Consider the following 55,876-nt stretch of genomic DNA (forward strand, 5'->3'; position numbering starts at 1 on the left):
GGCGCGGCGCGCATCAGGACGAAGGAGAAAACGATCAGGATCAGGATGACTGGTACGGCCATCGCGACGCGACGAATAACAAAACCCAGCATGTGAAAGCCCCGCTTTTGGGTGGGCGGCCCGGTTGCCCGGGCCAGCCCCGATTAGATTTGAACAGGTCAGGCTTATTCAGCCACCTTGTACATCCGGCGGGAATAGATGTTGTTCATCAGATCTTCAAACGGATATCCCTTCAGATCCGGTTTGACCATGACCACGTTGGTGTATTGATACACCGGAACGATCGGCATTTCGTCGGCCAGGATCTGCTCCATCTGCTTGTATTCCTCGGCGGGGTTGTCCGATGTCTTGGCTGCTTTTGCCAGTTCATCATACTTCTCGTTCGAGAATTTGCCGTTGTTGTGCCCCGAGGTCGTGGTGAACAGATCGGTATAGGTCGACGGTTCGTTATAGTCACCGCACCATGCATAGCGGGCCATGCCGAAATCGCCGTTGCGCAGCTTGTCCAGGTGAACCTTCCATTCGAAGTTCGCCAGGGTCACGTTTGCACCCAGCGTCTGCTTCCACATCTGCGAAGCCGCGATGGCGATCTTCTTGTGGGCTTCCGAGGTGTTGTAGTTCAGCGTCAGCTCAAGCGGCTTGCCGCCTTCGCCGTACCCGGCTTCTGCCAGCAGTTCCTTGGCCTTGGCTTCACGCTCTTCCTGGGTCCAGGTCGCATACTCGATGTCCGGCATTTCGAACCCGGCAGTTTTCTGGTGCGTCCAGTTATAGGACGGATACTGGCCGCCTTTCAGGATGTTGTTCACGATCACATCGCGGTTCAGCGCATAGGACATTGCCTTGCGAACGCGCACGTCCTTCAGGGCTTCGGGGCCGTTTTCACCCAGGTTGAACATGTAGATATAGGAGCACGACCGCGGCGTCGAATATGTCTCGTCCGGCAGTTTTTCCTTCAGCGCCGGATACTGGCCTGCGGGAACTTCGGTCTTGTCCACCTCGCCTGCGTCGTAACGGGTCAGGGCGATATTCTCGTCGTTGATGACAAGCGCGGTCACGGTTTCGAGGATCGTGTTGTCATTGTCCCAGTACATCGGGTTCCGCTCGCGCACGACTTTCACGCCGGGCACATAGTCGGTCAGGACATAGGCACCATTACCCACCAGATTGCCGGGCTTGGTCCAGTCGTTGCCGTGCGCTTCAAGGACTTTCTGGTTCACCGGAAAGGTCGACGCGTGGGTCAGCATGCCGGGGAAATAGGGGCGCGGCGCGTCGATCTTGACCTCAAGGGTCTTGTCGTCAACGGCGGTCACGCCCAGCGTGTCAACCTCGGCTTCGCCTGCGACGATCTTGGTCGCGTTTTCAACGCCCATCAGTTCCATGTACCAGGCGTATTCCGATGCTGTGGCCGGATCGGCCAGACGGCGCCAGGCATAGACGAAGTCACCTGCGGTCACCGGGTCGCCGTTCGACCACTTGGCATCGCGCAGCTTGAAGGTATAGGTCAAGCCGTCTTCCGAAACTTCCCAGCTTTCGGCCGCACCGGGAACCGAATTGCCCTGCGGGTCCGAGTTCACCAGACCTTCGAACAGGTCACGCAGGATATGCGACCCTTCCACGTCGGTGTTGATTTGCGGATCGAACGACTTCACGTCATCCAGCATACGATAGGTATAGGTCTGGCTGTCTGCCAGCGCCTCGCCCGTCACCGGGTGGGTGCCCGCAGCCATAGCCGGGCCTGCGACCGCAAACGCCGAACACAGAAGGGCTGCTTTGATTGTAAATTTCATGAAGGTTCTCCCTAGTCAGATATCAGGGGTGATGCCCTGAACGGTATTCTATCGTCCCGCGAAAGACTCAGCTCTCGGGCAATCACCGATGCAGCATCCTAAGCGCATCCGACACGGGGTGACAACTCCTTGCGAGGCGACCGGTTTTTTCAACAATCCGAGAGCGCGGATCGTCGCATCCATCCGGCAACATCCGTGAAAACGACGTGATGTTTCGTCAATATGTCGGCGGGATTGACGTGAAGGCCGCTTGCCACCCTGAATATTGCCAATTCCCAAGCCACATGCGAACGTGACGTAACTAAGGCCACTGGACCAATCCGAGGGAAATCCGTGCAAAGCGAACAGACATCAACCCGCACCTCGAAACGGGATCGGGACACGGCGCAATTGCCGCAAGTGACCCCTGCCCGCAATCCGGGCATGGCGCTGGACATGAACTGGGTGCGTGCTGTCCAAGCCAACACGTCCGCCATCGAACGCCGCTGTGCGACCCTACCGGGGCGGCGCAGCGTCAAAAAGGAACATCAGGCCGCGTGGCTTCTGAAAGCCATCACCATGATCGACCTGACCACGCTTGCGGGTGACGATACGCCCGGGCGCGTGCGCCGCCTGTGTGCAAAGGCCGCGCACCCCGTACGCCCGGAAATCATGCAGGCGCTAGGCGTCGACGCCATCACCACCGGTGCCGTCTGTGTTTACCACGACATGATCCCCACCGCGGTCGAGACCCTGAAACACATGGGAGTCAGCTTGCCGGTCGCCGCCGTATCGACGGGATTTCCGGCGGGCCTGAGCCCCTATCACCTGCGGGTCGAGGAAATCCGTGAAAGCGTGCGCGCTGGCGCGTCCGAGATTGACATCGTGATCTCGCGCCAGCACGTGCTGACCGGCAACTGGCAGGCGCTTTATGACGAGATGCGCGATTTCCGCGAAGCCTGCGGTGACGCGCATGTGAAAGCCATTCTGGCGACTGGTGAACTGGGCAGCCTGCGCAACGTCGCGCGCGCCTCGCTGGTCTGCATGATGGCGGGGGCTGATTTCATCAAGACCTCAACCGGCAAGGAAAGCGTGAACGCGACCCTGCCCGTCAGCCTGGTGATGATCCGCGCGATCCGCGACTATTACGAAGCCACCGGGTATCAGGTGGGCTATAAGCCCGCTGGCGGCATTTCCAAGGCCAAGGACGCCCTGACCTATCTGGCGCTGATCAAGGAAGAGCTGGGCGATGACTGGCTGACACCCGAGCTGTTTCGCTTCGGCGCCAGCTCGCTTCTGGGCGATATCGAGCGCCAGTTGGAACACCACGTGACAGGCCATTACTCGGCCACCTACCGCCACCCGATGGGCTAAGGACACTGACATGACCGTGAAAGAGATCTTCGAGACCATGGATTACGGCCCCGCGCCGGAAAGCGCGAAAGAGGCGCTTTCGTGGATTGCCGACCGTGACGGCAAGTTTGGCCTTTACATCGGCGGCAAGATGACCGCGCCGGGCGATCTGTTCGACAGCAAGAACCCCGCCACCGGCGAGGTGCTGGCGCAGCTCACGCAAGCCACCCCTGACGATGTGGATGCCGCCGTGTCCGCGGCGCGCAAGGCGCAGCGTAAATGGGCCGCGTTGTCCGGGCATGAGCGGGCGAAATACCTCTATGCTCTGGCGCGTCTGGTGCAGAAACATTCGCGCCTGTTTGCGGTGCTGGAAACACTCGACAACGGCAAGCCGATCCGCGAATCCCGCGACATCGACATCCCGTTGGTTGCGCGCCATTTCTACTACCACGCCGGCATGGCGCAGTTGCAGGATGCCGAACTTCCCGACCGCGAGGCTTTGGGCGTCTGCGGCCAGATCATCCCGTGGAACTTCCCGCTTCTGATGCTGTCGTGGAAAATCGCGCCCGCGATTGCGATGGGCAATGCGGTGGTTCTGAAGCCCGCCGAATACACGTCTCTGACCGCGCTTCTGTTCGCGCAGATATGCGAGGAAGCAGGCTTGCCAAAAGGCGTCGTCAACATCGTCACCGGCGACGGCCGGGTGGGTGAAGCCATCGTGACCCATGAAGAGGTCGACAAGATCGCCTTCACCGGCTCGACCGAGGTGGGCCGCGTGATCCGGCGTGAAACGGCGGGGTCTGGCAAGTCGTTGACGCTGGAGCTTGGGGGCAAATCGCCTTACATCGTCTTTGACGACGCCGATCTGGATTCTGCCGTCGAGGGTCTGGTCGACGCGATCTGGTTCAATCAGGGACAGGTCTGCTGCGCCGGTTCACGCCTGATCGTGCAGGAAGGCATCGCGGATCGGTTCTATGCCAAGCTGCGCGCCCGGATGGACAAACTGCGCATGGGCGACCCGCTGGACAAATCCATCGACGTTGGTGCCGTGGTTGACCCGGTGCAACACAAGCGGATCACTGAACTGGTCGACGCAGGCGCAGGTGACGGAGAGCTGTACCAAGCCCCCTGCCCGATCCCTACAGCGGGGTGTTTCTATCCGCCCACGCTGATCACAGGGCTGTCGCCCGCATCCTCGCTGATGCAGGAAGAGATCTTCGGTCCGGTTCTGGCCGCCACCACCTTCCGCACCCCCGCCGAAGCAGTCGAGATCGCAAACAACACGCGCTACGGTCTGGCCGCCACGGTGTGGAGCGAGAATGTGAACCTGACGCTGGACATCGCGCCGAAACTGGCGTCGGGCGTGGTCTGGGTGAACGGCACCAACATGTTCGACGCCGCCGCCGGGTTTGGCGGTGTGCGCGAAAGCGGGTTTGGTCGCGAAGGCGGCTGGGAAGGCTTGCAAGCCTATACCAAGCCGCGCGGAGCGGTGAAGGCACTGAAACCCATCGCCGCCTTCCCCGCGCCGAAAGAAGCCAAGGTCGACGCGCTGGACCGCACCGCAAAATTCTATATCGGCGGCAAACAGGCGCGCCCCGATGGCGGCTATAGCCAAGCGGTCTGGTCGAAACAGGGCGACCTTCTGGGCCATGTGGGCGTTGCCAACCGCAAGGATATCCGCAACGCCGTCGAAGCAGCCCATACAGCGGCGGGCTGGTCCAAGACCACCGGCCACCTGCGCGCGCAGATCCTGTATTACATCGGCGAGAACCTCTCGGCCCGATCTGGCGAATTTGCCGCGCGCATTGACGCCATGATAGGCGGACGCAATGGGGCGAAAGAGGTCGACGCCGCCATCAGCCGCCTCTTCACCTATGCGGCCTGGGCCGACAAGTATGACGGTGCGGCCAAGCCCGTGCCAATGCGAGGCGTGGCGCTGGCGATGCACGAACCGGTCGGCGTGATCGGCGGCTTCTGCCCTGATGAAGCGCCGCTTCTGGGTCTTGTCTCAATGATGGCACCGTCGATCGCAATGGGCAACCGTGTGGTGCTGGCGGCAAGCGAGCCGTTCCCGCTGGCCGCGACCGACTTCTATCAGGTGCTCGACACATCCGATGTACCTGCAGGTGTGGTGAACATCGTCACCGGCAACCACGCGGAACTGGCGGCGCCCTTAGCGGGCCATTTGGGCGTGGATGCGGTCTGGACGCAGTCCGGTGCGGACATTTCAGCCATTGTGGAAGGCGAAAGCGCGGGTAACCTGAAACGCACATGGGTGAACAACGCGAAAGCGCGGGATTGGTTTGGGCCAGCAGGCGAAGGCCGTGAATTTCTGGCCCATGCGACCGAGGTCAAGACGATCTGGGTGCCTTACGGCGAATGAACGCCAACTGAGAAGAAACGCCGCGCAGCACCCTTGCGCGGCGTTTTCCATTGCATCACTTCTTGCGCCAGGACCCGAGCCAGCGCGAGAACCGGCCCCGCGCCGCGTCCGCACGTTCGTCCACGGCGTCCCATGCCTCGCCCGCATCTTCCAGTGCCGGATCAATCGAGCGTTCGCGGAACTGCCGCCACAGGGCGCGCACGAAGCCGACGATGGCGGCAAGCACGATGAAGAACAGGATGTTGAACCACGGGATGATGGTCACGTCCGGGCTTGCGACGGGCCGGATCGCCACTGCGTTGGGGAAGGCCGAAATCAGCTCGTTGCGCCACCCGTAATGCGTCATCACCGCCCATTTCGGGTTCTCGGCGGTGGATTGCAGGTCGTCCGCCTCGGTCTGCAGATTGGCGGTGTCGAACTTGAAATAGAAAGGCCAGCCCCAGCCGGTGTCTTCGTTGCGATACACCATGACCTCTTCCGCGTCGGTGCGAATGAACCCCAGAAGATAGGTTTTCTTCTTTCTGGTCTGAATGAACTGCACATCGCGGTTGACCAGGGTCGCGGATTGGTCATCCGGTTTTGCCCAGAAAATCCGGGTCCAGTCCCCGAGATCCTGCCGTTCCTGATAAGTGTTGACCACCCGCACCACGTCATGCTGCGGCAGAACATAGTGGAACACGCCGAACAGGATCAGGAAAATCAGGCTGCGGATGATGGTACGAAAACGGCGCATGGGGAACCTCAGTTGATTAGGATAAGAGACATCAGCACGAACAGCGCCGGGATGACGTAAACCAGCAGGATCAGCTTGGGCCGGAAGCTTTTCTTGTAATCTTCCATCCCCTGTTGCAACCACGCCTCGCGATCGGTTTCATCGCCATCTGGGTGCTCCTCGGCCCACTGGTTTTCCAGTTTTTCCAGCCGCACGGACCGCGAGTACAGACTGACCAGCACATAGACGACGCTGAGCCCGATAAACCCAAACATGACAAGTCGCACCAATCCCATCGTTACCTCCTGTTCACAGCGCCCCATGGGCCGACAATCTCGATAATGTCGTCGCGGGTCTTTTTGCGGGCGTGACGTGGCACTTTCAACGGGTCTTTGCGCCCGCCAAACAGCGCCTCGCGCGCACCGGCCTTGTTTGCCATATAATCACGATGCAGGAATTCTGCCACAAAAGCGCGCTTTTCATCGGGCCATGTGGCGTAGGAAGCATAGAAAAGCTCTTTGTGGCAGATGAAAAGCTGGCGGAAATCCATCGGGGCCAGTTCGGACAGCAGCCGGTTGATCAGGTCGCGGTCGGGATGATCAGGACGCGCGCGCAAGGTATAGAAATAGGCCGAGTGGCGGCTGTCGATCCGCGGCCATTGCCCGCCGGCTTCGGCCCAGCGCACCATGGCGGCCAGTCCGCGAAACGCGTCAGGCAGATGTGCCCCCATGCGTTGCGCCACATGGCGCAAGGTGCGCGAGGACATATCGCCCAGATCAAGCCCCGCATTGGTGGCGGCATCGACCAGAATGAACTCCATCTTCTGGCGCAGAATTGCCGCGCCGCTGTCGCCGCGTTCCTTTACGACGGGTTCGACAAGGTCATTGCGGATAAGGAACCCCGCCAGCCGGTTCGTCTCGGTCGTGTCCAGCACCTTGATGGATGGCGGCAGGGTCACACGCGTCTTGTCGCCCGACACGATCACCGCCGGGTTTTCCACGTCGCGGAAGATGTAAAGCCCGCCGAAATGAGCGGTCCAGAAATTGCCCTGCTCGTATTCCTGCACGCCCAGATCGACGGGCACCTTGGTCACGTCCCCGGTTTCACGCGCCAGTTCGATCATCTCGGCGATCAGGTCGTCATCGAACCACGCATTTTCTTCGGTCTGGAACCGGTCGATCTTGTCGGCCAGAAGGCGGGCGTTCTTGACATGGCTTTGCGTCGTATCCGCCTCGATCGTTATCTTGCGGATGTCGAAAAGCCGTTCGGGATCCGAGATGTCATAGACCGAGTTCATCAACTCGCCCGCCACGGCGTCATGGGCGGTCAGCGCAAAAAGCTTCGCCTCGTTATCCGCGATGTACCGCCGCAAAATCCCGCGCGAGGTCGAGAACATGGCATTGAGCAATGGCGCGGTCTTCTGGTCCACCGTCAGTATGATGAACTGCCGGTTGCAGCCATTGGGGTTGAGGTAGAGCGGGTCTTTGAACTCCTCGCCGATCTCAGGCGAGAAACCGGAAATGTCGATGTGGAATTCGGTCAGCTTCGTGCGCTTACCCGCGAGCGAGTGCAGCGCCCGGTTATACCGCTCGATCAGCGCCGGGCTGTCGACCCGGATCAGGTTGCCAAACATGAGACCGCGTTGGATGAGGCGTTTCATTTATTCTCTTTCGCTAACTCATGCCTGATAAGCAACAATTGGCCTTCGAGTTCTTTGGCACCATTGTTCACCAACCAAATTTGCTTCGCTCCACTGAGCTTGTCTTCAACTGGAAATATTTGAGTATAGTAACCCGCCGCTTGCCCCACTATTTCGTTGATTGCGGAGCGGCTGTTTTCCGGTGGGTTGCAGAAAAACGAAAGATCTGAATCTAGCCTTTTGACAAGTTCGGGTATCACAGTTTCTAATTCGCCATTCTTCACACGTTTCTTTTCTTCTTCAGGATCAAAGTCCTCAAGTATGCGAACAATAGGGGAAGCGTATTCATACATTTCCAAAACGAGCAGCGATATGGTGCGCAGGACTTGATCCATTGTATAGTCAGCGGCCTGCGCTTCCCGAAACTTTTGTTCCTTCTCCAATATCATTGCCTGCTTGTTCTGAGCGTCCGCCATTTTTTCGAACTCTTGGCGCTGCTCTCTTAACTCCTGTCCTTGCAAAACAACCGTTGCAATCAACCAGACAAACGCAAGCGCACCAGCAAAGCCTGCGAGTGTATCGCCAACTTCATTGGGAGTTGCTTGAACAAATGCTTCCCATTTAGTGGAACTGCAAGACTTGTTGCCCCAAAAATCAACAACACAAACCTCTTGGTTTGCTGCCCAAAGACCAAATGCCACCATCGCTAAAGTAGCAAGGATTGCCCACAATAACGGACTGGCAAACATCGAGTTACGTTTTGTTTTCTCGTCGCTCACAACACAACCCTCCCGGCGATTGTCGCCGGGTCACGCCCGACCCGCCCCACAGGGCGGGCGTGAACGCCCACCCTCGGGTCGGACGCGCCCCTTATGTCTCGGCGGATACTCACTTCCCCTCCAAATACCGCTTCTTCGCCTCTTCCTGACGGGTGAAGTCCCGCACCATCGCCTCAATCGCGGCCTCGTCGGATTTGTCGGCATAGCGGAATTCTGAATCGGCGTAGCGGTTGATTTCCTGGATCACCATGTCGGTGGTGATGGGCACGCGCAGCTCGGCAATCATCGCTTTCTTGGTGTCATAGTCTTTCATCAGAAACAGCTCGGGGTTTTCCATCCATTCATCGGGCAGTTCGAAATCCATCGCGCGGACTTTCACCGCGTCGGTGATGTTCTTGATCGAGCGACCCGTGAAGCGTTCATCCGCCTCCTGAATGGCTTTCAGATAGGTGCCCATCTTGGCGATGCTGTCCAACTCACCGATCTTGTCGTGCACCCGGTCAAAGACCTCCAGCAGCCCGTCTTCCTGCGGTCGCGCGTGGGCGGCGAAGCTGCGGGCAACGGCGGATTTGATCTCCTGCGCCGCGTAAAGATCGTGGTCGCCCATCGGGATGTCGTGGTTCTTGCCCATGAGAAGATGCAGGATGTCGATATAATCCTCGCGCGTCTGCGGCCCGTCCACCAGAAACCGTGCGCCCGCACGTTGGCGAAGGGCGTCGTCCACGTTCTCGGGATAGTTCGAGAACATGCCGAAGGTGCAATTTCCGCGCACCACCGTATTGGCGCCCGAGAAGCTTTCCATCAGCACTGCCGTGACCTCTTGCTGACCCGCTGATGACTGCCGGTCCCCGCGTTTGCCCGCGATCTGGTCGATGTCATCCACGGTGCCAAAGCCAATCACATTGGGGTCAAGCACATTGTTGATAAACGCCTTGGCGTTCTGGCCCGACTTGCCCTGATAGCTGTCGATATTGTCGATGCCGAAGTTCTGATACCGGAACGGATAGCCTGCCACCGCGCAGTAATCGTTGATCAACCCAGCCATCATCTGGATCAGCGTGGTTTTACCCGTGCCCGGCTTGCCGTCGCCCATGAAGGTGAAGATGAAGCCGCCCAGTTCGGCAAACGGGTTCAGCTTGCGGTCGAAATCATAGGCCATCAGCATTTTGCTGAGCTTCATCGCCTGATATTTCGCGATGTGGTTGCCGACGACCTCGTTCGGTTTCTTGAACGTCATCGTGATTTTCGACCCGCGATGGGCGCGCGAGGGCGTGAAGCCGGAAATGGTCAGGTCATCAGCTTCCACCCGGTAATTGGCCGAGGTGAACGGGCCAAGATGGCTGGCGGTTTGGGCCCGCAGGGCGACCTTTTCCATCAGTTGTTCGACATAGGCGAGCACTGTGGGAACCAGCTTGTCTTCGGACGTCACGAAAGTGGCCAGCTCCTGATCCAACTCCCACAACGCACCTTTCAGGGCGAGCGGCGCGTTGTCTGTCAGGATTTCTTCGACCGCGCCGACCTCGATCGCCGCTTCGCTGGCATGATCGGCCAGCAGGAACGAGGTCGCGTTGGCGAACACATGCAGGACGATCAGCGCCTCGGCAGTCAGAAGTTCGGAGAATGCGGTGGATTTGTCAGCGCCCAGCCGCCCCTCCAGATTGGCGCGACGCAGCGCGGCAAGTTCGGTTTGCTCGGCAAAGCCTTCCCCTACGGCCAGCGCAACGGCAATCGCTCGGCGCAGCCCGTGCAAGACAGTCGCCTGAAGCGGAGAGACCAGCGGGTCATCGCCGTCAGAACGCTCGACCCGCTCGGTCAGATGGACGCCTTCCGGCCGGGCCGTCGACCGCGTCACAAGTCCAGGCGTGGTGGTACGAAAGCGGCGCGTGCGGGCAATGCCGGGGCTGCGTTCAGCGGCGGGGGCAGCTTCCTTCGGTTTGGCAATGCGCGGCGTGTGGTCGAACCCGTCCAGAAGCCCGGCCGCAGCACCATAATGCGCGCGGATTTCATCTTCGCGAAGCTCCATCAAATCTGCGGGAAGGGACATTGAACACTCCTAAATCAACGGTATGACAGCACCCGGCCACCGGGGCTGACCACAAATTTGCGCACATCGTGAAAGCCAGCCGGGTTTTTCTCGGCCAGCACCTGAAAGGGGCGTGCGGGCATGATGATGGCGCGCTCCATGCTGGTCGCGCCGATGTTCGACCCCGATCCGGCAAATGGGTCCAGCGCGAAGATCTCTCGTTCGACCGTGCCGAACCAACCGGATTTCTCTTCCTTGACGCTTTGGCTTTTCAGTTCTTCGACGGTCCAAGCCAGCGCCCAGTCCTCGCCCGGCGGGCTTTTCGCCTCGGCCAGCACTTCGCGCAGAGGGCCGGTCTGCTGGGTGAAGGTGTGGCTGTACATCGGGCCGACATGGAACCGGCGCAGGCGTTTGGGGTGCAGATCGTCGAAATCCTTGTCGAACCCGGTGGCGATGGTGACCAGCTGCAAGCCGGCCATCGACTGCGCCATCAGATGCGACTGCACTTGCGGCCAGCGACGTTCGTCTTTCGGCAGCGCGGTGCGGCCAGTGTCCTCAAGCTCCATCAGATAGATGGTGGGTAGGTTGACTTCGCTGTCATAGACGGCCCAATGGGCCAGATAGACACGGCGGGTGTCGCGACCTTCACCCTTGTTGTGCCGCCAGACCACATCCGGATGCATCTGCGGCCAGAACAGGTCGCCGCGCTGCAGTTCCTCGTAATAGAGCCGTTGAGACAGCGCGTATTGCAGTTGTTTCGGAACAGTCAGGTCGCCGACAATCTGGCTGACCATCTGGCTTTTCAACTCCTCAACCGAGGCCATGCCTTTCAGATGCGTGCCCGCCTGTGCAGCATCCGATGCCATTTGCAGAAGCTCCGCATGAATCGGAAACCCACTGTCGCGCCGATCAAACGTCAGCGTTGCAGCACCCAGCCCATAGGCCGTTTCGGACATGTGATACTTGTTCGCCAGCGCCTTGAAGCTGAGACCCAATTTGATGACATAGCGGGCCAACACTTCCACCTCGTCGCGGGTCAGCTTGCCCTCCACCTCCATCTGCCCGGCCACACGGGCCAGATGCGCGGTGATCCTCTCGAATTTCGAGAAATAGCGCCGCGTGATCTGCGCGTCCGTCAGTTCGGCGTGGTCGCGGGGGGCGAAACCGGCGGATGTGCGTTCGGAGGTTTTGATGTTATTGGGCATCTAGATCCCTGTCATTTCCCTGTTCATCAACATGCAAAAACCACCGATTGTGCCGCGCATACCATGAGTCGCGAAAGGCATTGGGGAGTGCCCCAACATACCGTTTCATCCAAGGTGCATCACGATAGGCAAACCAGATTGTACGAACAATCCAACGATTAACTACGACGAGTAGTCCTATAAGACCCACCTCAAACAGATACAGGCGCTCTACTGATCTGCTCGTATTCCATTCAACCAGCGGGCCGGAGACGAAAACCAGATCGGCCCAGATCACCGTGATCGAGACAAGAACTAGCACGGTCTGCTGCGAGGAGAACCGCACTTAAGCCCCATACAAGTTCTTATCGTGCTTCTCGACGATCTCGGCAAATCGGCGGGCGAAGCGCTCATCCGCCTTGGCTTTCTGCTCCAGCACGTCGCGGGCAAAGACCATCTGATCTTCGTGGGCTTCCATCATGTCGGCCATGCGCTGGTTCGTTGCCGTGCCAATCGCGGCCATCGCGGCTTGCGCTTCCTTATCGGTCTCGACGCCAATCTCGTTGATGCGGTGGGCCACATCCTGCTGCTGTGCGGTCTTAAGCGACTTGGTCAGCGCATCATACAGCACCACACGCTGCTTTGTGTCTGTCTGCAGCTTGTTGATCAGCACCATCTGCGTCGCCGCCTGGTTCTGCAAGCTGTCGACCCAGGTCTTGCCCTTCTCGATATAGCGCTCCAGCGTCTGCGACTTGGCAAGCTTCACTTGCTCTTCCTGCACCATCTCGTTGTATTGGCTGTTCAGGTCGGCCAGTTCAGTTTCCAACTGCGTGCGTTTGGCGGCGTCTTGCTCGTTGGCGATCTTGCCCTCAAGCTCGATGATCTTGGGGTCCATCGCCAGAATGTCGGCGCGCAGGGTTTCCAGTTCTCCCACCGTCATTTCACGCTCGTCCAGCGTGGCGGTCAGGTTCTCGCCGACCTTTTCCTTCTGCTCGTTCAGCATCGCCAGCTGACCTTCCAGCAGGTTCACGATACTATCCGATTGCGCGATCAACTCCTGCAGCTTGTCGTCAATCGACGCGGTTCGCATCCGTTCCTGCCTCAGACTCTCGGATTTGGCTTTCGAGAACATACCGACAAAAGTCTCCCACCCGGTCTTCGACCGCATCTGATCGAAATCCTTGGAAAACCCGGCCGTCACATCATCCAGCCCCATGATCAACTCGGCAATGTTGGCGTTCATTGCCTCGGTGTGAGCATGGACATCTTCCAGCGTCGCGTTCTCGATATCGATCGAGATATCCTCACCCGCCGCAGCTTTGGCGCGCGCGGTTTCGATCCGCGTCGTCAGCTCTGAAATCTTGGACTGCGCTTCCTGAACCTGCGCCTGGCTTTCGCGAATTTGCTTGTCAAAACTGGACATTTGCCCTCCTCGGCTCCACCAAATCCCGGCAACCCTGTCGAATTTTCGGAATAAAGTTAATCACTGTAACATTACAATTAGTCCGAGCTTAGCGCGATTTAAAGACCCGCAACAGAGATTTCGCTCACGCCTCGGGCGAAATGATCTTTCGCCATCGGTCAGCCATTGCCTGACCCGATCTTGCCGCCTAGGTTTTGAATATGGCCCGTTCTACAGACCCCCTTCTTGCCGAAATCGCCCGCCGTCAGGATGATCTGATCACCCTGACGCAAGATTTGATCCGCATCCCGACCCTGAACCCGCCTGGCCAGAACTATCGTGCAATCTGCTCGTTCATCGCGGAACGGATGGGGAAACAGGGCTGGACGGTCGAAATGATACGCGCCGAGGGCACGCCGGGCGATTGTACCGACTACCCCCGCTGGAACGTCATCGCCCGGCATCAGGGTGACACGCCCGGCGACTGTGTCCATTTCAACAGCCACCATGACGTGGTCGAGGTGGGCCATGGCTGGACCAAAGACCCGTTCGGAGGTGAGCTGGACAACGGGCGCATTTACGGGCGTGGTGCGTGTGACATGAAAGGTGGCCTTGCCGCGTCAATCATCGCCGCCGAAGCCTTCGTTGCGCGGTACCCGGATCACAGGGGCGCGGTGGAAATCAGCGCTACAGCCGACGAGGAATCGGGTGGCTATGGCGGCGTGGCCTATCTGGCCGAAAAAGGGTATTTCGATCCCGATCGCGTGCAGCACGTGATCATTCCGGAACCGCTGAACAAAGATCGTATCTGCCTGGGCCACCGCGGCGTCTGGTGGGCCGAGATCGAAACCAAAGGACGCATCGCCCATGGCTCGATGCCCTTCCTCGGAGATTCCGCGATCCGCCACATGGGTGCGGTGCTGGAAGAGATGGAGCGCCACCTGTTCCCGCTTCTGGCGTCGAAACAGACCGACATGCCGGTGGTGCCGGAAGGCGCAAAGCAATCGACGCTGAACATCAACTCGATCCACGGCGGCGAAGGCGAACAGGCAACCGACTATACAGGCCTGCCTGCCCCCTGCGTCGCAGACCGCTGCCGCATTGTCATCGATCGTCGTTTCCTGATGGAAGAAGACATCGACGAGGTGAAAGCCGAAGTGACACGAATGCTGGAAAAGATCCGCACCGAGCGTCCCAGCTTCGACTACGATATACGCGACATGCACGAGGTCATTCCGACCTTGACCGAAAAAGACGCTCCGGTGGTGACAACGACTGCCGCAGCGATCGAAAAGGTGCTGGGTCAGCAGCCCTCCTACGTGGTTTCACCTGGCACCTATGATCAGAAACACATCGACCGCATCGGCAAGTTGAGAAATTGCATTGCCTACGGGCCTGGCATCCTCGATCTCGCGCACCAACCGGATGAATGGGTGGGTGTCGACGACATGACTGACAGCGCAGGCGTGATGGCATTGGTCCTGAGCGAACTGCTCAGCTAACGGAAGCCGCGCGATGCGCGGCCGATTTCAGGCCTCCGGCGGGGATATTTTCAGCCAGAAGAAACAGCACGTCGGGATCAGGCTTCTTCTGGCCTAAAATATCCTGGGGTGAGCGGTGCAGCCGCGAGGGGCAACGCCCCTTTTATGGTCGACTATACCGGGATGTTGTCGATCAGGCGAACACCCCCCAGCGTCGCCGCAACCAGAAGCCGTGCCGGTCGGTCCAATGCCGTGACTGGCGACAGGTCGGCGGCGTCCCGCAGTTCCAGGTACTCGACCGTATCAAACCCTGCCCGTTCGATCTGCGCCTTGGCACTGTTCAACACAACTCGTTTATCTGCTCCACGGCGGATGGCTGTGGCGGCGCGGTCCAGTTCGGCTTTCAGGGCCGGGGCAATCGCGCGGTCCTGCGCTGACAGGCGTACATTGCGCGAGGACATTGCCAGGCCGTCTTCTTCCCGGATGGTCGGGCAGCCCAGGACCTCGGTTTCAATGTCGAGATCTTCTGACAAGCGGCGCACCAGAAGCATCTGCTGATAGTCTTTTTCACCGAAACACGCCACGTCGGCGCGGGTTTGCAGGAACAGCTTTGCCACCACGGTCGCCACCCCGTCGAAGTGGCCAGGACGATGGGCCCCCTCCAAATCCTCGGTCAAACCTGAAACGTGAACATTGGTGGCGAACCCGTCTGGATAGATCTGGTCCGGGGTCGGCACATAGAGCGCATCGACCGCGTAGGGGGCCAGTTTCTTGGCATCCTGTTCTTCGGTCCGGGGGTATCTGTCCAGATCATCGGGGTTGTTGAATTGTTTGGGGTTCACGAAGATCGTGACGATGACACGATCGGCATGCTGTCGCGCGACCTCGACCAAAGACAGGTGTCCCGCGTGAAGGGCGCCCATTGTCGGCACAACGGCCACGCGTTCGCCTTTGAAGATCCAGCTGCGGCGCAGGGTGCGCAGATCGTCCTTCGACCGAATGATCTTCATTTTGTATCAACCTCGTCGGCAAAGACATGCTCCGGGGCCGGGAAGCTGCGTTCGCGCACTTCTTTGGCGTAGTGAGCAATCGCCTTCTCACCCTCCTCGCCCAAAGTGGCATAGCGTTTCGCGAATTTCGGTTTGAATGCCGTGAACAGGCCCAGCATGTCATCCACCACGAGGATCTGGCCATCGCAACCCGCCGACGCGCCGATGCCGATGGTCGGGATCGAAAGCGCGATTGTGATTTCGTTCGACAGGCCCTCTGGCACTTTTTCCAGAACGACCGAGAACGCGCCCGCCGCCTCTACGGCCTTTGCATCCGCCAGCACGCGGGCCCGGTCTTCGCCGCGCCCCTGCACCTTGTAGCCGCCCAGCGTGTTGATGGCCTGTGGCGTCAACCCGACATGCGCCATGACCGGGATCGAACGGCTGGTCAGGAAGCGGATCGTGTCGGCCATTGTCACCCCGCCTTCCAGCTTGACCGCTGCCGCCCCGGTGACGCGCATCAGACGCGCGGCGTTGCGAAACGCCTGTTCGGGGCTTTCCTCGTAGGATCCAAACGGCATATCCACGACCATCATGGCCTGCTTGAGCCCGCGTTTCACCGCCGCGCCATGCAGTTCCATCATCTCCATCGTGACGCCCAGGGTGTCGGGCAGGCCATGCACCACCATGCCCACACTGTCACCCACCAAGACGATGTCGCAATGGGCATCCATCATCTGCGCGGTAGGGGTTGCATAGGCGGTCAGACACACCAGCGGCGTGCCACCTTTGCGTGCAAGAATATCAGCCGGTGTGGGCACCGTTACCTTGGCCGAGGCGCTCATGTTTCTCCTCCCCTGATCCTCATCGCGCGTTCACTATAATGCTGCGTTGCAGAAAATCAAAGGGAGTTCAAAGGCGACTGACCCGAGGTCTTTTCCTTGCGTCGAAGCGAATTCCCGCGTTTGATAACGCCAATCCCGTTTCTTGGGCCAAGGAGGATCGACCATGACCAACCTGAAATTCACTGCTGCCGCATGGGCTTTGATGGCGACGACCGCGCTGGCCGATGGTGACACGATCACGCTTGGCATGGTGTTGGAGCCCCCCAACCTTGACCCGACCGCAGGGGCCGCCGCCGCGATTGACGAGGTGGTCTATGCCAACATCTTCGAAGGGCTGACCCGGTTCGGTCCCGATGGGTCGATCCAGCCCGGACTGGCCAGTGAATGGTCGGTCAGCGATGACGGTCTGACCTATACCTTCAAGCTGCGCGATGGTGTGACCTTTCATGACGGCACCACGATGGATGCCGAGGACGTGATCTTCTCGCTTGATCGGGCGCGGGCAGAAGACTCGACGAACGCGCAAAAGGCGCTGTTCAAGGATATCGAGGCAGTGACAGCACCCGATCCGCTGACCGTCGAGGTAAAGCTGGCATCGCCCAACGGCAATTTCCCGTTCAACATGGCGTGGGGGGATGCGGTGATTGTGGCCCCAGAAAGCATCGACAACGCCGCCACCGCCCCGGTGGGCACAGGGCCGTTCAGCTTTGTCGAATGGGCCAAGGGCGATCATGTGAAGATCAAACGCAATGATGCATATTGGGGCGAGGCACCCGCACTGGCAGAAGCCACGTTCAAGTTCATTTCGGACCCCAACGCGGCGTTTGCTGCGATGATGGCAGAGGATGTGGATGCCTTTCCCAACTTCCCCGCCACCGAAACCCTGTCGCAGTTCGAGGCCGATCCCCGCTTCAACGTGATCGTCGGCTCGACCGAGGGTGAGACGATCCTGTCCATCAACAACACCGCCGGTCCGCTGGCGGATGTGCGGGTGCGCAAAGCCATCGCACATGCCATCAACCGGCAAGATATCATTGACGGGGCGATGTTCGGCTACGGTACGCCGATCGGCACCCATTTCGCGCCGCACCACCCGGATTACGTGGACCTGACGGAAAACTCCGCCTTTGACCCCGAATTGTCAAAGACTCTGCTGGCCGAGGCTGGAGCCGAGGATCTGACCCTGCGACTGATGCTGCCGCCGCCTTCCTACGCTCGTCGCGGGGGCGAGATCGTTGCGGCCCAGCTGCGCGCGGTCGGGATCAACACCGAGATATCGAACCTTGAATGGGCGCAGTGGATCGAGCAGGTGTTCAAGGGCAAGGATTTCGACCTGACCATCGTCAGCCATACCGAGCCTGCGGACATCAACATCTATGCGCGGCCGGATTACTATTTCCAGTATGACAATGCCGAGTTTCAGGCGCTGATCGAGAAACTGTCGGTCACGTCCGATCCCGCCATGCGGTCGGAGTTGAACAAGCAGGCGCAGAAGATCATCGCCGAGGACTATGTGAACGGGTATCTGTTTCAACTGGCGAAAACCGGTGTGGCGAACGCCAAGATCAACGGATTGTGGGAAAACGCACCCACGCAGGCCAATGACCTGACGGGGGTCAGCTGGTCAGAGTAAGGATTGAGCGAAACAGTGTCGGGGCGTCTGTCGCGGGCGCCCCTTTTTCATGACTTCGCCGCGTTGGGGTTCGGCGTCACGCGGCGATTCAACATCGCTTCGCGCCAGGTGATGTAGGTCACTGAGCCAATGATCACACCCGCGCCGGCGATCACCCAGACGTCCAGCGGTTCGGCGAATAGCCACGCCCCCATCATCGTCGCCCAGATGATTTGCAGGAAGGTCACGGGCTGGGTGACGGACACCGGCGCTTCGGCAAAGGCGCGCGACATGGCGTAATGCCCGGCGGTCGCGCAGAAGGCGATCACAACGGACCATCCCAAATCCGTAAGGCTGGGCGGCACCCAGACCAGCCAGGCCGCCGGGGCCAGCCCGATCGTTACCGTGATCGACATGATGGCGACCACGACGGCTGCGGATGCTTCTTGCGACAGGCGTTTGGCAATCAGGTAGGAGATGCCCAGAAAGATGGCGGTGAACACCATCGCCAGATGGCCCGATCCAAGCTCCCGCACGCCCGGGCGCAGGATGATCAGCACGCCGAGGAAGGCGAACACCACAGCGGTCATCCGACGGGTCGAAAACCCTTCACCCAGAAACAGCGCCGCCCCCAGCATGACATAGATCGGGTTGAGGTAGTTCATCGCCACGACCTCGGCCACGGTGATCTGGGTCATGGCATAGAACCAACACAGCACCGCGCCCGTATGCACCACACCGCGCAAGGCAAACAGCCGCCACATCGGGGGCGAAAACCGCGCCCGCTTCAACTGCCCAAGCGCGGGCAGTACGAAGATCAGCCCGAACAGGTATCGCAAGAATGCTGCCTGCGATGACGGCAGGGTCTGACCGACATACTTCACCAACCCATTCAGCAGGACAAAGAAAAACCCCGCCGCCAGCATCCACAGGATGCCATGCAGGGGTCTTTGTGATGTCGGGGTCAGGTTGGTCATTGCGCGACCTGACCCGAGTTTGGTCCGAAAGACAAGAGACCCCGGCACGGTGATCCGGGCCGGGGTCTTGTGATCAACGCGAAAGGGCGCGTGTCAGAGCTGGGCCAGAACCTCGTCCGTGGCTTCGAAGTTGGTGGTGACACGTTGAACGTCGTCGTCGTCCTCCAACGCATCCACCAGCTTCATCAGTTTCTGCATCCCGTCCAGATCCAGTTCGGTGGTCATGTTGGGTTGCCAGATCAGCTTGGTCGATTCGCTTTCGCCCAGCGCGGCCTCCAGCGCGTTCGACACTTCGTTCAGGTCAGTGTCGGCGCAGGTGATGCGATGGCCGTCCTCGGTTGTTTCGCAATCCTCGGCACCGGCTTCGATGGCGGCTTCCATCACGGTGTCGGCGTCGCCGGCCTCCAGCGGATAGATCACCTCGCCCTTGCGGTCGAACATGAACCCGACCGAGCCGGTTTCGCCAAGGTTCCCACCGTTTTTCGAGAAGGTAGAGCGCACGGTCGACGCTGTGCGGTTCTTGTTGTCGGTCATGGTTTCGACGATCACAGCAACACCGTTCGGCCCATAGCCTTCGTAACGGATTTCATCGTAATTCTCGGCATCTCCGCCTTGCGATTTCTTGATCGCGCGGTCGATCACATCCTTCGGCACGGATTGCGATTTCGCCTCTTTCACCGCCAGACGCAGGCGCGGGTTCTTGTCCGGGTCGGGATCGCCCATCTTGGCGGCGACGGTGATTTCCTTTGCAAGTTTCGAAAACAGCTTTGAACGGGCAGCATCCTGACGCCCCTTGCGGTGCTGGATGTTTGCCCATTTTGAGTGGCCAGCCATGGCGCCCTCCGAATTGATACAGATATGGATATGTTGCGCGGTTCAATACAGCAGGGCTTGGGGGGGCCGCAAGCCCCGCTTGTCTGTCGCCCGGGCGTCGTCAGGCGCGTTCGTCCTTGGGCGAGCCCATGACCACATGGGTGACGATCTGGTGCACCTGCGCAAGCGTGCCCAGCTTGTCGGTGTGAAACCGCTTGTAGGCGACCAGATCTTCTGCCTCGACCCTGAGCAGGTATTCCACCGTTCCGGTGATGTTGTGACATTCGCGCACTTCGTCGTAACGCGCGACCGAGCGTTCGAACCCTTCCTGCGCAGCCTTGGTGTGGTCGGACAGGCCAACCGTGACATACGCAACAAAGCCATTGCCCAGCGCGACAGGGTCCAGAACGGCGCGATATCCTTTGATCACACCCTGGCGTTCAAGTTCCTGCACCCGGCGCAAACAGGCCGAGGGCGACAGGCCCACGCGGTCGGCAAGTTCCGTGTTGGGCAAGCGACCATCGCGCAATAACTCGTGCAATATTTTCTGGTTTATCCGATCAATCTTCGCCATTTATTGCCAAATTATTTCTTTGCGAGACCTAATTGCAATTCGCTGACCTTATTTTCAGTTGATAATTGCAGCCATGTCAATCGAACTTCTCTCGGCTTTTGTGGCCTTCGCCTTTGTCTCGTCAATCACGCCGGGGCCAAACAACCTGATGCTGATGGCCTCCGGGGCCAATTTCGGATTCCAGCGCACGATCCCGCACATGCTGGGCATCGGCATCGGGTTCACCTTCATGATCGTGCTGGTCGGCGCGGGGCTGATGACGTTGTTTGACCTCTACCCCATCAGCTACACGATCCTGAAGGCGGGCAGCGTCATCTATCTTCTGTGGCTGGCATGGAAAATCGCTCATGCCTCCGAGCCGGGCAGCGGCAAGACAGACGGCACACCAATGACCTTCCTGCAAGCCGCGGCGTTCCAATGGGTCAACCCAAAGGCCTGGGCGATGGCGTTGACCGCGATCAGCGTCTATGCACCATCCCGCGATATGGGGGCCGTCATCATTGTCGCCGTCATCTTTGGGTTCGTGAACCTGCCCTCGGTCTCGGTCTGGACAGTTCTCGGGCAGAAAATACGAGTGATCCTGACCAATCCGGCACGCCTCAGGTCGTTCAACGTGACAATGGCCCTGTTGCTGGTCGCCACCCTTTTCCCCGTAATCTACGGGTGACGTTCCATTCCGCAGGCGCTAAGCCTTGGATATGACAACTGATCAGATCATCCTGTTTTCACTTTTCGGTGCGGTGTTTGGCCTGCTGCTTTGGGGCCGCTATCGCTATGACCTTGTGGCCTTCGCGGCGCTGATGCTGGGCGTGGTGCTGGGTGTGGTACCCACAAAAGACGCATTTTCGGGCTTCGGTCACCCGGCCACACTGATCGTGGCGCTGGTGCTGGTTGTATCGGCGGGGCTGGTGCGGTCAGGAGCGGTGTTTCTGATCACCCGCACCATGGTCGATGCCTCACGCTCGCTTGGGGCGCATATCGCGCTGATGGGCGCGATTGGCGGCGTCTTGTCGGCCTTCATGAACAACGTGGCCGCCCTTGCCCTGTTGATGCCCGTAGATGTGCAGACCGCACGCAAGGCCGGTCGCGCGCCGGGGCTGAGCCTGATGCCGCTATCCTTTGCCACCATCCTTGGTGGCATGGTCACACTGATCGGCACGCCGCCCAACATCATCATCGCCTCGATCCGGGGCGAGGCGCTGGGCGAGCCGTTCCACATGTTCGATTTCGCCCCCGTGGGCGGGGTGACGGCGATTGCGGGGCTGATCTTTGTCGCCCTGATCGGCTGGCGAATGATCCCGCAAGCCGATGCGGCCGAGGCCAATGCCGACCCGATGGAGGCCTTCGGGCTTTACGTCGCCGAACTGACCATTCCGGAAGGGTCGAAACACATCGGCAAGCGGTTGCAGGATCTGGTCGAAACGGCCGAAAAGAACGACGTTGCGATCCTTGGGCTCGTGCGCGAGAACAAGCGACGTTATGGCACCCAGCGCGCGACCAAACTGGCTGCCGGTGACGCGCTGGTGATCGAGGCGCGCCCCGAAGCTCTGGACGAATTTCGCGCGGCCCTGGGGCTGGCCTTCACCGATGCCAAGCGCGAAGAAACCCTGCGCGCCGAAGGTGCCGGCTTGTCCAAGATCGAGGTCGCCGTTCCCGTCAACGCCCGCATCGTCGACAAGACCGCGCAATCCGTGGGGCTGCACTGGCGGCAACGCTCGGTCCTCCTGGGCATCTCGCGGTCGGGCAAACGCATCACCAAGCAGGTGCGCAAGACCAAGATCCGGCCCGGCGACATTCTGCTGCTGCTGGTCCCGCAGGGATCGGAAAGCGATGTCACCGAATGGCTGGGCGGTTTGCCTCTGGCTGAACGCGGATTGACCGTTACGCAGGATGAAAAGGTCTGGTTGGCCATCGGCCTTTTTGGCGGCGCTGTGGCTGCGGCCAGCTTTGGCCTTGTCTATCTGCCGGTCGCGCTGGGTCTTGTCGTCGTCGGCTATACCCTGACCAAGATCGTGCCCCTGTCCGAACTTTACTCCCACATCGAATGGCCGGTGGTCGTGCTGCTGGGGTCGATGATTCCGCTGGGGGCGGCGTTGGAAACATCGGGCGGCACGGAACTGATTGCCAATGGACTGGTTGGACTGACGCAGGGCATGCCCGCCTGGGCCGTGTTGACGGTTTTGATGATCGTCACCATGACCCTGTCAGATGTGCTGAACAACACCGCCACCACCATCGTTGCCGCCCCGGTGGGCATCCAGATGGCCCAGACGCTGGGAAAAAACCCGGACCCGTTCCTGATGGCGGTCGCAGTGGCGGCAAGCTGCGCCTTCCTGACGCCGATCGGTCACAAAAACAACACTCTGATCCTCGGCCCCGGCGGCTATAAGTTCGGCGACTATTGGCGCATGGGCCTACCGCTTGAGGTGTTGGTGGTTGCCGTGTCGATCCCGGCGATCCTCGTGTTCTGGCCACTCTAGCTGCCGCGCATCAGAGCGGCCAGATGAACGGGATCAGGAACGAGGCCAACAGCCCGACGGACAGGTTCAACGGAATGCCGACCTTCAGGAAATCCGAAAACTTGTAGCCCCCCGGCCCATAAACCAGCGTATTCGTCTGGTATCCGATGGGTGTCGCGAAACTGGCCGAAGCCGCCACCATCACCGCCACGACCAAGGGGCGCGGATCCAGCCCCAGCGCATTGGCAAGGCCGATGGCGATGGGTGTGACAACCACGGCGACAGCGTTGTTTGAGACAAGCTCGGTCAGCACAGAGGTCAGCAGATAAATCGCCCAGACGATCAGGAAGGGTGGCAGATTGCCCAGAAGCGGCGCCACGCTTTCCGCGACCAGACTGACCGCGCCCGAGTTTTCCAACCCCGCACCAATTGCCAGCATCGAGAAGATCAATACAAGCAAACGCCCGTCGACGGCCCCGAAGGCTTCGTCCGCGTCGATACAGCGGGTCAGAAGCACCAGCGCCACCGCCAGCACCGTCAGATAGAAGATCGGCGCCACCCCCAGACCGGCAAGCACAACCAGGCCGACCAGCGATCCAATGGCGATCGGAGCATGGCCGCGCCGGTATTCGCGCGCCGAAGGCTTTGACACGTCCAGCAGGTTCATGTCCTGCGCCAGCCGTTGAATATCCTCGGGGGCGCCTTCCAGCAGCAGCGTGTCGCCGACCCGCACCACCAGATCATCAAGCTGTCGGCCGATATTCTGGTTCTTGCGATGTACCGCAAGGGGATAGACGCCATAGCGCCGACGCAGGCGCATCCGCCCCAACTGCTTGCCGACCATGCCGCAATCGGGGGTGATCAGAACCTCGACCGTCGTGGTTTCAACCGCTGACACCTGATCCACGCGTTTCAGGCTTTTATCGCGCTGCAAGCTCAGAAGTTCGGCAATCGCCGTGCGCAGAACCACCCGGTCGCCGACCTGCAGCGTCACGCCATCCAGATTGCGCCGAAGCGATGCATCGCCACGCACCACATCAATCAGCCGCACCCCGTCACGCTTGAACAGTTGCACCCCGTTGACCTCGCGCCCGATCAGGTTGCTTTCGGGTGGCACCACGGCCTCGGTAAAGAACTTCTTGCGGGACCGGTCCGACAGAAGCGAGGCCATGCTGTCACGATCCGGCAGGATCTTTGGCGCGATGAAGTAGATATAGATCATCCCCCAGGCGACCAGCGCGATGCCCAGGGGCGTGATCTCGAAAATCGTGAAGGCCTTCAAACCGTTGGCGCGTGCTACACCATCCACAAGCAGGTTGGTCGATGTGCCGATCAGGGTCAGAGTGCCCCCCAGAATGGCCCCATAGCTCAGCGGGATCAGCAGTTTCGAGGCCGAGGTGCCGATTTTCTTCGCCAGTTGAACAAAGACCGGAATCATCACCACGACCACAGGGGTGTTTGAGACGAAAGCAGACGCCAGAACCACAAAGCCCATCAAGGCCGAGAGGGCGATCGCCGGGCTTTTCTCGGCGCGTCTTTCGGCAATCAGGGTAAACCAGTTCAACGCACCCGTGCGCACCAGCGCCCCCATCACGATGAACATACCCGCGATGGTCCATGGCGCAGGGTTCGACAGAACCTGTAAGCCTTTCTCGTAATCCAGAATGCCCAGGATCAGCATGATGGCGACCCCGCCGATGGCCACGACCTCGGTCGGAAAGGTCTCGCGCAGGAACATCACGAACATACCAGCCACGACCAGCAGCGATAGCACCGCCAAAGTCATATCGCCAAAATCAAAAAGGCCCATTGGTTGTCCCTGTTCGCATCGTCAGTGCAGTCTTGCCCCGTGCGCAGGCGCTGGGCAAGCACGGTTTTTGCCGAGAGCATGCAAGTTACGTTTATCCTGCAATCGCAAACCGATTTGGGTGGCCTGCGAAAATCAGTCCGGGGCGGCCGGCGTCGACGGGGCAAGCCGTCCGCCCGCGCGGATCATCTGAACATGTGTGGCCTTGCCGGTGCGGTCGTCGGTTTCGACAAACAGACCCGACAGCGTCGCCTCGCCCGTGGCCGGGGTGAACCGGGATTTCGACATGCCGGTCACGAAGCGCCGCATCGGCTCTTCTTTCTGCATGCCGATCACGCTGTCATAATCGCCGCACATCCCGGCATCGGACTGGAACGCCGTGCCTTTGGACAGGATTTGCGCATCTGCGGTTGGCACATGGGTATGGGTGCCGACGACCACACTGGCCCGCCCGTCGCACCAATGCCCCATGCCCATTTTTTCCGATGTGGCCTCGCAATGAATGTCGACCAGCGTGGCCTGGACCGCCCCCCCAAGCGGGTGGCGTTTCAACACCGCATCCACCGCTGAAAACGGATCGTCGAACGGGCGTTTCATGAACACCTGCCCCAGGACCTGCGTCACCAGAATCTTGCGCCCGCGCGCGTCCGAAAACACCCGCGCGCCCGTTCCCGGCGCGTCTTTGGCATAGTTCAGGGGGCGGATGATCCGCGTTTCCTGCTCACAGAAGGTCAGCATTTCACGTTGATCGAACGCGTGATCGCCCAGCGTGATCACATCCGCGCCCGCGTCCAGTATCGTGCGCGCATGGGCGGCGGTCAGCCCGGCCCCGCCCGTAGCGTTTTCGCCATTCACCACCACGAAATCCAGCTTCCATGCCTCGCGCAGCGCCTTCAGCCGCTCGGTCACCGCACGCCGTCCCGCGCGCCCCATGATGTCGCCAAGAAAAAGTATCTTCATGCCCCAAGCCCTAGGTGGAATGGGCGACAAGGGCAAGCCAAAGCGTCGGGATCACACCCAATGCACACCATCTTCGGTGACTATGGCATCCAGCAGCTGGTCGGTGGGTTCCAGCGGCACCGCGTCCACCTCTTGCCCGCTATAGGCATAGCCGATGGCAAGCGTTGGCCGTTTGTCACGCAGCCCCTCCAACGTGCGGTCATAAAACCCGCCGCCATAGCCCAGACGCCCGCCCTTGCGGTCAAAGGCCAGCAGGGGCACGATCAGCACCTCGGGCTCGACAAACTGCCGGGTCGCCGGAATGAAGGCCCCGAAGGCCCCTTCGACCATTTCGCATTCCGGGGTCCAAAGCGCGAAGCGCAGGGGCTCGCCCGGCTTGCCGATGACCGGCACACAGACCGGCCCATGCGCGGACATGGCGGCCATCACGGGCACAGGTGTGATTTCGGTGCGGATGGGCATGTAACCGGACAGCACCTTGCCCTTGTGATCCATCACCACGGACAAAAGATGCGCCACTCCGGCGGCGGACCGTGCTTCGCTGTGCACCGCTTGCCGACGGGCAAAAGCGGCCTTTCGCGCGCGCGCCTTGGTTTCTTTCAAACCGTCCTGATCCATCGTCACAACAACATCACCGCAGCAAGTCCAAGAAAGGCGAAGAAGCCCACAACATCGGTGACCGTGGTCACAAACGCACCGGAGGCCAGCGCGGGGTCGATGTCGAGGCGTTCCAGCACCACCGGGATGATAACCCCGGCAAGTCCGGCAACCACCAGGTTCACGACCATCGCGACGGCAATCACGACACCCAGCATCGGGGTGCCGAACCATGCATACCCCACACCGCCCATCACCACGGCAAAGATCAGCCCGTTGATCAGACCCACCGCGGCCTCGCGCCGGATGACCCGCCAGACGTTGGCCGAGGTCAGGTCTTTCGTGGCCAAAGAACGCACGGCCACGGTCAGCGACTGCGTGCCCGCATTGCCGCCCATCGACGCGACGATCGGCATCAGAACGGCCAGCGCCACGAATTTCGCGATCACGTCATCGAATTGCGCGATCACCATGGATGCCAGAATAGCTGTCACCAAATTGACCGCCAGCCAGGGAAACCGGCGTTTGGTGGTGTCGATCACGCGGTCCGACAGGCTGCTTTCGCCCACCCCGGCCAGACGCATAATGTCTTCTTCATGCTCTTCGTCCAGAATAACCATCGCGTCGTCGATCGTGATGACACCCACAAGGCGTTCATCGGCGTCGACCACCGGGGCCGAGATCAGGTGGTACTGGTTGAACGCATAGGCGACCTCGCCCTCGTCCTGCATGACCGGGATGGTGCGAAAACTGTCTTCGGCTATATCAACCATCTTGGTTTTACGGGCGCTGCCCATCAGACGGCCCAGCGTCACATACCCGGTCGGGCGCATCCGGGGGTCCACCAGAATGACGTGATAAAACTGCTCGGGCAGATCATCCTTGTTGCGCAGGAAATCAATGGTTTGCCCGACATCCCAGTGTTCGGGAACAAACACCAGCTCGCGCTGCATCAGACGCCCGGCTGATTCCTCGGGATAGGACAGCGACTGTTCGACCACCGCCCGGTCGTCATCGTCCAGCGCCCCCAGAACCGCCGCCGTTTGCGGCTCATCCAGGTCTTCGATCAGGTCGACGACGTCGTCGGTCTCAAGCTCGCGCACCGCGTCGGCCAGAACCGTTGGCGACATGGCCCCAACGATTTCCTCGCGCAGACCCTCGTCCAGTTCGGACAGAATCTCGCCGTCCAGTTCGCCACCATACAAGCGCACCAGCGCGACGCGTTCTTCATGGCCCAACTGTTCGATGATATCGGCGATGTCTGCGGCGTGAACCGGTTCCAGCGCGCGAACCAGCGCCTCTGAGTCTTCCGCTTCAAGCGCATCCAGAACCGGCTGGAACACCTCGTGGTCCAGCTCGTAATCCCCTTCTTCGAGCGCATCGTCGTTATGTTGATCGTCCAGCACCACGAAGCCCTCCGGTTTGGTGAGCGTGAACATAGGGCAAGGCTGGACGCTTGGGAACTGCAAGAAACCCGTTGCCACCGTATTTCTCAAGGCCTAGTCTGCCCGATGGCGCAGACGAAAGGCACGACATGCAGCTTCTTCTTGGTCAAACCATTCGCTTTACCGCGGATCCGTTCTCAAACCCGCTGACCGACAGCGTGACACACGAACGGCATGGCGCGGTGGCGATCGAAAACGGACGGATCGCCGATGTGGGACCTGCGGACGATCTGCGCAGCAAGCATCCCCAGGCGCGCGTGACCGACTATGGCGATGCGCTGATTTCGCCCGGGTTCGTGGATGCGCATGTGCATTATCCGCAAACCGCCATCATCGCGTCATGGGGCAAGCGGCTGATCGACTGGCTGAACAGCTATACCTTCCCCGAGGAAAGCCGCTTTGGCGACCCGGATCACGCCGCCCAGATTGCCGAAACCTATTTCGACCTCGTCACTGCGGCGGGCACCACCACAACGGTCAGCTATTGCACCATTCATCCCGAAAGCGTTGACGCCTATTTCACCGCCGCCGCCAAACGTGGATTGCGGGTGTTGGGCGGCAAGACCTGCATGGATCGCAACGCCCCCGACACCCTGCAAGACACGGCGCAAAGTGCCTATGACGACAGCAACGCCCTGCTTGAACGCTGGCATGGGCAGGATCGGCTGTCTTATGTCATCACGCCCCGGTTTGCGCCGACATCGACACCCGAACAACTGGCAGCCCTCGGGGCGTTGTGGGCCGAGCACCCGGATGTGCTGATGCAGACCCATATCAGCGAACAACACGAGGAAATCGCATGGGTCGCGGATCTGTTTCCCGGCGCTCGCGATTATCTGGATGTTTATGAACATCACGGCCTGCTGGGGCCGGGCGCGCTGTTGGGCCATGCCATCCACCTGACCGACCGTGAACGCGACCGCATTCGCGAGGTCGATGCCAGCCTGATCCACTGCCCGACCTCGAATCTGTTCATCGGGTCCGGCCTGTTTGACATGCAGGGGTTGATGGAACAGGGCCACCGGATCGGGCTGGCCACCGACACGGGTGGCGGGTCGTCCTTTTCGATGCTGCGCACCATGGCAGCAGCCTACGAAGTGGGCCAACTACGCGGCCACCCCTTGCACCCCGCGCAGCTTTGGTGGCTGGCAACCGAAGGCTCGGCCCGCGCCCTGCACATGGCCGACAAGATCGGCACGCTGGAGCCGGGGTCCGAGGCGGATCTGGCGGTCATCGACTTGTCCTCGACGCAAGCCATCGCCCAGCGCGCGGCACGCGCCGAGGACATATGGCAAGCCATCTTCCCCACCATCATGATGGGCGATGATCGCGCAATCAAAGCCGTCTGGGCAAACGGGTCATGCCTTAGAAGCTGACCAGAGCCACCCCGACCAGCACAAACGCCGCCCCCGCCATTTCCTGCCGGGACAGGCCTTCGCCGATGACGAAGGCATAGGCCAACACAAGCAGGGATTCGGTGGCGATGATCGCGATATAAGCCAGGCCCAGTTCGACCTGTCGCAGCAAAAGCACCTCGGACACAACAGTACCCGCCAATACGGCGACCAGCAGCGCCAGTGGCAGCAGCGCAAACCCATAGGAAAAATGCTTCATCAAGATGGTCGAGACCCCGTAACCAAGGGCCGCAGCCAAAGCCAAAAATGTTTTGTCACTCATTACTGAAAGCATGGTGAGCCCATCCTTTCTGCGGCAATATCCGCGTGAGTTATGGTTCTAAAATACCGATAACCTTATCAGAAAAAGACTGCGCTGGCAAAGCGGTGTGGATTGGAGGTCAACCGGCCAAACGCGCCGCCAGCCTATTCTGATCTTCGACAAGGCGTGGCAGATCAAGCGTCGTGATCCGCCCATCCTGCACAATCTGGCGCCCGTCCACGAACAGGTCGCGCACCTGTCGTGGTCCGGCCAGAACCAGCGCCGCCGGGTCCCAACTGCCTGCGGAGTCCAACCCCGACACGTCCCAGATCGCAATATCCGCGCGCTTGCCCACCGCGATTTGGCCGCACTCGTGTCGCCCCAGAACCTCGGCCCCGCCCCGGGTTGCGATGCGCAGCACCTCGCGGGCGCTCATCTTGCCGGCGCCGAAGGCCACGCGTTGTAACAGCATGGCCTGGCGCGCTTCGTCGATCAGGTTGCCCTGATCGTTCGAAGCCGATCCATCCACGCCCAAGCCAACCTTGACGCCCGCATCGCGCATCCGGCGCACGGGCGCGATCCCCGATCCAAGGCGGCAGTTTGAACATGGACAATGCGCCACCCCGGTGCGGGTATGGGCAAACAGGTCGATCTCGGCGCCGTCCAGCTTGACGCAATGGGCGTGCCAGACGTCATCCCCGACCCAACCCAACTCTTCGGCATATTGACCGGGGCGGCAGCCGAACTGTGCCTGACTATAGGCGATATCCTCGTCATTCTCAGCCAGATGGGTGTGCATCATCACACCTTTGTCGCGCGCCAGAACGGCGGCGTCCCACATCAACTCGCGGCTGACGGAAAAGGGGGAACAGGGCGCCACGCCCACGCGCAACATCGACCCTTCGGACGGGTCGTGAAAGGCGTCAATCACGCGAATGCAATCTTCAAGAATGGCGCTTTCGCGTTCGACCAGCCCGTCCGGCGGCAGGCCACCATCGCTTTCCCCGATCGACATGGCCCCGCGCGTGGGGTGAAACCGCAGCCCAACCTCGCGCGCGCCGTCAATCGTATCCTCAAGCCGCGCACCATTAGGGTAAAGATAGAGGTGATCCGCGCTCATCGTGCAGCCTGACAGGGCTAGTTCAGCCAGCCCGACCATCGCCGACACGCGCATTTCATCCGGCCCGAAGCGCGACCAGATCGGATACAGCGTCTGAAGCCAGCCGAACAGAAGCGCGTCCTGTCCCCCCGGCACTGCCCGCGTCAGGGTCTGATACAGGTGATGATGCGTGTTCACCAAGCCCGGTGTCACCACCGCGCGGCTGGCGTCCAACACCTCGGCATCCTGGGGCAGATCGGGGCCGATTTCCGTGATCACACCACCCGAGATGCGGATGTCGGTAGATGACAGCTCGCGGCCATCATCATCCATGGTCAGAATGGTTTGTGCATTGCGGATCAGCAGGTCCATGTTGTCTCCTCCCGCCCGTTTCGGTGAGACAACATTGGCGGCGACAGAAAGGGCAAAGGACTCGCGCGCAGGGGCAAGGTGCCACGAGAGGCGGGCACCGGGCAAGGGTCTTGCTTCGCGGTTCAGGTGCCAGACAGGTGGTCCAGAGCGGCCGCGTGAATCTGTGCATTGGCCGCCGCGACGACCCGTCCGCCCTGATGCGCCGGACCACCTTCCCAATTTGTGACTACGCCACCCGCCGCCTGGATCACCGCCATCGGACCTTGGATGTCGTAGGCCTGCAAACCTGCCTCTACCACAAGGTCGATCTGCCCCGAAGCCACAAGACCATAGGCATAGCAATCCAGCCCGAACCGCGTCAGCCTGACCTGCCGCGACAGCCGTTGAAAGGCCTGACCTTCCGCAAGGGTGCCGACCTCGGGAAAGGTGGTGAACAGGATCGCGTCGGACAAATCACGTGGCGCGCGGGTTTTCAGCGTGCGTGTGCCCTGTGGCCCGACCACGCGGGCCTCTCCGAAACCGCCAATGAAGCGTTCCCCGATATAGGGCTGATCTATGACACCCAGCAGTGGGCCGCTGGCGTCCGACACCGCTATCAGGACACCCCAGGTCGGCGTGCCCGACAGAAACGCGCGGGTGCCGTCGATCGGGTCAAGCACCCAGGTCAGACCGCTTGTCCCTTCGGTCCGGCCGTATTCCTCACCCAGAATGGCATCATCCGGGCGTTGTACGGACAGGATATCGCGCATGGCGCGTTCTGCGGCGCGGTCGCCTTCGGTAACCGGATCAAACCCTTCGCTGATCTTGTTTTCGGCAGCCAGATCACTGGCCCGGAAATAGGGCAGAACGGCGATGCGCGCCGCGTCGGCCAACGCCTCTGCAACGCGCAACAGGTCGTCTTGCACCTCGGATTTCAGATCGGTCACCATGTTACCCCGGCAGTTTCCTGCCCGCGCGGTAGCAGGGCAACAGGTCTGGCGTCAAGCGCAGGTCCAAATGCAGGGCCCGCCTTCTGAGCCGGTGCGCTCAGGCCACGTCCGACAGGACACGCGCCAGTTCGAACAGACGGCGGCGCTGATTGTCCGGAATGGCATAATAGCTGCGAACCAGTTCCAACGCCTCCTTGTCCGCCAGAATATCGCCGGGCAGGGCGTTTTCGGTGTCGGCATCGGGCTTGCTTTCCAGCCCTTCAAAGAAAAAGCTGACCGGTACCGAAAGGGCCGCTGCAATATCCCAAAGCCGAGACGCCGAGACGCGGTTCATGCCGGTTTCATATTTCTGGATCTGCTGGAACTTGATCCCGACTTTTTCAGCCAATTGCTGCTGCGTCATACCCACCATCCAACGGCGATGACGCACCCGCTTACCAACATGGACATCCACCGGATGTTTCATTGAACCACTCCTCGTTACTAGATTGTATTACGCAACCACTGATCACGTGTCGACGCCGTCACTCAACCTGTCTTTTTGGTCAGCCTCAACGCCAATCATGAAAAACTTATTAATTACAACGCGATATAAGCATCTAATCGCATTTTTGGCGCATCCACCACAACGAAAGTCGCACTTGTGGACGCACACGCAAAAGGAGATTAGCAAATTACTTTGCATTTTGCAAACCCACAACGCAGGGGTGAGCAGATGATTCTCGACTATCTTGCTCGATTTTTGGGGCGGAACCCCCTAAGCAGTGATCAAAAAGGAGGCCGTATGAAAACCTTTCTTGTCACTGATTTCGACCACCCCGCACAGTTGACCGACATCCCCACTCCCACCCCGGCACAGGGGCAGGCCTTGGTGGACATTCGGGCCTGCGGCTTGAACTTCGCCGATCTTCTGATGACGAAAGGCAAGTATCAGGAGACCCCCACCCCACCCTTTTCACTTGGGATGGAGCCTGCAGGGATCGTCACCGCTCTTGGGCCGGACACGGACGGGCCGGCACCGGGTACACGGGTCGTCGCCTTTTCAGGGCAAGGCGGGTTGGCAGAGCAAGGCGTGTTCGATGCGGCCCGCTGCCTGCCCCTGCCTGACAACATGAGCTTTGAAGACGCAGCTGCCTTTCAGGTCGCCTATGGCACCAGCCACATGGCACTGGATTACAAGGCGCGTCTGCAACCGGGTGAAACTCTGGTCGTCTTGGGGGCCGCCGGTGGGGTTGGCCTGACCGCCGTCGAGGTGGGCAAGGTCATGGGCGCACGCGTCATCGCCTGCGCGCGCGGCGCGGACAAGCTGGAGGTCTGCCGCCGTGCGGGTGCGGATCACCTGATCGACACCGACACGCAGGACATCCGGAACGAGATCAAGGCGCTGGGTGGGGCAGACGTGGTCTATGACGCAATCGGTGGCGATCAATTCAACGCGGCCTTCCGTGCCTGCAACCCGGATGCCCGGATCCTGCTGATCGGATTTGCCAGTGGTGATCTGCCAGATGTGCGCCCCAACCACATGCTGGTCAAGAACATCACACTGATCGGGTTCTATTGGGGCGGCTATCTGGCCTTTCGGCCTGAACCGCTGATCGACAGCCTGCGACAATTGTTGGCGTGGTATGGCGAAGGCAAGATCAGGCCCCATGTCAGCCACACCCTGCCACTGGAGCGCGCGGACGAAGCACTGGACCTGCTCAGGCAACGCAAATCGACCGGTAAAGTCGTCGTCATCATGTCGCCATCGACCTAGAGCGCGGCGAAGGCGCGACGGATCATCGACAGAAGGTCCTGCATCGCCTGCCCGCCCGTATTGTTCGCCGCATACATATTCACGCGGGTCATTGCCAGGTCGGGCAGTGCTCCGCCATGGTCGATCTGCTCCAGAAATGGCTGGACGGTGCCATCAATCACGGCATGCACCGCAAGATCGGCAGACAACGAGGCTTCGATGGTGCGGGTCGAGTCGCCGTCCACGCCCATTTCCCATTGGATATTCGCGGCGTTCAACGCCTTTTGAACCCCTTTGCGAAAGATGCAGTTGCGTTCAAAGGCAAGGCGCAGGGGACGGGTGCGCCAGGCTTGTCCGTTTGGTGCCCCGACCCAGACCAGCGGCAGCTCGGCCAGGGTTTCCGCGCCTGCGTCCTTCTCTTCTTCGGTGGTCAGGGTAATGTCGCATTCGCCGCGCGCGAACATGGATTTCAGGCGGCTGGTATAAGACGAAATCAGTTGAACACGCATGCGCGGATATTCGGCGTGAAACTGCTTCAGAACCGAAGGGATTGCAGGATAAACCACATCGGACGGTACCCCCAATACGATTTCGCCCTCATAGGCGTGATCGGTCAGGCGGGAATAGACCTCGTCATTCAGACGCATCATGCGACGGGCATAACCCAGAAGCTGTTCACCATCGGCCGTCAGCGACACCCCACGCCCCGACCGATCCAGCAGCGGGCGACCCAGATTATCCTCGAGCCGCTTCAGCTGCATCGACACGGCGGACTGGGTCAAATGCAACAGGCCCGCCGCCCGCGTCACACCGCCCGCATCCGCCACGGTGACAAAACTGCGCAGGGCTGTCAGGTCAAGATTTCGGGGCATATCACACCTCTTGATATATGAACGCAAAAACATTCATTTTACTTATTTATCGGGAAACAGCATAACCATCACGAGCGGTGATGCAACGCCGTTAAATCATGTATTTCAGCGAAGGAGAGGCGAGATGTCTGCTGTAATCTGCACCAATACCCCCACCGTGAAGCGCTCGTTTTCGCCGCTGTCCTGGCTGATTCATGCGTTCGAGGTCCAACGCGAGCGCCGTGCCCTGGCCGATCTGGACGCGAACATGCTGAAAGATATCGGTCTGACACCGGATGCGGCATATCGCGAAGCGCATCGTCCGCTTTGGGATATTCCGACCAACTGACCGGATACCTGATCTTTCTGATCAAGCTCTTCTATTCCTCTTGAAATGCAGCCCGCCCTTGCCGATATTAAGGCCAAGGGCGGTTTCCGTTTGGGGCTCGCCAGTTGTGATTTTCTGGAGGTCTAAATGGCTCAATATGATACGGTTCGCGCAGGTGTAGGCACCCGCGCCGCAATCGACGAAGGGCTTCGCGCCCACATGAACAAGGTCTATGGGCTGATGTCCGTGGGCCTTCTGATCACGGCGTTGGCAAGCTGGGCCATTGCCGGTCTTGCTGTAACGACGGATCCCACAGGTGCGACCGTCGCCATCAGCGAAGGTAAGTATCTGACCGGTTTGGGCGAAGCGATCTATCTGTCGCCGCTGAAATGGGTTGTCATGTTTGCCCCGTTGGCGATGGTCTTTGCCTTCGGCGCTGCGATCAACCGCCTGTCCGCCTCTGGCGCACAGTTGTTTTTCTATGCCTTTGCCACGCTGATGGGTCTGTCGATCAGCTCGATCTTCCTGGTGTTCACCGGCGTGTCGATCGTTCAAACCTTCCTGATCACCGCCATCGCCTTTGCGGGTCTGAGCCTTTACGGCTACACCACCAAGCGTGACCTTGGCCCGATGGGGGCGTTCCTGATCATGGGTCTGATTGGTCTGATCGTCGCCTCGATCGTGAACATCTTTGTCGGAAGCTCGATGCTTCACTTCGCGATCTCGGTGATCGGTGTGCTGATCTTTGCCGGTCTGACAGCCTATGACACGCAGAAGATCAAGACCGACTACATTGCCCACGCTCAGGCAATGGACAGCGAATGGCTGGCGAAATCCGCGATCATGGGGGCATTGAACCTGTATCTGGACTTCATCAACCTGTTCATGTTCCTGCTGCAATTCCTGGGCAATCGTGAGTAATCTCTGACTCATACGACCAATGGGCCGGTCAACATGACCGGCCCTTTTTAGTTACACACATACGCCCCATGAACCGCCATTTCGAGACCATCATCAAGCTCGTGCTCAGCCCGTATCTGGCAGCACAAGCCTTGAAAGTTCGCAAAATGGCGAAGATCCTGCCGGACCCGCCCGGGCATCGGAGCGGAGAGACAGGCACCGGACCAAACCTGACCCTGATGATCGTTGGCGACAGTTCGGCGTCAGGTGTCGGTGCGCCGCACCAATCCCTGGCCCTGTCCGGACAGATGGTGCATGTTCTGGGCGGCTCATACCATGTAAAATGGCGCGTCATGGCGCGGTCGGGCGCCACCTCCTGCACCGTGCGGCCGATACTGAAATCGCAGGATCCGCAAAAGACCGATGTGGCGCTTGTGGTTCTGGGGGTTAACGATGTGACCAGCCAGATGCCGCTAAACCGTGTTCTGTCCTGCCGCGCCGAGCTTTACACCATGCTGTTCGAAAGCTGGCAGGCGAAACGCGTCATTGCCACCGGCGTACCTCCGATTGACAAGTTTCCACTTCTGCCCAACCCGTTGCGATGGGTTCTGGGCCTGCAAGCGCGCCGTTTTGACAAGGCGCTTGCCGAACAGGCCGGATCCATGGGGGTGGAGTACATGCCGTTCGACGTGCCATTGACACCCGAGATGATGGCCGAGGATGGCTTCCACCCCGGCCCGAATGCCTATGCCTTGCTGGGACACACGGTGGCAACGCAAATCATGCATCGCTGACGCCCGCGGTCGCACTACGCCCCATCCCAGCATACAGGAACAACAAAAAAAGGCCGCGCATTCCGGCGCGGCCCCTTTTCGTTCAAGGTCACAAGATCTTACTTGATCTTGCCTTCCTTATACTCAACGTGCTTGCGTACAACCGGGTCGTATTTCTTCACGACCATCTTCTCGGTCATGGTGCGAGCGTTTTTCTTGGTCACATAGAAGTGGCCGGTATCCGCAGTCGAGTTCAGGCGGATTTTAATCGTGGTCGGCTTCGCCATGTCGTCAGCTCCTCATCGGGTGGGCGCACCCCGCCCGGGTAAATCTCTGGAACCCGCCTTTTAGCGCCATTGGCCCCCGAGTCAACAGGCAATCGGCAAAATTGCACCTGTTCTGCAGGGCGTCGCCACAGGCGGCGGAAAAGATGCGCGGATGGCCTGTAAGCCGGATTCTGTCCGGGTGTTGCCACCCTGGATGACCATTCCTCTAGGATGCCTGTTACCAGGCACCTCAAGCTGCCAACCCGGACCTGCTCGGGACAAGACGCCCCTGGGGTTGCCCCCGCGCGATCCCTATTTGGCATTGCTCCTGGTGGGGCTTGCCGTGCCGCCCTTGTTGCCAAGCGCGCGGTGGGCTCTTACCCCACCGTTTCACCGTGACCCGCGACAGGCGCGGGCCGTCTGTTTTCTGTGGCGCTTTCCCTCGGGTTTCCCCGGCCGGGCATTACCCGGCACCATTGCCTTGTGGAGTCCGGACTTTCCTCGCGTCACGCAGGGGCACGCCCCTCCAGTCACCCGCGGTCATCCAGCCATCCGCGCAACGCCGGAGTTAGAGAAGCGCAGCCAACGCGTCAAGAGAGCGACGGCGGAAGGGGCGCTGCCCCCGTATGAATTTCCGGCCGAAACTTATGCTCCCCCGGGATGTTTTACACAAGAAAATGCGAAACGTCGGGAAGGGCCGCGAAATCCTCTTTTGACAAAGGGCCGTTGCCCCACGGGCGGTGACGCAGGCGCACGGCGGTGAGCAGCGCGGTGTCGTCGATGTCGGTTGGATAGCCCAGCTTGGCTGCGCAGCTGCGGAAGGTTTCGATTGCGAGGTCGTCAATCGGTTCAGACCTGCCCGAGCGTGCAACAAGCCCCTGTCGCGCCAGGCGCGCCCAGTCAAAGCGCGGGCCGGGATCTGCTTTGCGCCCCGGAGCCATATCGCTGTGACCAATGATGCCCTCGGGCGCAATGTTCCATCTCTGCATGATCTCGGGCAACACGGTTTCAAGCGTCGACATCTGCGGCTCTGAAAAAGGTGAGGCACCGTCATTGTCCATTTCGATGCCGATCGAACGGGAGTTGATGTCATCCATCCCCCCCCAAGTCCCTGCACCCGCATGCCACGCCCGCATGTCCTCATCCACAAGTTGGAACACCCGCCCATCGCGATGCAGGAAATAATGCGCCGAGACTTCGTGTTCCGGCGCGCACAGCCTATCCAGTGCCTTGGCGGGATCCGGCATGGCGGTATAGTGCAGAACGATCAGTGTTGGCGTAAGCCCGTCCCGTCGCGGGCCGAAATTCGGGGACGGACGGGACGTGATCTGCACTTATTCGCTCGCGATGGTTTCGTCCGAGATGTTCATTGTATCGCCCGGAAGCGGGGCCGGATCGGGCAGGACCGTCGTATCGGACGGCGCCGTCGTGCCCGATGTGCCGTCGGTCGTAATGCCAACAGCCTCCAGGTCGGCTTTGCTGATCCCTGAATCCTCGACCACCGTTTCTTCCGCGACCGCACCGCGAGCCGTTCGGAACGGGGCTGGATCCCAGCCGCAGGCAAATCCGTCGCCATCCGGATCCAACCCGTGCCGGTCGCGATTCGGGCCACCGGCCTCAAGAAACGCGATCTGCGCGAAATCGGCCGAGGTATAACGGGCGCAATTGCGCTCTGCCCGCGCCTCGCCCGACAAGGCCGAGCGAGAATAGATCGACTGTCCCACAGTGTTGGAGGTCGACAAGGCATATTCCACCACAGACACATCAGTGCCATCGGGCCTGTCCGGCACGGCCACAACCTCGGCCTGCTGATAGGCCGCCTGATAATTCTCAATGCGTTCCGCGTCGCTTTCGATGCTTTCACGCGCCGCCACGGCGCTGAAATCCTGTTCATCCGAGATACCGGGCGCAGCGGCAGCGGTGCTGTCCTGACCCCCGTCAAGCGATTGACTGGTGACGGAACTGCCTTCGATCATCGCCGACAAGGGCGCGCCCGACACGGCCTCGGCGCGCGGCAGGGCGGTGTCCGGCGACCGGCTGTCGGGGGCATTGCTGACACAGGCCGACACCGTTGCAACGGCCATGAAACCTACAAGATAACGCATGAAACCCTCTTTCTGGCGGGCGGATTGATTAACCCGCCCGCGTTACCACCATTTTTGCGGCTTTGCCACAAATCCTGCACGTGCTTCGACCTCGTGAGCGATATTCAGCAAATCGCCCTCTTCCCACGGACGCCCGATCAGTTGCAGCCCCAGCGGCAGGCCCTGCGCGTCCAGCCCGGCAGGAACCGAGATGCCCGGCAGCCCGGCAAGGTTCACAGTCACGGTGAAGACATCGTTCAGATACATCTTGACCGGATCGGCATTCTCCATCTCGCCCAACCCGAAGGCGGCGGAGGGCGTAGCAGGCGTCAGAATCGCGTCGATCCCTTGCGCGAACACGTCATCAAAGTCTTTCTTGATCAGCGCGCGGACCTTGCGGGCGCGGTTGTAATAGGCGTCATAGAACCCAGCCGACAAAACGTAAGTGCCAACCATCACGCGGCGTTGCACCTCGTCACCGAAGCCTTCGGCGCGGGTCTTTTCATACATCTCGTTGATACCATCGCCCTGCCCCAGCTTGGCGCGGTGGCCATAGCGCACACCGTCATAACGGGCGAGGTTCGACGACGCCTCGGCCGGTGCGATCACGTAATAGGCTGGCAGCGCGTATTTCGTGTGCGGCAACGAGATATCGACCATTTCGGCCCCCGCATCGCGCAGCATGTCGGCGCCTTTGGCCCAAAGGGCTTCGATCTCGTCTGGCATCCCGTCCATGCGGTATTCCTTGGGGATGCCAATTTTCTTGCCCTTGATGTCGCCGGTCAGCATTGCCTCGAAGTTCGGCACGGGCAGGTCGGCGCTGGTCGAATCTTTCATGTCATGGCCGCACATGGCCTCCAGCATGATCGCCGCGTCGCGCACCGATTTGGTCATCGGTCCTGCCTGATCCAGCGAGGACGCGAAGGCCACCACGCCCCAGCGCGAACAGCGGCCATAGGTCGGCTTGATCCCCGTGATGCCGGTGAAGGCCGCTGGCTGGCGGATTGACCCACCGGTATCGGTGCCGGTCGCGGCAAGGCACAGGTCAGCGGCCACCGCAGACGCAGACCCACCGGACGACCCGCCCGGTGTCAACTTGCGGTCATCAACCTTCCACGGGTTCACCGCATTGCCATAAACCGATGTTTCGTTCGACGAGCCCATGGCAAATTCGTCCATGTTCAGCTTGCCCAGCATGACGGCGCCATTGTCCAGCAGGTTCTGGCTGACGGTCGATTCGTATTCCGGGACGAAGCCTTCAAGGATGCGCGAGCCTGCCTGCGACGCCACGCCCTTGGTGCAGAACAGATCCTTGATGCCCAGGGGAATGCCGCACATATCCGGCGCGTCGCCTGCCTTGATGCGCGCATCCGCCGCCTTGGCCTGTTCGCGCGCCAGATCGGGGGTGTTGTGGACAAACGCGCCCAGCGCACCCGCGCCTTCAATCTCGGTCAGGCACGCCTCGGTCAACTCTGCCGAGGTCAGATCGCCCTTGCGCATCGCATCGCGGGCCTCGGCGATTGTCAGTTTGTTCAGCTCAGCCATTATTCCACCACCTTCGGCACCGCAAAGAAGCCTTCGCGCGCATCCGGCGCGTTGGACAAAACCTTCTCGGGCATATTGCCATCCGTCACCACATCCTCACGCCGCTTCAGACGCATCGGCGTGACCGAAGTCATGGGCTCGACGCCCTCGACATCCACCTCGTTCAACTGCTCGATAAATCCGAGGATCGCGTTGAAGTTTTCGGCAAGCTCCGGCAAGCGGTCGTCTTCGACCTTGATGCGGGCCAGATGCGCAACCTTGCGCGCGGTTTCAATGTCGATCGACATGGGGTGCTCCCGTCTGTGTTTCGCCAGATCGTTTAGCGCGCGCCCGCCCTGCCCGCAAGCCATGCCCTTGGGGTTGCGGCACTGGCCCACGGGTGACAGGCGCGGTTTTGCTGTTACTCTGATCCCAAATTATGAAAAAGGGAGGCTTTCCATGAAAATCACGTTCCTTGGGCATTCCGGCTTTCGGATCGAAATCGAAGGCGCCGTTCTTCTTGTCGATCCCTGGCTGATCGGCAACCCGATGTTTCCCGAAGACCGCCGGGACGAGGCGACCGAGGGCGCGACCCATATATTGATCACGCACGGGCATGGGGATCACGCGTCGTCATCGCTTTCGATTGCGCGCGAAAAGGGCATTCCCATCGCCGCGATCCACGAGCTTGCCACCTTCTGGGGCAACGAGGACGGGATTGAGACTTTGGGCTTTGGCAAGGGTGGCACCATCGACCTGAACGGGGCGAAGGTGACGATGGTGAACGCCTCACATTCATCGACCCTCGACCATTTGGGCGACAATCGCCTTTTACATGCGGGTTCTGAAGCGGGGTTCATGATCGCGGGCGAGGGTCATGTCATTTACGTCTCTGGCGACACTGACATCATGGCGGATATGGAGTGGATGGGCGATCTGCACAAACCCGATATCGGCATACTGTGTGCGGGCGGCCATTACACGATGGACATGGCGCGGGCTGCCTATGCGGCGAAACGATATTTTGATTTCAAGACGGTGATTCCCTGCCACTACAAAACCTTCCCAATTCTGGCGCAGTCGGCGGAAGAGCTGATCAAGGCGTTGCCGGATGTGAACGTGATCGAACCAGAGGTCTTGAAGCCCATCACGATCTGATCTTCAACGCCGGGCGGCAAAGAAGTCTTTCAAGATACGCTCGGCCTCATCCGCGCCGATGCCATCATAGACCTCGGGGACATGGTGACATTGCGGATGAGTGAAGATGCGGGGGCCGTGGGCAACACCGCCTGATTTTGGGTCCGCCGCGCCATAATAGACCCGTCGAATACGCGCGGCGGATATGGCTGTGGCGCACATTGGACAGGGTTCCAACGTCACATAAAGATCGTGGTCCGGCAGACGTTCAGACCCGGCTTGCGCGCAGCCTTCGCGGATCACCAACACTTCGGCGTGGGCGGTGGGGTCGTTCAACTCGCGTGTCCGGTTGCCTGCAGCCGCGATGATTTCACCAGATGGCGACACCAGCACCGCCCCCACAGGAACCTCGCCCCGCGCGGCGGCGGCGCGGGCTTCGTCCATCGCGGCATCCATATGGCTTTTGAAACGGCTCATGCCCCCTTTTGCCTTGGACCTGCCCGCTTGCCAAGGCTTCCCCTTTGCCGCGCCGCGCGCTATGCGGGGGCATGACTGACAAGAAACGCCCCCCTGCGCGTAAATCCGCACAAACACCCGCCCCGAAAGCGCCAGACAGCGCGAAGGGCGACCGCATCGCCAAGGTGCTGGCCCGCGCCGGTGTCGCCAGCCGCCGCGAGGCCGAACGCATGATTGAAGCGGGCCGGGTGACGGTGAACGGCACGGTGATCGACAGCCCCGCCCTGAATGTCACGCCGCGTGATGAAATCCTGTTTGACGGCGCACCGCTGGCCGACCCCGAACCGCCGCGCATGTGGTTGTACTACAAACCCGTGGGTCTTGTGACGACGGAGCGGGATGAGAAAGGGCGCGACACGGTGTTCAACAACCTGCCCGACGACCTGCCCCGCGTGATGAGCGTCGGGCGGCTTGACCTGAACTCGGAAGGTCTGTTGCTCTTAACCAATGATGGCGAGGTGAAGCGCAAGCTGGAACTGCCCTCAACCGGGTGGTCGCGCAAATACCGCGTGCGTGTGAACGGGCGTCCGACCGAGGACACATTGGTACCGGTGCGCAAGGGCATCACCATCGACGGCGAGAAGTTTCAGCCAATGGCCGTGTCGCTGGACCGCCAACAGGGGGCAAACGCGTGGCTGACCGTCACTCTGCGCGAAGGCAAAAACCGCGAAGTCCGCCGCGCGATGGAGGCGGTGGGGCTGACCGTCAACCGCCTGCTTCGTGTCAGTTACGGCCCCTTCCAACTGGGCGAATTGAAACCCGGCGAGGTCGAGGAAATCCGTCCGCGCGTGGTGCGTGACCAATTGGGGCTGGAGGGCGCGAAGCCTGCGCCTGTGCGCAAACGGAACGAAATACCGCGCGGCAAGCATGGCAGCAAACCGGGCGCCAAGCCAGCCTACAAGGGAGGTCGACCCGGTGGCAAACGATCTGGCGGAAAACCGCAGGGGCGAGCGGGGCCGCGCAAAAGCTGACCCTGCGGCGCGCTAGAACAGCGATCCTTGATCCGGCGCGTCTTTCTTGGGCTTCGGCGTTCGGGCCGGTGCAGCAGGTTTTGCCGCCCCATCGCCGCTGACGGCCAACCGCCCATCGGCAAACTCAATCTCAAGCGCCTTGGCCTTCGCGGCGGCGGCTTGTGTTGTCACCACATCTCCATCGCCGCGCACCACGGCATAGCCACGCTTCAGTGTCTCGGTATAGCCCAGCGTCTGGCGCATCCGCTCAAGGCCAGACAGGCGGTCGCGGTGCGATTTGGTATTGGCACGAAAAGCGCGGTCCAGACGGTCGGACAGGTTTGCCGTCTCGGTGGTGCGGCGCTTGTTGGCGTCGGTGATGCGGTCCGGGTCCAGCCTCGCCGTGGCCATCTTCAACCGCTCGTGCATCGGCTGAAGCCGCGCGGTCAGCACACGCGGACGCAGACCGGCGGATGCCTCGGCCAGTTTCACCCGGCGCGATTGCGCGACATGGCGCAGGGCATTGGGCAACTTGTGGCTGGCCGTATCCAGACGTTGGCGCGGGTTATCCAACAATGCCTCGGGGCGGGGCAAGGCGCGGGCCAGGTCGCGCAATCGCTGGCCGCGTTGCATCAGCGCCTGTTCAAGCGAGCGGGTCAGGCGGGTGCCTTGTTCTTCGGTCCAGGCCAGCAACTCCAACCGCACCGGCACGGCATGTTCCGCTGCCGCTGTCGGCGTCGGTGCACGCAGGTCGGACACGAAGTCGATCAGCGTGGTGTCCGTTTCATGCCCAACAGCCGAGATCAGCGGAATGTCCGACGCAGCGGCGGCGCGCGCGACGATTTCCTCGTTGAAGCCCCACAAATCTTCGATCGAGCCACCACCACGCGCGACGATCAACAGATCAGGGCGGGGCAGCGCACCGCCCGACGACAACTGGTTGAACCCCTCAATCGCGGCAGCCACTTGTGGCGCGCAGGCCTCGCCCTGCACAGCGACAGGCCAGATCAACACCTTGCGCGGAAAGCGGTCTCGCAATCGGTGCAGAATATCGCGGATTACCGCCCCAGACGGCGAGGTCACGACCCCGATCACCTCGGGCAGGAAGGGCAGCTTTTTCTTGCGTTCGGGCGCAAAAAGCCCTTCCGCCGCCAGTGTTTTCTTGCGCTTTTCCAACATCGCCATCAACGCGCCTTCGCCCGCGACAACGACATCATCCACGTTGAGCTGATATTTCGACTGGCTGCCAAACGTGGTCAGCTTGCCGGTGACGATCACCTCCATCCCTTCCTCGGGACGGATCGACAAGCGGCTGACCTGCCCTTTCCAACTGACCGCGGCCAAGACAGACCGGTCATCCTTCACGTCGAAATACAGATGGCCCGAGCGCGCCAGCATCACCCGCCCGACCTCTCCGCGCACCCGCACACGGCCAAAGGCGCCTTCGATGGTTTTCTTAACGGCACCGGAAATTTCCGAAACGGTGAACTCGGGCGCGTTCTGGCCGGGGGTGGGGTCGTCAATCAGGTCGGACATGATGCCTCGGTTCTTGTGCATTGCTCCCCGCGACCTTAGAACGCCGGTGACAGAAGGCCAAGCGGGGGACGAGCCATGAACATCCTTATTCTGGGCAGCGGCGGGCGCGAACATGCGCTGGCATGGGCGGTGATGCAGAACCCGAAATGCGACCGGCTTGTCGTCGCACCCGGCAATGCTGGCATGGCGCAGATCGCCGAGTGCGCGGCGCTGGACATTGAGGACGGGGATGCGGTCGTCACCTTCGCACAGGAAAACAACATTGATTTCGTGATAGTCGGCCCGGAAGCCCCCTTGGCGGCAGGCGTTGCCGACCGCCTGCGCGAGGCCGGGATCAAGGTCTTCGGACCTTCTGCGGAAGCGGCGAAACTGGAGGCTTCGAAAAGCTTTACCAAGGAAATCTGCGATGCGGCGGGTGCACCGACAGCGGCCTATGCGCATTTCACCGATGCCGAGGCCGCGAAAGCCTATATCCGCGAACAAGGCGCTCCAATCGTGGTGAAGGCGGACGGGCTGGCCGCGGGTAAGGGCGTGATCGTCGGCATGGACGAGAAAACAGCGCTGGACGCCATTGACGATATGTTCGGTGGAGCATTTGGCGGCGCGGGCGCCGAAGTGGTGATCGAGGAGTTCATGGATGGCGAAGAGGCATCCTATTTCATCCTCTGCGATGGCAAGACCGCCCTGCCCATCGGCACCGCGCAGGACCACAAGCGGGTAGGCGATGGCGACACCGGGCTGAACACCGGCGGCATGGGCGCCTATTCCCCCGCCCCCGTCCTGACGGACGAGATCGCCGCCCGCGCCATGCGCGAAATCATCGAACCGACCGTGGCCGAAATGGCCAAGCGCGGCACGCCTTATCAGGGGGTGCTCTACGCAGGTTTCATGATCAAGGATGGGCAGGCGCGGCTGGTGGAATACAACGCCCGTTTCGGCGACCCGGAATGCCAGGTATTGATGATGCGTCTGGGCGCGCAGGCGTTGGACCTGATGCTGGCTTGTGCGGAAGAGCGGTTGGACGAGGCCCAGGTGAACTGGGCTGATGATCACGCGATCACGGTGGTGATGGCAGCCAATGGCTATCCCGGTGCCTATCAGAAGGGGTCGGTGATCAATGGGCTGGACGACCTACCCGAAGATTCACAGAACATGGTCTTTCACGCCGGCACAACGGAAGTCGATGGCAAGATCACGGCCACCGGCGGGCGCGTCCTGAACGTGACCGCGCGCGGCGACAGCCTGCAAGAGGCGCGCGACCGCGCCTATGCGATGATTGACAAGATCGACTGGCCCGAGGGGTTCAATCGCAAAGATATCGGCTGGCGGGCGCTTTAACAGCCAAGGCGCGCCGAAAGGCTGTCCGGCCCGGTATAGGGGCCGACATTGGTCAGTTTCAGCTCTCCGCCATCCAGACGGGTTTCAATGATCCGCGACCAGTTGGCGCTTGCGGTCACGATCACCGGGGCTGTGTCCATACAGTCGCGCACGCCACCCTCGATCACCGGGCTGCCAAACTTGTGATTAGTGACCCCCCCGACAGTGGCAAGATCGGTGAATCTATACCCTTCAGCACCAGGGTGGACCGTTACCAGCGTCAACCTGCGCGCCAAATGCGGGCGGTCGACAAAGGCGATCTCGTCCAACCCGTCACCATCGAAATCGGCAATCCCGGCAATGGCCAGCCAACGGTGACGCGTGCCAATCGGCGTGTTGGCACCGCGCAAGGACAGCTTACCATCCTGCCACCCATAGACGCGGATCATGGCGCCCACATCATCGCCGCTGAACACGGTCACAACCTCGGGCGCGCCGTCGCCATCGAATTCGTGCAGGCGCGGCCTTGTATCCTCGAACACGCCGCCCTTCACATGCACAAGCGCGTGTGCGCCATCGGCCAATGTCACTTCAAGCGCGCCATATTCACCACCGGGAACGGCCCCGTGACCATAACGATCGGTCGGGTCAACATAACGGGCCTGCGTGATCTGAGCCGCGGCGGGCGCGGCAAGGCAGCAGAATATCAGCGCCGCCCGCAGAGCCATCATCAGATCTGTTTTTCAGGCAGATGCACCACCAGCCCGTCAAGATCATCCGTGACCTTGAGCTGACAGGTCAGGCGCGAACGTTCGGAATCAGGCTCATAGGCGAAGTCCAGCATGTCTTCTTCCATCGCATCCTTCGCAGGCACCTTGTCGACCCATTCCGCATCGACATAAACGTGACAGGTCGAACAGGCGCAGGCACCGCCGCAATCCGCTTCGATCCCCGGCACGTTATTGTCACGCGCGCCTTCCATCACGGTCAAACCGTTTGCCACATCCACGACGTGCTGTGTTCCGTTATGCTCGATATAGGTGATCTTTGCCATCGGGCGCCTCCTGTTCATGCTCGGATCGTTCTAGACAAGGCAAATAGGCAAGGCCAAGAGGATTTGCCAGTCAAGACAGCCTGATGTTGTGGAAAATGTGGCTTTGCGTCGCAACGGCATCGCAACAGCGGTGTATCCACGTGAAACCAACCCGAAACGCATCGTTGCATCCGGGTCAGAATTGAGCAGTGATTTTCTGTGTCAGAACGGGTTGGACATGAACCCGGCAATGGCGGTGGTCACAGGATCGTCCTGCATGATCCACGCCCCGGCCTGTTCAATCATCGTCCCCTGTGCCAGTCGGTCAACGCGATCATTATAGTTGATCACACCAACCTGGCTGAACAGAAAGCCCTTGAACAACATGAAGCCGACAACCGTCAGGATCAGCCCCTTGACCGGAAACCCACGGCGCAGTTTGGGCTTGCTGGGCACCAAAAGCCCATCACGTTCGACCAGTTGAACATAACCTTGCGACAGTCGACGGTGCTGGCGGCTAATTCCGCGCACCCGTTTCTGAAAGTCTTGAACTTGTGCATCAGTCACTTTCAATACCCTCCCGAACAAATAAAATTAAAAATACACCCAGGTCAGAATATGGCAAAAAAGTGTTTCTGGCTAGAAATCTGTCAAATTTTCGGTGAAAAAGGCTAAGTTTTTTCAAGAACCAGTGTCGTCCAGTCAACAATTTCGGTGCGATCGACCAGATTGAACCCGTTTTGGATATAAACGGCGATCACTTCGTCCGCTTGCGGGTTCAGAATACCCGACAGAATCGCATAACCCTTGGTAGAAAGGTGTTTCGCCATATCCGGGGCCAGGCCGATCAGTGGACCTTTCAGAATATTGGCAAAGACCAGATCGAAGGGGGACGCTTCCTGAAGGGCGGGCGCGTTGAACCCGGCCGCTTCGACACAGTTGACACGTTCCTCCAGATTGTTGGCGGCGACATTCGCCTTGGCCACATCGACGGCCACCTGATCAATATCGCTGGCCAGGACCGGATTGGGCCAGACGCGCGCCGCCGCCATGGCCAAAACCGCGGTCCCGCAGCCAATATCGACAACGTTCTTTCCAACAAATCCCTGCTCCACCAACCTGTCCAGTGCCTTCAGGCAGCCCAGCGTGGTGCCGTGATGCCCGGTGCCGAAGGCCATCGCGGCCTCGATCAACAGGGCAATCTTTCCGTCCGGCACCTGATCGGCGTCATGGCTGCCGTGCACAAAGAACCGCCCCGCCTCGACCGGAGTCAGTTCACGGCGCACATGGGCGACCCAGTCGACCTCGGGCAATTGCGAAACGGTGAAATCCCTTGCGTTGTGCATCGCGGACAGAAGGGCCAGTCCGGCAGCGTCCGGTTCTTCGGTGAAATAGCCGCCGACCTCCCATATGCCGCTGCCATCCTCGACCTCGAACACCCCGACACCGGTCGGTTCGGGCGTCAATGCCTCCATCGCCACACCCAGGGCCTCGGCGGCGTCCTGGCCTTTCAGGGTGGTAAGAGCGGTCCATGTCGGCATGAGAGCATCCTTTCTGATGACACATTCGGCCTAGCGAGACGTGCGTGCCCGGTCAACCTCAACCAGCGCCACAAACGCCGGGCTATTCGGCCACCTGTGGCAGCGGGCGCGCAAACACCGTCTCGTTGCCCTTCGCGGGATGGCGCGGGATCAGAAGCGACAGCATCAAGGACACACAGGCCATGCCTGCGGCCAAGGCAAAGACACCGCCCGGCGACACGACCCACAGATACCCCAAAAGCGCGGGCAGAAAGACCGCCGCGATATGGTTGATGGTAAAGGCCACGGCGGCTGTCGGGGCAATATCCTGCGGGTCCGCAATCTTCTGGAAGTAGGTTTTCAATGCAAACGCCAGAGCAAAGAACAGGTGATCCAGCACGTAAAGCGCCGCCGCCAAAATTACCCCCCAGCCAAAGTAGTAGATACCGCCATAGGCCAGGAACACGCAGATCAGTCCCGTGTATTCAAAGACCAAAGCACGCCGCTCGCCCCACTTCGCAACTGCCTTCCCCATCAGGGGCGCAAAGAAGATATTGGCCAGATAGTTGATCAGGAACAGCGCCGTGACCTCGTGCACCTCGAACCCGAAGCGTTCCACCATCATGAATGCCGCAAACACAGTGAAGATCTGACGCCGCGCGCCGGACATGAATTGCAGGGCATAATACAGCCAGTAACGGCGGCGCAGCACGAACTGCTTCAGCTGCGGCTCCGGGCTTTCAAACTGAGGATAGGCAAAGAACGCAAACACCGCGATGGCCAGCGTCGTGCCGCCAGCGATCATATAGACAAGGTTGTAGCTCAGATCGAAGGTTTTCCAGGTCAGCACCAGCAAACCATAGCTGAGCAGCGCCGCCGCCGACCCGATGGACATGATCCAGCCCAGCATCTGGGGTGCGCGTTTCTTGTCGATCCACTGAAGCTGAAGCGACTGGTTGACCGTCTCGAAATAGTGGAACCCGATCGAAGACAACATCGTGACGGTCAGAATGCCGCCAAAACTCGGAAACCAGGCCGTGATCGCCGTCGCGGCCCCCAAAAGACCCAGCGCCACGATCCCCAACACCTGCTCACGAAACAACATCAGAAGGGCGATCACCCCGATGGCGAGAAACCCGGGGATCTCGCGCACCGTGTGCAACCAGCCGATCTCGACCCCGGTGAATCCTGCGGCCTCGATCACGAAGTTGTTCAAAAGCGCCGACCAGGTGAAGAATGCAATCGGCATCCCCGCCGCCATCAACATCAAAAGAAAGATGGGGCGCCGCCAGAACGGCAGGGTCCGGGCTTGGTCCAGGGTCAGGATCTGGTGTCTCATGCCCTCGCCTTACGCCTGTTTCCTCTGGTTGGCGAGATCAAAACGCATTCACCCAAGCGTATATGTTTATGATATATGTCAAGGCAGACACGGCGCACCTCCGGTATTCTGACCGCCATTCAATAGGAGACCACATGGACATCGTGCCCCTGATTGACCGTATCGGAGAAGCCCCGACAGCCGCGCTGTTCGGGTTAATCACCGGTATTGTCTTTGGCGTCGCGGCCCAACGGTCGCGGTTTTGCCTGCGCGCGGCCACGGTCGAGTTTGCCCGCCGCAGAATGGACAGCTCGGTCGCGGTGTGGCTGCTAACCTTTTCAACCGCGCTGGTCTGGGTGCAGGGCGCATCGCTTCTGGGCCTGATGCGGCCCGAAGATGCGCGCATGATGGCGGTGACCGGAACGTGGTCGGGCGCGGTGATCGGCGGGCTGATGTTTGGTGTCGGCATGGTGTTGGCGCGCGGCTGTTCAGGCCGACTGCTGGTGCTGGCCGCCACAGGCAACCTGCGATCTGTTGTGTCGGGACTGATCTTCGCGGTTGTCGCGCAGATGAGCCTGCACGGCTGGCTCGCCCCCACCCGCGACAAACTCGCCCGGCTGTGGATGACCGATGGCGGGACGAATGTGAACCTGATGAACGCACTGGGTGTTCCAAATTGGTCCGGGCTGGTGTTTGGCCTTCTGACCGCCGTGCTTGCCATCTATATCGCTCGCCGCTCTGGAATGGGTTATAAACGGCTGGTCTTCGGATCCGGCGTGGGCTTTGCCGTCGCGCTTGGCTGGGTGCTGACCTATCAACTGTCGCTGGCCGCATTCGAACCAGTGTCCGTCACCTCGGCCACCTTCTCGGGCCCGTCTGCGAATACGCTCATGTTCTTCCTGATCCCCGACCCGGTGCTGGAGTTCGACGTGGGGCTTGTGCCCGGTGTCGTCATCGGGGCCTTCGCCGCCAGTTGGCTGAACGGCGAGTTCAAGTTCCAGGGCTTCGAAGGCGAGGCGAACATGCGCCGCTCCATGTTCGGGGCTGTTCTGATGGGCTTCGGCGCGATGCTTGCCGGCGGCTGTGCGATCGGGGCAGGCGTCACCGGCACCTCGATCTTCGTCGGCACCGCTTGGCTGGCGTTGGTCTGCATGTGGATAGGCGCTGTGCTCACCGATGCGCTAGTGGACCAGCAGGGACCTGTGGGTGTGGCGGCGGAGTAAGGGGCGCTGCCCCTCGCCTTTTACAAGGCTCACCCCGGGATATTTGAGACAAGAAAAAGCAGGAAAGTCGCGCCTTTTTTCTTGTCTCAAATATCCTGGGGTGAATTGCCCCCAAAGGGGGCGAGAGGGGCAAGGCCCCTTCTTGCTGACATTTCTGTCAATAGAAACTCTGTGGATCAATATCCACGGACACGCGCATATCTCCTTTGATCTGGAACTGCGCAAGCCACCGTTTCAACGCGGCCTGAATGGGCGCTGTCTTTTCGGCTTTGACCAGAAGGCGCACACGGTGGCGGCCGCGCACGCGGGCGATGGGGGCCGGGGCGGGTCCGAAAAGTTGCGCCCCGATCTGGGTCAGCGGCTCGGACCTGCGGGCCATTTCCGCACCCAGGTCAAACACCGCCTGGATGTCCGGCGAGGACAGGACAATCCCGGCCAGACGCCCATAAGGCGGCACCCCGGCGGCTTGGCGTTCGCCTGCCTCGGCCTTCCAGAATTTCTCTTCCTCGCCCGCCAGGATCGCGCGGATCACGGGGTGTTCGGGCTGAAATGTCTGCAGCAACGCAACACCGGGTGTTTCCACCCGCCCGGCGCGCCCCGCGACCTGTCGGATCAGTTGAAAGGTGCGCTCTGCCGCGCGCAGGTCGGACCCTTGCAAGCCAAGATCGGCGTCGATCACCCCCACAAGCGTCAGCTTGGGGAAGTTGTGCCCCTTTGCCACCAGTTGCGTGCCGATGATGATGTCGGCACCCCCGTCCGCAATCAGTTCGATCTGTTCCTTCAGCGCACGGGCTGACCCGAACAAGTCCGACGACAGCACCGCGACGCGGGCGTCGGGGAAACTGGCCCGTACCTCTTCTGCCAACCGTTCCACGCCGGGACCGACCGGGGCCAGCTTACCCTCAACCTCGCAGTCCGGGCAGGCCTCGGGCATCGGTTTCGTCTCGCCGCATTGGTGACACACCAGTCGCTTCTGGAATCGGTGTTCCACCATCCGTGCGTCGCAGTGATCGCAACCGATCTGGTGCCCGCAGGCGCGACAGATGGTGACCGGCGCATAACCCCGGCGGTTGATGAACAAAAGCGACTGCTCGCCCTTGGACATCCGCAAGGTGACGGCGGCTTTCAACGTAGGAGAGATCCAGCTCTGCGAGGGCAAATCCTCTTGTCGCATATCAATCGCGCGCATGTCGGGCATGACGGCGGGGCCGTAGCGGCTGGTCAGGTCGATCCGTTTATATTTGCCCGCTTCGCAATTGGCCCAAGTTTCCAGTGATGGCGTGGCCGAGGCCAGCACCACTTGCGCATCACAGATCGAGGCCCTTAACACCGCCATATCGCGCGCGGAATACAGCACGCCGTCTTCCTGTTTGTAAGAACTGTCATGTTCCTCATCGACGATCACAAGCCCTAGATCTCGGAACGGCAGATAGAGCGCGGAGCGCGCACCCACGACAAGCGAGGCGTCCCCCTGCCCGACCATCCGCCAGCAGCGGCGGCGTTCGGTCATGGTAACGCCAGAATGCCATTCGGCGGGGCGCGCGCCGAAGCGTTCTTCGACACGCTTCAGGAACTCGGCGGTCAGGGCGATTTCAGGCAGCAGCACCAGCGCCTGACGGCCCTTGCGCAAACAGGCGGCGACGGCTTCCAGATACACCTCGGTCTTACCCGCGCCCGTGACGCCGCGCAAAAGCGTCGTGCCATAGCGGCCCGCGCGTACGCCGTCGGTCAGGTGTTTGGCGGCGGCGGCCTGTTCGTCGGTCAGCTCTTTACTGGGCAGGTCTGGGTCCAGCAGCGGATAGGGCACATCGCGGGGCGTATCTTCCTCGCGGATCGCGCCCAGCTTCACCAACCCTTTGACGACTGACCCACTGACCCCCGCCAGATCGGCAAGTTCCTTCTGCGTAAACCCAACGCCGGGCTGGTCCATCAGCACGTCCATCACTTTGGCACGGGCATCGGTCAGACGGTTCGGGCGATGACCCGACGCCTTCAGCACCTTCCGCATTGAAGGCGGGTCAGACAGGCCCGGCGCGCGGGTGGCAAGGCGCAGCATCTGGCTCATCGGTGTCAGGGTGTAATCACCCACACGGGTCAGAAACTCGGCCATCTCGGCGCGCATCGGGGCCACGTCCAGCACCCGGATCACGGCGCGCAATTTGGCCGCATCAAATTCGCCTTCACCCGGTCCCCACACCACACCCAGCACTTTACGCGGGCCAAGCGGCACCTCAACAAATGCACCCTGAACGCAACCCCCTTCGGGTGCGCGATAGGTAAGGATGCGGTCCAAGGGCTGCGCAGTCAGAACGCCAACGCGCGCGCCTTCCTGAAAGTGCTGAATATCGCTCATTTCGTCCAAATCCCCGTCATCGCGCGCACCATAGGGGCTTTCTGCCCGCGCGCCCATGGGGTATGAGAGCGCAAACGCTCAATAGCTGCAGGAGCCGCGCTTATGAAATTCTTTGCTGATTCCGCCGATATCGACGCCATCAAGGAACTGAACGACGTCGGGATGATCGACGGCGTAACCACCAACCCGTCGATCATCAAGAAATCGGGCCGTGACATTCTGGAAGTGACCAAGGAAATCTGCGACATCGTGGATGGTCCCGTGTCTGCCGAAGTCACCGCCATCGACGCCGACACCATGATCGCCGAAGGCCGCAAACTGGCCAAGATCGCCGACAACATCGCGGTCAAGGTGCCGCTGACATGGGATGGATTGAAGGCCTGCAAGACCCTGACCGACGAAGGCACCATGGTGAACGTGACGTTGTGCTTTTCGGCCAACCAGGCGCTTTTGGCCGCCAAGGCCGGGGCGACCTTCATTTCGCCTTTCATCGGACGTCTGGACGACATCAACCTCGATGGGTTGGAACTGATCGAGGACATTCGCACCATCTATGACAACTACGGGTTCGAAACGCAGATTTTGGCGGCCTCGATCCGGTCGGTCAACCATATGAAAGATTGTGCGCTGGTCGGGGCCGATGTGGCCACCGCGCCAACCTCGGTCATTCAGGCGATGGCCAAACACGTGCTGACCGACAAGGGGCTGGACGCCTTCCTGGCTGACATCAAGGCTGCGGGCATCAAGATCCTGTAAGCCATTTGCAGGAATCGCGACTGTTACGAGGGGGCCACGGCCCCCTTTTTCCTTGCCGAGAGCAGGAAAAAACCAACCACCTGACACGCGACTTGGTGTATCTTCATTCAAAACGACAAGAACAAGATACCGAGGCAGCAGATGAGCGTACCCGCGACGATTGATGAAGAATTGCGCGCGCATTTGATCGCGCAACCCGAAACCATTCTGGATGATCAGGACATTATGCGCGCCTTGATTGCCGCAAATGAACGATCCATGGGGGCCAATATCGTGGACCTGCGCGGCATCGCGATGGAGCGGCTTGAGGCGCGGCTGGACCGGTTGGAAGACACGCACCGCTCGGTCATCGCGGCGGCTTACAACAATATCTCGGGCATGAACCTGATCCACCGTGCGGTGCTGCGCATGCTGGATCCGGCAGACTTTGAGCTGTTCATGGCCGATCTGAGCGGCGAAGTGGCCGAGATCCTGCGCGTTGATTGCGTGCGCCTGGTTCTGGAAACCGAGCTTGGTCAGAAAAACAGTGCCGTTGAGCGGCTTGGCCCGGTCCTGTCCGTCGCCAATCCCGGTTTCGTGGATGAATATCTGGGCATGAGCGCCGAACAATCCTCGCGCCAGGTGTTTCTGCGGCAAATTCAGGAACAGGATGAGACGATTTATGGCGATACCGGCTTTTGGGTCCGGTCCGAGGCCTGCCTCCGTCTGGACCTGGGCGAAGGCCGCCTGCCCGGCATGCTGGTTCTGGGGGTCGAGGACGCACAGCAGTTCAAACCCGGTCAGGGCACTGACCTTCTGGCCTTCTTTGGTGGGGTCTTTGAACGTGCCATGCGCCGCTGGTTGTCGTGACCGCGAAAGACACATTGTCAATCTTTGGCGGGGCGCGGGATGCGCTGTCGGACTGGCTCGATCACATTCGCGCGCTGGACGGTGCCTCGGCGAACACGATCACCGCGTATCAAACCGATCTGACAGGATTTCTGGCCTTCATGGCCGGACATTTGGGCGGATCGGCCGGACGCGGTGGATTGGCGCGCGTCAGCCTGTCCGACATGCGGGCGTGGATGGCGCATGAGCGTGGGCGCGGCGTGGGCGCGCGATCCCTGGCCCGGTCCTTGTCGGCCGTCAAGAGCTTCTATCGCTGGCTCAGCGAACGGGATGACTTTGACGCATCGGCCGTTCTGTCGACCCGCAGCCCGAAATTCACCAAGAAACTGCCCCGCCCGCTGGTGCCTGATGCGGCGAAAGCGGTGATCGAAACGGCCGGGATGCAATCGAAACATGGCTGGGTCGGGGCGCGTGATATTGCCGTCGCGACGCTTCTCTATGGCTGCGGGTTGCGCATATCCGAGGCGCTTGGCCTGACCTGTGCCGACGCGCCTTTACCCGATGCCCTGCGCATCAAAGGCAAAGGGGGTAAGGAGCGCGTGGTGCCGGTTCTGCCCGCCGCACGTGACGCGGTGGAAACATATCGCCGCCTGTGTCCCCATCCCGAAACGCCCGATACGCCCCTGTTTCGCGGCGTGCGTGGCGGGGCACTTGGCCCGCGCATGGTGCAGAAGGTGATGGAGCAGGTTCGCCTGCAACTGGGCCTGCCGGCCACTGCCACACCCCATGCCATGCGCCACAGCTTCGCGACACATCTTCTGGCCGCCGGCGGCGACCTGCGCGCCATTCAGGAACTCTTGGGTCATGCCAGCTTGTCCACCACGCAGGCCTATACAACGGTCGACACGTCCCGGTTGATGGAAGTGTACCGTTCGGCCCACCCCCGCGCGTGACGCTGGCACCCAATCGCGGTTTGTCCTTTCCCCTCATGGCAATTTCCGTCACAAAGCGCGCATGACAGTTTCGACCAAAGCTCTTCTTGTCCACCTGCTGACCGCTACAGGTGCCGTCT

Annotated in this window: 55 protein-coding genes and 1 other RNA gene (2 of these 56 running past the window's edge); 19 read left to right on the top strand and 37 right to left on the bottom strand. The window is 60.6% G+C overall.

The window, feature by feature from the left end; all coding sequences use genetic code 11:
- Positions 1-92: the start of an oligopeptide ABC transporter permease OppB gene (oppB, locus tag IE188_RS10755; RefSeq protein ID WP_191286495.1), read on the bottom strand. 850 nt of this gene lie to the left of the window's left edge; the window shows 92 of its 942 coding nt (coding positions 1-92); its start codon is at positions 90-92; its stop codon lies beyond the left edge, outside the window.
- Positions 93-164: 72 nt separating this feature from the next.
- Positions 165-1,787, bottom strand: a complete 1,623-nt coding sequence (locus IE188_RS10760) for a peptide ABC transporter substrate-binding protein (protein ID WP_191286496.1) — start codon at positions 1,785-1,787, stop codon at positions 165-167.
- A gap of 333 nt (positions 1,788-2,120) precedes the next feature.
- Between IE188_RS10760 and deoC the strand changes: the two genes are divergently transcribed.
- On the top strand, positions 2,121-3,140 hold the full coding sequence (gene deoC, locus IE188_RS10765) for a deoxyribose-phosphate aldolase (RefSeq protein WP_229836737.1): 1,020 nt from the start codon (positions 2,121-2,123) through the stop codon (positions 3,138-3,140).
- Between the two features lie 10 nt (positions 3,141-3,150).
- Positions 3,151-5,502: an aldehyde dehydrogenase family protein gene (locus IE188_RS10770; RefSeq protein WP_191286497.1), complete on the top strand. Its 2,352-nt coding sequence runs from the start codon at positions 3,151-3,153 to the stop codon at positions 5,500-5,502.
- Positions 5,503-5,557: 55 nt separating this feature from the next.
- Here the strand turns inward: IE188_RS10770 and IE188_RS10775 are convergent, their stop codons facing one another.
- The 7 genes from IE188_RS10775 to IE188_RS10805 form a co-directional block, all read right to left on the bottom strand.
- Positions 5,558-6,235: a DUF1523 family protein gene (locus IE188_RS10775; RefSeq protein WP_191286498.1), complete on the bottom strand. Its 678-nt coding sequence runs from the start codon at positions 6,233-6,235 to the stop codon at positions 5,558-5,560.
- A gap of 8 nt (positions 6,236-6,243) precedes the next feature.
- On the bottom strand, positions 6,244-6,510 hold the full coding sequence (locus IE188_RS10780; protein ID WP_191286499.1) for a hypothetical protein: 267 nt from the start codon (positions 6,508-6,510) through the stop codon (positions 6,244-6,246).
- A 2-nt stretch (positions 6,511-6,512) separates the two neighbouring features.
- On the bottom strand, positions 6,513-7,874 hold the full coding sequence (locus tag IE188_RS10785) for a DUF6638 family protein (protein ID WP_191286500.1): 1,362 nt from the start codon (positions 7,872-7,874) through the stop codon (positions 6,513-6,515).
- Positions 7,871-8,632, bottom strand: coding sequence for a hypothetical protein (locus IE188_RS10790; protein ID WP_191286501.1), 762 nt, complete (start codon positions 8,630-8,632; stop codon positions 7,871-7,873). The genes IE188_RS10785 and IE188_RS10790 overlap by 4 nt, the downstream gene beginning before the upstream one ends.
- A 109-nt stretch (positions 8,633-8,741) precedes the next feature.
- Entirely contained in the window at positions 8,742-10,676 is a 1,935-nt protein-coding gene (locus IE188_RS10795) for an AAA family ATPase (RefSeq protein ID WP_191286502.1), read from the bottom strand.
- Between the two features lie 14 nt (positions 10,677-10,690).
- The gene (locus IE188_RS10800) at positions 10,691-11,860 is read right to left on the bottom strand and encodes a hypothetical protein (RefSeq protein WP_191286503.1); all 1,170 of its coding nucleotides are present in this window, start codon (positions 11,858-11,860) and stop codon (positions 10,691-10,693) included.
- A gap of 325 nt (positions 11,861-12,185) precedes the next feature.
- Complete coding sequence (locus tag IE188_RS10805) at positions 12,186-13,262, bottom strand: coiled-coil domain-containing protein (RefSeq protein WP_191286504.1); 1,077 nt, start codon at positions 13,260-13,262, stop codon at positions 12,186-12,188.
- 200 nt (positions 13,263-13,462) lie between these two features.
- Between IE188_RS10805 and IE188_RS10810 the strand changes: the two genes are divergently transcribed.
- Complete coding sequence (locus IE188_RS10810) at positions 13,463-14,743, top strand: acetylornithine deacetylase/succinyl-diaminopimelate desuccinylase family protein (protein ID WP_191286505.1); 1,281 nt, start codon at positions 13,463-13,465, stop codon at positions 14,741-14,743.
- Between the two features lie 152 nt (positions 14,744-14,895).
- Here the strand turns inward: IE188_RS10810 and panC are convergent, their stop codons facing one another.
- Complete coding sequence (gene panC, locus IE188_RS10815; protein ID WP_191286506.1) at positions 14,896-15,732, bottom strand: pantoate--beta-alanine ligase; 837 nt, start codon at positions 15,730-15,732, stop codon at positions 14,896-14,898.
- Complete coding sequence (panB, locus tag IE188_RS10820; protein WP_191286507.1) at positions 15,729-16,556, bottom strand: 3-methyl-2-oxobutanoate hydroxymethyltransferase; 828 nt, start codon at positions 16,554-16,556, stop codon at positions 15,729-15,731. The genes panC and panB overlap by 4 nt, the downstream gene beginning before the upstream one ends.
- Positions 16,557-16,719: 163 nt before the next feature.
- On the opposite strand from panB, the gene IE188_RS10825 reads away from it, so the two are divergent.
- On the top strand, positions 16,720-18,189 hold the full coding sequence (locus IE188_RS10825; RefSeq protein ID WP_191286508.1) for an ABC transporter substrate-binding protein: 1,470 nt from the start codon (positions 16,720-16,722) through the stop codon (positions 18,187-18,189).
- 47 nt (positions 18,190-18,236) lie between these two features.
- Here the strand turns inward: IE188_RS10825 and IE188_RS10830 are convergent, their stop codons facing one another.
- The 3 genes from IE188_RS10830 to IE188_RS10840 form a co-directional block, all read right to left on the bottom strand.
- A complete protein-coding gene (locus tag IE188_RS10830; protein WP_191286509.1) occupies positions 18,237-19,145 on the bottom strand; it encodes a DMT family transporter in 909 nt (302 codons plus the stop codon).
- 93 nt (positions 19,146-19,238) lie between these two features.
- Positions 19,239-19,979 carry a YebC/PmpR family DNA-binding transcriptional regulator gene (locus IE188_RS10835; protein WP_191286510.1) on the bottom strand — a complete coding sequence of 247 codons (741 nt, stop codon included), beginning with the start codon at positions 19,977-19,979 and terminating at the stop codon, positions 19,239-19,241.
- A 100-nt stretch (positions 19,980-20,079) separates the two neighbouring features.
- Positions 20,080-20,532: an Lrp/AsnC family transcriptional regulator gene (locus tag IE188_RS10840; RefSeq protein ID WP_191286511.1), complete on the bottom strand. Its 453-nt coding sequence runs from the start codon at positions 20,530-20,532 to the stop codon at positions 20,080-20,082.
- Positions 20,533-20,605: 73 nt separating this feature from the next.
- On the opposite strand from IE188_RS10840, the gene IE188_RS10845 reads away from it, so the two are divergent.
- Together IE188_RS10845 and IE188_RS10850 are read left to right on the top strand one after the other, a co-directional pair.
- Positions 20,606-21,199 (top strand): LysE family translocator, encoded by a 594-nt coding sequence (locus IE188_RS10845; protein WP_191286512.1) that lies wholly within the window; start codon positions 20,606-20,608, stop codon positions 21,197-21,199.
- Between the two features lie 31 nt (positions 21,200-21,230).
- The gene (locus IE188_RS10850; RefSeq protein WP_191286665.1) at positions 21,231-23,012 is read left to right on the top strand and encodes an SLC13 family permease; all 1,782 of its coding nucleotides are present in this window, start codon (positions 21,231-21,233) and stop codon (positions 23,010-23,012) included.
- A gap of 10 nt (positions 23,013-23,022) precedes the next feature.
- Here IE188_RS10850 and IE188_RS10855 read toward each other — a convergent pair whose 3' ends face one another.
- The 4 genes from IE188_RS10855 to mgtE form a co-directional block, all read right to left on the bottom strand.
- Positions 23,023-24,801: an SLC13 family permease gene (locus tag IE188_RS10855; protein WP_191286513.1), complete on the bottom strand. Its 1,779-nt coding sequence runs from the start codon at positions 24,799-24,801 to the stop codon at positions 23,023-23,025.
- A gap of 132 nt (positions 24,802-24,933) precedes the next feature.
- Positions 24,934-25,758 (bottom strand): TIGR00282 family metallophosphoesterase, encoded by an 825-nt coding sequence (locus IE188_RS10860; RefSeq protein WP_191286514.1) that lies wholly within the window; start codon positions 25,756-25,758, stop codon positions 24,934-24,936.
- 51 nt (positions 25,759-25,809) lie between these two features.
- Complete coding sequence (locus tag IE188_RS10865; RefSeq protein WP_191286666.1) at positions 25,810-26,376, bottom strand: 5-formyltetrahydrofolate cyclo-ligase; 567 nt, start codon at positions 26,374-26,376, stop codon at positions 25,810-25,812.
- Positions 26,377-26,378: 2 nt separating this feature from the next.
- Entirely contained in the window at positions 26,379-27,794 is a 1,416-nt protein-coding gene (mgtE, locus tag IE188_RS10870) for a magnesium transporter (RefSeq protein WP_191286515.1), read from the bottom strand.
- 95 nt (positions 27,795-27,889) lie between these two features.
- Between mgtE and guaD the strand changes: the two genes are divergently transcribed.
- Positions 27,890-29,176: a guanine deaminase gene (guaD, locus tag IE188_RS10875; protein WP_191286516.1), complete on the top strand. Its 1,287-nt coding sequence runs from the start codon at positions 27,890-27,892 to the stop codon at positions 29,174-29,176.
- On the opposite strand, the gene IE188_RS10880 is transcribed toward guaD, so the two are convergent.
- The 4 genes from IE188_RS10880 to IE188_RS10895 form a co-directional block, all read right to left on the bottom strand.
- The gene (locus IE188_RS10880; protein ID WP_229836738.1) at positions 29,166-29,477 is read right to left on the bottom strand and encodes a 5-aminolevulinate synthase; all 312 of its coding nucleotides are present in this window, start codon (positions 29,475-29,477) and stop codon (positions 29,166-29,168) included. The genes guaD and IE188_RS10880 overlap by 11 nt on opposite strands.
- 118 nt (positions 29,478-29,595) lie before the next feature.
- The gene (locus IE188_RS10885; protein WP_191286518.1) at positions 29,596-30,927 is read right to left on the bottom strand and encodes an 8-oxoguanine deaminase; all 1,332 of its coding nucleotides are present in this window, start codon (positions 30,925-30,927) and stop codon (positions 29,596-29,598) included.
- Between the two features lie 122 nt (positions 30,928-31,049).
- On the bottom strand, positions 31,050-31,856 hold the full coding sequence (gene hisN / locus IE188_RS10890) for a histidinol-phosphatase (protein ID WP_191286519.1): 807 nt from the start codon (positions 31,854-31,856) through the stop codon (positions 31,050-31,052).
- Between the two features lie 97 nt (positions 31,857-31,953).
- The gene (locus IE188_RS10895; RefSeq protein WP_191286520.1) at positions 31,954-32,322 is read right to left on the bottom strand and encodes a helix-turn-helix domain-containing protein; all 369 of its coding nucleotides are present in this window, start codon (positions 32,320-32,322) and stop codon (positions 31,954-31,956) included.
- 318 nt (positions 32,323-32,640) lie between these two features.
- On the opposite strand from IE188_RS10895, the gene IE188_RS10900 reads away from it, so the two are divergent.
- Positions 32,641-33,612 carry an NADPH:quinone oxidoreductase family protein gene (locus tag IE188_RS10900; protein ID WP_191286521.1) on the top strand — a complete coding sequence of 324 codons (972 nt, stop codon included), beginning with the start codon at positions 32,641-32,643 and terminating at the stop codon, positions 33,610-33,612.
- Here the strand turns inward: IE188_RS10900 and IE188_RS10905 are convergent.
- The gene (locus IE188_RS10905; protein ID WP_191286522.1) at positions 33,609-34,463 is read right to left on the bottom strand and encodes a LysR family transcriptional regulator; all 855 of its coding nucleotides are present in this window, start codon (positions 34,461-34,463) and stop codon (positions 33,609-33,611) included. The genes IE188_RS10900 and IE188_RS10905 overlap by 4 nt on opposite strands.
- A 124-nt stretch (positions 34,464-34,587) precedes the next feature.
- Between IE188_RS10905 and IE188_RS10910 the strand changes: the two genes are divergently transcribed.
- The 3 genes from IE188_RS10910 to IE188_RS10920 all read left to right on the top strand — a co-directional run bounded on the left by IE188_RS10910 (position 34,588) and on the right by IE188_RS10920 (position 36,464).
- Positions 34,588-34,791, top strand: a complete 204-nt coding sequence (locus IE188_RS10910; RefSeq protein ID WP_191286523.1) for a DUF1127 domain-containing protein — start codon at positions 34,588-34,590, stop codon at positions 34,789-34,791.
- A 126-nt stretch (positions 34,792-34,917) separates the two neighbouring features.
- Complete coding sequence (locus IE188_RS10915) at positions 34,918-35,691, top strand: Bax inhibitor-1/YccA family protein (RefSeq protein ID WP_191286524.1); 774 nt, start codon at positions 34,918-34,920, stop codon at positions 35,689-35,691.
- A gap of 68 nt (positions 35,692-35,759) precedes the next feature.
- The gene (locus tag IE188_RS10920) at positions 35,760-36,464 is read left to right on the top strand and encodes an SGNH/GDSL hydrolase family protein (protein WP_191286525.1); all 705 of its coding nucleotides are present in this window, start codon (positions 35,760-35,762) and stop codon (positions 36,462-36,464) included.
- Positions 36,465-36,562: 98 nt separating this feature from the next.
- On the opposite strand, the gene rpmG is transcribed toward IE188_RS10920, so the two are convergent.
- From rpmG to gatC, 6 genes are all read right to left on the bottom strand, one after another.
- On the bottom strand, positions 36,563-36,730 hold the full coding sequence (rpmG, locus tag IE188_RS10925; RefSeq protein WP_008034579.1) for a 50S ribosomal protein L33: 168 nt from the start codon (positions 36,728-36,730) through the stop codon (positions 36,563-36,565).
- A gap of 143 nt (positions 36,731-36,873) precedes the next feature.
- Positions 36,874-37,265, bottom strand: an RNA gene (rnpB, locus tag IE188_RS10930) — RNase P RNA component class A.
- 109 nt (positions 37,266-37,374) lie between these two features.
- The gene (locus tag IE188_RS10935) at positions 37,375-38,043 is read right to left on the bottom strand and encodes an N-acetylmuramoyl-L-alanine amidase (protein WP_229836740.1); all 669 of its coding nucleotides are present in this window, start codon (positions 38,041-38,043) and stop codon (positions 37,375-37,377) included.
- Positions 38,044-38,814 (bottom strand): hypothetical protein, encoded by a 771-nt coding sequence (locus tag IE188_RS10940; protein ID WP_191286526.1) that lies wholly within the window; start codon positions 38,812-38,814, stop codon positions 38,044-38,046.
- A gap of 42 nt (positions 38,815-38,856) precedes the next feature.
- Entirely contained in the window at positions 38,857-40,338 is a 1,482-nt protein-coding gene (gene gatA, locus IE188_RS10945; protein ID WP_191286527.1) for an Asp-tRNA(Asn)/Glu-tRNA(Gln) amidotransferase subunit GatA, read from the bottom strand.
- Positions 40,338-40,625, bottom strand: coding sequence for an Asp-tRNA(Asn)/Glu-tRNA(Gln) amidotransferase subunit GatC (gene gatC, locus IE188_RS10950; protein ID WP_191286528.1), 288 nt, complete (start codon positions 40,623-40,625; stop codon positions 40,338-40,340). Before gatC ends, gatA begins: the two co-directional genes overlap by 1 nt.
- Before the next feature lie 151 nt (positions 40,626-40,776).
- Here gatC and IE188_RS10955 point away from each other — a divergent pair, with 151 nt between their 5' ends.
- A complete protein-coding gene (locus IE188_RS10955; protein ID WP_191286529.1) occupies positions 40,777-41,475 on the top strand; it encodes a metal-dependent hydrolase in 699 nt (232 codons plus the stop codon).
- A 3-nt stretch (positions 41,476-41,478) separates the two neighbouring features.
- Here the strand turns inward: IE188_RS10955 and IE188_RS10960 are convergent, their stop codons facing one another.
- Positions 41,479-41,931: a nucleoside deaminase gene (locus IE188_RS10960; RefSeq protein WP_191286530.1), complete on the bottom strand. Its 453-nt coding sequence runs from the start codon at positions 41,929-41,931 to the stop codon at positions 41,479-41,481.
- Positions 41,932-42,002: 71 nt separating this feature from the next.
- On the opposite strand from IE188_RS10960, the gene IE188_RS10965 reads away from it, so the two are divergent.
- Positions 42,003-42,941, top strand: coding sequence for a pseudouridine synthase (locus IE188_RS10965; protein WP_191286531.1), 939 nt, complete (start codon positions 42,003-42,005; stop codon positions 42,939-42,941).
- Positions 42,942-42,953: 12 nt separating this feature from the next.
- Here IE188_RS10965 and xseA read toward each other — a convergent pair whose 3' ends face one another.
- A complete protein-coding gene (xseA, locus tag IE188_RS10970) occupies positions 42,954-44,456 on the bottom strand; it encodes an exodeoxyribonuclease VII large subunit (protein ID WP_191286532.1) in 1,503 nt (500 codons plus the stop codon).
- Between the two features lie 75 nt (positions 44,457-44,531).
- On the opposite strand from xseA, the gene purD reads away from it, so the two are divergent.
- Entirely contained in the window at positions 44,532-45,794 is a 1,263-nt protein-coding gene (gene purD / locus IE188_RS10975; RefSeq protein WP_191286533.1) for a phosphoribosylamine--glycine ligase, read from the top strand.
- Here the strand turns inward: purD and IE188_RS10980 are convergent.
- The 5 genes from IE188_RS10980 to IE188_RS11000 form a co-directional block, all read right to left on the bottom strand.
- The gene (locus tag IE188_RS10980; RefSeq protein WP_191286534.1) at positions 45,791-46,504 is read right to left on the bottom strand and encodes an FG-GAP repeat domain-containing protein; all 714 of its coding nucleotides are present in this window, start codon (positions 46,502-46,504) and stop codon (positions 45,791-45,793) included. The genes purD and IE188_RS10980 overlap by 4 nt on opposite strands.
- On the bottom strand, positions 46,504-46,827 hold the full coding sequence (locus IE188_RS10985; RefSeq protein WP_191286535.1) for a 2Fe-2S iron-sulfur cluster-binding protein: 324 nt from the start codon (positions 46,825-46,827) through the stop codon (positions 46,504-46,506). Before IE188_RS10985 ends, IE188_RS10980 begins: the two co-directional genes overlap by 1 nt.
- Before the next feature lie 201 nt (positions 46,828-47,028).
- On the bottom strand, positions 47,029-47,373 hold the full coding sequence (locus tag IE188_RS10990) for a hypothetical protein (RefSeq protein WP_191286536.1): 345 nt from the start codon (positions 47,371-47,373) through the stop codon (positions 47,029-47,031).
- Between the two features lie 104 nt (positions 47,374-47,477).
- Positions 47,478-48,347, bottom strand: coding sequence for a 50S ribosomal protein L11 methyltransferase (locus IE188_RS10995; protein ID WP_191286537.1), 870 nt, complete (start codon positions 48,345-48,347; stop codon positions 47,478-47,480).
- 82 nt (positions 48,348-48,429) lie between these two features.
- Complete coding sequence (locus IE188_RS11000) at positions 48,430-49,665, bottom strand: MFS transporter (protein ID WP_191286538.1); 1,236 nt, start codon at positions 49,663-49,665, stop codon at positions 48,430-48,432.
- Between the two features lie 134 nt (positions 49,666-49,799).
- Between IE188_RS11000 and IE188_RS11005 the strand changes: the two genes are divergently transcribed.
- Positions 49,800-50,867, top strand: a complete 1,068-nt coding sequence (locus tag IE188_RS11005) for a YeeE/YedE family protein (RefSeq protein ID WP_191286539.1) — start codon at positions 49,800-49,802, stop codon at positions 50,865-50,867.
- A 157-nt stretch (positions 50,868-51,024) separates the two neighbouring features.
- Here the strand turns inward: IE188_RS11005 and IE188_RS11010 are convergent, their stop codons facing one another.
- The gene (locus IE188_RS11010) at positions 51,025-53,220 is read right to left on the bottom strand and encodes a primosomal protein N' (RefSeq protein WP_191286540.1); all 2,196 of its coding nucleotides are present in this window, start codon (positions 53,218-53,220) and stop codon (positions 51,025-51,027) included.
- 102 nt (positions 53,221-53,322) lie between these two features.
- Between IE188_RS11010 and fsa the strand changes: the two genes are divergently transcribed.
- From fsa to IE188_RS11030, 4 genes are all read left to right on the top strand, one after another.
- Positions 53,323-53,976 carry a fructose-6-phosphate aldolase gene (gene fsa / locus IE188_RS11015; protein WP_191286541.1) on the top strand — a complete coding sequence of 218 codons (654 nt, stop codon included), beginning with the start codon at positions 53,323-53,325 and terminating at the stop codon, positions 53,974-53,976.
- A gap of 141 nt (positions 53,977-54,117) precedes the next feature.
- Positions 54,118-54,825: a DUF484 family protein gene (locus IE188_RS11020; protein WP_191286542.1), complete on the top strand. Its 708-nt coding sequence runs from the start codon at positions 54,118-54,120 to the stop codon at positions 54,823-54,825.
- Positions 54,822-55,757: a tyrosine recombinase XerC gene (locus IE188_RS11025; protein ID WP_229836741.1), complete on the top strand. Its 936-nt coding sequence runs from the start codon at positions 54,822-54,824 to the stop codon at positions 55,755-55,757. The genes IE188_RS11020 and IE188_RS11025 overlap by 4 nt, the downstream gene beginning before the upstream one ends.
- Positions 55,758-55,818: 61 nt before the next feature.
- Positions 55,819-55,876, top strand: partial view of a CDP-alcohol phosphatidyltransferase family protein gene (locus IE188_RS11030; protein WP_191286543.1) — the 5' end (the start) only. 641 nt of this gene lie beyond the right edge of the window; only the first 58 of its 699 coding nucleotides appear in the window; it begins with the start codon at positions 55,819-55,821; its stop codon lies beyond the right edge, outside the window.

The organism is Aliiroseovarius zhejiangensis (assembly GCF_014656375.1).
GTDB classification, from domain to species: Bacteria; Pseudomonadota; Alphaproteobacteria; order Rhodobacterales; family Rhodobacteraceae; genus Aliiroseovarius; species Aliiroseovarius zhejiangensis.

What these genes read in the sequence shown, in the direction of transcription:
- IE188_RS10895 (WP_191286520.1), bottom strand. Translation starts at nt 32,322, where the DNA reads ATGAAACATCCGGTGGATGTCCATGTTGGTAAGCGGGTGCGTCATCGC.
- fsa (WP_191286541.1), top strand. Translation starts at nt 53,323, where the DNA reads ATGAAATTCTTTGCTGATTCCGCCGATATCGACGCCATCAAGGAACTG.
- gatC (WP_191286528.1), bottom strand. Translation starts at nt 40,625, where the DNA reads ATGTCGATCGACATTGAAACCGCGCGCAAGGTTGCGCATCTGGCCCGC.
- IE188_RS10905 (WP_191286522.1), bottom strand. Translation starts at nt 34,463, where the DNA reads ATGCCCCGAAATCTTGACCTGACAGCCCTGCGCAGTTTTGTCACCGTG.
- hisN (WP_191286519.1), bottom strand. Translation starts at nt 31,856, where the DNA reads ATGGTGACCGATCTGAAATCCGAGGTGCAAGACGACCTGTTGCGCGTT.
- IE188_RS10825 (WP_191286508.1), top strand. Translation starts at nt 16,720, where the DNA reads ATGACCAACCTGAAATTCACTGCTGCCGCATGGGCTTTGATGGCGACG.
- IE188_RS10940 (WP_191286526.1), bottom strand. Translation starts at nt 38,814, where the DNA reads ATGCGTTATCTTGTAGGTTTCATGGCCGTTGCAACGGTGTCGGCCTGT.
- IE188_RS10805 (WP_191286504.1), bottom strand. Translation starts at nt 13,262, where the DNA reads ATGTCCAGTTTTGACAAGCAAATTCGCGAAAGCCAGGCGCAGGTTCAG.
- IE188_RS10880 (WP_229836738.1), bottom strand. Translation starts at nt 29,477, where the DNA reads ATGAGTGACAAAACATTTTTGGCTTTGGCTGCGGCCCTTGGTTACGGG.
- IE188_RS10860 (WP_191286514.1), bottom strand. Translation starts at nt 25,758, where the DNA reads ATGAAGATACTTTTTCTTGGCGACATCATGGGGCGCGCGGGACGGCGT.
- IE188_RS10840 (WP_191286511.1), bottom strand. Translation starts at nt 20,532, where the DNA reads ATGGCGAAGATTGATCGGATAAACCAGAAAATATTGCACGAGTTATTG.
- IE188_RS10845 (WP_191286512.1), top strand. Translation starts at nt 20,606, where the DNA reads ATGTCAATCGAACTTCTCTCGGCTTTTGTGGCCTTCGCCTTTGTCTCG.
- IE188_RS10850 (WP_191286665.1), top strand. Translation starts at nt 21,231, where the DNA reads ATGACAACTGATCAGATCATCCTGTTTTCACTTTTCGGTGCGGTGTTT.
- IE188_RS10800 (WP_191286503.1), bottom strand. Translation starts at nt 11,860, where the DNA reads ATGCCCAATAACATCAAAACCTCCGAACGCACATCCGCCGGTTTCGCC.
- rpmG (WP_008034579.1), bottom strand. Translation starts at nt 36,730, where the DNA reads ATGGCGAAGCCGACCACGATTAAAATCCGCCTGAACTCGACTGCGGAT.
- IE188_RS11020 (WP_191286542.1), top strand. Translation starts at nt 54,118, where the DNA reads ATGAGCGTACCCGCGACGATTGATGAAGAATTGCGCGCGCATTTGATC.
- purD (WP_191286533.1), top strand. Translation starts at nt 44,532, where the DNA reads ATGAACATCCTTATTCTGGGCAGCGGCGGGCGCGAACATGCGCTGGCA.
- IE188_RS10830 (WP_191286509.1), bottom strand. Translation starts at nt 19,145, where the DNA reads ATGACCAACCTGACCCCGACATCACAAAGACCCCTGCATGGCATCCTG.
- IE188_RS11010 (WP_191286540.1), bottom strand. Translation starts at nt 53,220, where the DNA reads ATGAGCGATATTCAGCACTTTCAGGAAGGCGCGCGCGTTGGCGTTCTG.
- panB (WP_191286507.1), bottom strand. Translation starts at nt 16,556, where the DNA reads ATGAGCGCCTCGGCCAAGGTAACGGTGCCCACACCGGCTGATATTCTT.
- IE188_RS11005 (WP_191286539.1), top strand. Translation starts at nt 49,800, where the DNA reads ATGGACATCGTGCCCCTGATTGACCGTATCGGAGAAGCCCCGACAGCC.
- IE188_RS10960 (WP_191286530.1), bottom strand. Translation starts at nt 41,931, where the DNA reads ATGAGCCGTTTCAAAAGCCATATGGATGCCGCGATGGACGAAGCCCGC.
- IE188_RS10965 (WP_191286531.1), top strand. Translation starts at nt 42,003, where the DNA reads ATGACTGACAAGAAACGCCCCCCTGCGCGTAAATCCGCACAAACACCC.
- IE188_RS10985 (WP_191286535.1), bottom strand. Translation starts at nt 46,827, where the DNA reads ATGGCAAAGATCACCTATATCGAGCATAACGGAACACAGCACGTCGTG.
- IE188_RS10785 (WP_191286500.1), bottom strand. Translation starts at nt 7,874, where the DNA reads ATGAAACGCCTCATCCAACGCGGTCTCATGTTTGGCAACCTGATCCGG.
- IE188_RS11000 (WP_191286538.1), bottom strand. Translation starts at nt 49,665, where the DNA reads ATGAGACACCAGATCCTGACCCTGGACCAAGCCCGGACCCTGCCGTTC.
- IE188_RS10780 (WP_191286499.1), bottom strand. Translation starts at nt 6,510, where the DNA reads ATGGGATTGGTGCGACTTGTCATGTTTGGGTTTATCGGGCTCAGCGTC.
- IE188_RS10775 (WP_191286498.1), bottom strand. Translation starts at nt 6,235, where the DNA reads ATGCGCCGTTTTCGTACCATCATCCGCAGCCTGATTTTCCTGATCCTG.
- IE188_RS10770 (WP_191286497.1), top strand. Translation starts at nt 3,151, where the DNA reads ATGACCGTGAAAGAGATCTTCGAGACCATGGATTACGGCCCCGCGCCG.
- IE188_RS10760 (WP_191286496.1), bottom strand. Translation starts at nt 1,787, where the DNA reads ATGAAATTTACAATCAAAGCAGCCCTTCTGTGTTCGGCGTTTGCGGTC.
- mgtE (WP_191286515.1), bottom strand. Translation starts at nt 27,794, where the DNA reads ATGTTCACGCTCACCAAACCGGAGGGCTTCGTGGTGCTGGACGATCAA.
- panC (WP_191286506.1), bottom strand. Translation starts at nt 15,732, where the DNA reads ATGAAGATCATTCGGTCGAAGGACGATCTGCGCACCCTGCGCCGCAGC.
- IE188_RS10835 (WP_191286510.1), bottom strand. Translation starts at nt 19,979, where the DNA reads ATGGCTGGCCACTCAAAATGGGCAAACATCCAGCACCGCAAGGGGCGT.
- IE188_RS10995 (WP_191286537.1), bottom strand. Translation starts at nt 48,347, where the DNA reads ATGCCGACATGGACCGCTCTTACCACCCTGAAAGGCCAGGACGCCGCC.
- guaD (WP_191286516.1), top strand. Translation starts at nt 27,890, where the DNA reads ATGCAGCTTCTTCTTGGTCAAACCATTCGCTTTACCGCGGATCCGTTC.
- gatA (WP_191286527.1), bottom strand. Translation starts at nt 40,338, where the DNA reads ATGGCTGAGCTGAACAAACTGACAATCGCCGAGGCCCGCGATGCGATG.
- IE188_RS10955 (WP_191286529.1), top strand. Translation starts at nt 40,777, where the DNA reads ATGAAAATCACGTTCCTTGGGCATTCCGGCTTTCGGATCGAAATCGAA.
- IE188_RS10865 (WP_191286666.1), bottom strand. Translation starts at nt 26,376, where the DNA reads ATGGATCAGGACGGTTTGAAAGAAACCAAGGCGCGCGCGCGAAAGGCC.
- IE188_RS10900 (WP_191286521.1), top strand. Translation starts at nt 32,641, where the DNA reads ATGAAAACCTTTCTTGTCACTGATTTCGACCACCCCGCACAGTTGACC.
- IE188_RS10910 (WP_191286523.1), top strand. Translation starts at nt 34,588, where the DNA reads ATGTCTGCTGTAATCTGCACCAATACCCCCACCGTGAAGCGCTCGTTT.
- IE188_RS10795 (WP_191286502.1), bottom strand. Translation starts at nt 10,676, where the DNA reads ATGTCCCTTCCCGCAGATTTGATGGAGCTTCGCGAAGATGAAATCCGC.
- IE188_RS10885 (WP_191286518.1), bottom strand. Translation starts at nt 30,927, where the DNA reads ATGGACCTGCTGATCCGCAATGCACAAACCATTCTGACCATGGATGAT.
- IE188_RS10855 (WP_191286513.1), bottom strand. Translation starts at nt 24,801, where the DNA reads ATGGGCCTTTTTGATTTTGGCGATATGACTTTGGCGGTGCTATCGCTG.
- xseA (WP_191286532.1), bottom strand. Translation starts at nt 44,456, where the DNA reads ATGTCCGACCTGATTGACGACCCCACCCCCGGCCAGAACGCGCCCGAG.
- IE188_RS10980 (WP_191286534.1), bottom strand. Translation starts at nt 46,504, where the DNA reads ATGATGGCTCTGCGGGCGGCGCTGATATTCTGCTGCCTTGCCGCGCCC.
- IE188_RS10915 (WP_191286524.1), top strand. Translation starts at nt 34,918, where the DNA reads ATGGCTCAATATGATACGGTTCGCGCAGGTGTAGGCACCCGCGCCGCA.
- IE188_RS10810 (WP_191286505.1), top strand. Translation starts at nt 13,463, where the DNA reads ATGGCCCGTTCTACAGACCCCCTTCTTGCCGAAATCGCCCGCCGTCAG.
- IE188_RS10920 (WP_191286525.1), top strand. Translation starts at nt 35,760, where the DNA reads ATGAACCGCCATTTCGAGACCATCATCAAGCTCGTGCTCAGCCCGTAT.